General features: G+C 59.7%; 37 protein-coding genes and 1 tRNA gene. 20 read left to right on the top strand and 18 right to left on the bottom strand.

Annotated elements, in window-relative coordinates; all coding sequences use genetic code 11:
* Nucleotides 1–513: 513 nt before the first annotated feature.
* The 4 genes from LC354_RS12430 to pdxH all read right to left on the bottom strand — a co-directional run bounded on the left by LC354_RS12430 (nt 514) and on the right by pdxH (nt 2,392).
* A tRNA-Pro gene (locus tag LC354_RS12430) sits at nt 514–590 on the bottom strand.
* A gap of 43 nt (nt 591–633) precedes the next feature.
* A complete protein-coding gene (locus LC354_RS12425) occupies nt 634–1,134 on the bottom strand; it encodes a DUF192 domain-containing protein (RefSeq protein ID WP_223424242.1) in 501 nt (166 codons plus the stop codon).
* On the bottom strand, nt 1,124–1,621 hold the full coding sequence (locus tag LC354_RS12420; protein WP_223424246.1) for a cold-shock protein: 498 nt from the start codon (nt 1,619–1,621) through the stop codon (nt 1,124–1,126). The genes LC354_RS12425 and LC354_RS12420 overlap by 11 nt, the downstream gene beginning before the upstream one ends.
* A gap of 165 nt (nt 1,622–1,786) precedes the next feature.
* On the bottom strand, nt 1,787–2,392 hold the full coding sequence (pdxH, locus tag LC354_RS12415) for a pyridoxamine 5'-phosphate oxidase (protein WP_223424241.1): 606 nt from the start codon (nt 2,390–2,392) through the stop codon (nt 1,787–1,789).
* Nucleotides 2,393–2,528: 136 nt separating this feature from the next.
* On the opposite strand from pdxH, the gene fabI reads away from it, so the two are divergent.
* The 7 genes from fabI to LC354_RS12380 all read left to right on the top strand — a co-directional run bounded on the left by fabI (nt 2,529) and on the right by LC354_RS12380 (nt 10,359).
* Nucleotides 2,529–3,335 (top strand): enoyl-ACP reductase FabI, encoded by an 807-nt coding sequence (gene fabI / locus LC354_RS12410; RefSeq protein WP_223424239.1) that lies wholly within the window; start codon nt 2,529–2,531, stop codon nt 3,333–3,335.
* Nucleotides 3,336–3,338: 3 nt separating this feature from the next.
* Nucleotides 3,339–3,947 (top strand): LysE family translocator, encoded by a 609-nt coding sequence (locus tag LC354_RS12405; RefSeq protein WP_223424237.1) that lies wholly within the window; start codon nt 3,339–3,341, stop codon nt 3,945–3,947.
* A gap of 2 nt (nt 3,948–3,949) precedes the next feature.
* Nucleotides 3,950–4,468 carry a xanthine phosphoribosyltransferase gene (gene gpt / locus LC354_RS12400; protein WP_223424236.1) on the top strand — a complete coding sequence of 173 codons (519 nt, stop codon included), beginning with the start codon at nt 3,950–3,952 and terminating at the stop codon, nt 4,466–4,468.
* Nucleotides 4,469–4,591: 123 nt separating this feature from the next.
* Complete coding sequence (locus tag LC354_RS12395; RefSeq protein WP_223424234.1) at nt 4,592–5,767, top strand: aminotransferase; 1,176 nt, start codon at nt 4,592–4,594, stop codon at nt 5,765–5,767.
* A 77-nt stretch (nt 5,768–5,844) separates the two neighbouring features.
* Nucleotides 5,845–7,689: a peptidyl-prolyl cis-trans isomerase gene (locus LC354_RS12390; RefSeq protein WP_223424232.1), complete on the top strand. Its 1,845-nt coding sequence runs from the start codon at nt 5,845–5,847 to the stop codon at nt 7,687–7,689.
* Nucleotides 7,689–9,197: an anthranilate synthase component I gene (trpE, locus tag LC354_RS12385; RefSeq protein ID WP_223424230.1), complete on the top strand. Its 1,509-nt coding sequence runs from the start codon at nt 7,689–7,691 to the stop codon at nt 9,195–9,197. The genes LC354_RS12390 and trpE overlap by 1 nt, the downstream gene beginning before the upstream one ends.
* A 121-nt stretch (nt 9,198–9,318) precedes the next feature.
* Nucleotides 9,319–10,359 (top strand): succinylglutamate desuccinylase/aspartoacylase family protein, encoded by a 1,041-nt coding sequence (locus LC354_RS12380; protein WP_399203479.1) that lies wholly within the window; start codon nt 9,319–9,321, stop codon nt 10,357–10,359.
* A 61-nt stretch (nt 10,360–10,420) separates the two neighbouring features.
* Here LC354_RS12380 and LC354_RS12375 read toward each other — a convergent pair whose 3' ends face one another.
* A complete protein-coding gene (locus tag LC354_RS12375; protein WP_223424227.1) occupies nt 10,421–11,953 on the bottom strand; it encodes a divergent polysaccharide deacetylase family protein in 1,533 nt (510 codons plus the stop codon).
* A 169-nt stretch (nt 11,954–12,122) separates the two neighbouring features.
* On the opposite strand from LC354_RS12375, the gene LC354_RS12370 reads away from it, so the two are divergent.
* The 6 genes from LC354_RS12370 to lexA all read left to right on the top strand — a co-directional run bounded on the left by LC354_RS12370 (nt 12,123) and on the right by lexA (nt 17,034).
* Nucleotides 12,123–12,704, top strand: coding sequence for an anthranilate synthase component II (locus tag LC354_RS12370; RefSeq protein WP_223424225.1), 582 nt, complete (start codon nt 12,123–12,125; stop codon nt 12,702–12,704).
* Entirely contained in the window at nt 12,701–13,717 is a 1,017-nt protein-coding gene (trpD, locus tag LC354_RS12365; RefSeq protein WP_223424224.1) for an anthranilate phosphoribosyltransferase, read from the top strand. Before LC354_RS12370 ends, trpD begins: the two co-directional genes overlap by 4 nt.
* Before the next feature lie 75 nt (nt 13,718–13,792).
* A complete protein-coding gene (gene trpC / locus LC354_RS12360; protein ID WP_223424222.1) occupies nt 13,793–14,608 on the top strand; it encodes an indole-3-glycerol phosphate synthase TrpC in 816 nt (271 codons plus the stop codon).
* 1 nt (nt 14,609) lies between these two features.
* Nucleotides 14,610–15,083, top strand: coding sequence for a cyclic pyranopterin monophosphate synthase MoaC (gene moaC, locus LC354_RS12355; RefSeq protein ID WP_223424220.1), 474 nt, complete (start codon nt 14,610–14,612; stop codon nt 15,081–15,083).
* Complete coding sequence (locus tag LC354_RS12350) at nt 15,080–16,258, top strand: molybdopterin molybdotransferase MoeA (RefSeq protein WP_223424218.1); 1,179 nt, start codon at nt 15,080–15,082, stop codon at nt 16,256–16,258. Before moaC ends, LC354_RS12350 begins: the two co-directional genes overlap by 4 nt.
* Nucleotides 16,259–16,335: 77 nt before the next feature.
* Nucleotides 16,336–17,034 (top strand): transcriptional repressor LexA, encoded by a 699-nt coding sequence (gene lexA, locus LC354_RS12345; RefSeq protein WP_223424216.1) that lies wholly within the window; start codon nt 16,336–16,338, stop codon nt 17,032–17,034.
* A gap of 83 nt (nt 17,035–17,117) precedes the next feature.
* Here lexA and LC354_RS12340 read toward each other — a convergent pair whose 3' ends face one another.
* On the bottom strand, nt 17,118–19,199 hold the full coding sequence (locus tag LC354_RS12340) for a ComEC/Rec2 family competence protein (RefSeq protein WP_223424215.1): 2,082 nt from the start codon (nt 19,197–19,199) through the stop codon (nt 17,118–17,120).
* Between the two features lie 80 nt (nt 19,200–19,279).
* Here LC354_RS12340 and gltX point away from each other — a divergent pair, with 80 nt between their 5' ends.
* Together gltX and gltA are read left to right on the top strand one after the other, a co-directional pair.
* Nucleotides 19,280–20,680 (top strand): glutamate--tRNA ligase, encoded by a 1,401-nt coding sequence (gene gltX, locus LC354_RS12335; protein WP_223424213.1) that lies wholly within the window; start codon nt 19,280–19,282, stop codon nt 20,678–20,680.
* A gap of 105 nt (nt 20,681–20,785) precedes the next feature.
* Nucleotides 20,786–22,081: a citrate synthase gene (gene gltA, locus LC354_RS12330; protein ID WP_223424211.1), complete on the top strand. Its 1,296-nt coding sequence runs from the start codon at nt 20,786–20,788 to the stop codon at nt 22,079–22,081.
* 170 nt (nt 22,082–22,251) lie between these two features.
* Here the strand turns inward: gltA and LC354_RS12325 are convergent, their stop codons facing one another.
* From LC354_RS12325 to LC354_RS12280, 10 genes are all read right to left on the bottom strand, one after another.
* Nucleotides 22,252–23,028, bottom strand: a complete 777-nt coding sequence (locus LC354_RS12325) for an enoyl-CoA hydratase-related protein (RefSeq protein ID WP_223424209.1) — start codon at nt 23,026–23,028, stop codon at nt 22,252–22,254.
* Between the two features lie 72 nt (nt 23,029–23,100).
* Nucleotides 23,101–23,556, bottom strand: coding sequence for a cytochrome c-type biogenesis protein (locus LC354_RS12320; protein WP_223424207.1), 456 nt, complete (start codon nt 23,554–23,556; stop codon nt 23,101–23,103).
* On the bottom strand, nt 23,553–25,517 hold the full coding sequence (locus LC354_RS12315) for a heme lyase CcmF/NrfE family subunit (RefSeq protein ID WP_223424206.1): 1,965 nt from the start codon (nt 25,515–25,517) through the stop codon (nt 23,553–23,555). The genes LC354_RS12320 and LC354_RS12315 overlap by 4 nt, the downstream gene beginning before the upstream one ends.
* Before the next feature lie 145 nt (nt 25,518–25,662).
* The gene (locus LC354_RS12310) at nt 25,663–26,235 is read right to left on the bottom strand and encodes a holin family protein (protein ID WP_223424204.1); all 573 of its coding nucleotides are present in this window, start codon (nt 26,233–26,235) and stop codon (nt 25,663–25,665) included.
* Entirely contained in the window at nt 26,226–26,837 is a 612-nt protein-coding gene (locus LC354_RS12305; RefSeq protein WP_223424202.1) for a holin-associated N-acetylmuramidase, read from the bottom strand. The genes LC354_RS12310 and LC354_RS12305 overlap by 10 nt, the downstream gene beginning before the upstream one ends.
* A gap of 74 nt (nt 26,838–26,911) precedes the next feature.
* Nucleotides 26,912–27,355 (bottom strand): cytochrome c maturation protein CcmE, encoded by a 444-nt coding sequence (gene ccmE / locus LC354_RS12300; RefSeq protein WP_223424200.1) that lies wholly within the window; start codon nt 27,353–27,355, stop codon nt 26,912–26,914.
* Between the two features lie 65 nt (nt 27,356–27,420).
* Nucleotides 27,421–28,449: an N-acetyl-gamma-glutamyl-phosphate reductase gene (argC, locus tag LC354_RS12295; RefSeq protein WP_223424198.1), complete on the bottom strand. Its 1,029-nt coding sequence runs from the start codon at nt 28,447–28,449 to the stop codon at nt 27,421–27,423.
* 27 nt (nt 28,450–28,476) lie between these two features.
* A complete protein-coding gene (locus LC354_RS12290) occupies nt 28,477–29,286 on the bottom strand; it encodes a glutamate racemase (RefSeq protein WP_223424196.1) in 810 nt (269 codons plus the stop codon).
* 7 nt (nt 29,287–29,293) lie between these two features.
* On the bottom strand, nt 29,294–30,217 hold the full coding sequence (locus LC354_RS12285; protein ID WP_223424195.1) for a lysophospholipid acyltransferase family protein: 924 nt from the start codon (nt 30,215–30,217) through the stop codon (nt 29,294–29,296).
* Between the two features lie 105 nt (nt 30,218–30,322).
* A complete protein-coding gene (locus tag LC354_RS12280) occupies nt 30,323–33,724 on the bottom strand; it encodes an indolepyruvate ferredoxin oxidoreductase family protein (protein ID WP_223424193.1) in 3,402 nt (1,133 codons plus the stop codon).
* Between the two features lie 169 nt (nt 33,725–33,893).
* Between LC354_RS12280 and LC354_RS12275 the strand changes: the two genes are divergently transcribed.
* Nucleotides 33,894–34,799: a LysR family transcriptional regulator gene (locus LC354_RS12275; RefSeq protein ID WP_223424191.1), complete on the top strand. Its 906-nt coding sequence runs from the start codon at nt 33,894–33,896 to the stop codon at nt 34,797–34,799.
* Between the two features lie 410 nt (nt 34,800–35,209).
* The gene (gene purL / locus LC354_RS12270) at nt 35,210–37,369 is read left to right on the top strand and encodes a phosphoribosylformylglycinamidine synthase subunit PurL (RefSeq protein ID WP_223424189.1); all 2,160 of its coding nucleotides are present in this window, start codon (nt 35,210–35,212) and stop codon (nt 37,367–37,369) included.
* Nucleotides 37,370–37,442: 73 nt separating this feature from the next.
* Here purL and LC354_RS12265 read toward each other — a convergent pair whose 3' ends face one another.
* Both LC354_RS12265 and LC354_RS12260 read right to left on the bottom strand, forming a co-directional pair.
* Complete coding sequence (locus LC354_RS12265; protein WP_223424187.1) at nt 37,443–38,699, bottom strand: vWA domain-containing protein; 1,257 nt, start codon at nt 38,697–38,699, stop codon at nt 37,443–37,445.
* 61 nt (nt 38,700–38,760) lie between these two features.
* Nucleotides 38,761–39,669: an AAA family ATPase gene (locus LC354_RS12260; RefSeq protein WP_223424185.1), complete on the bottom strand. Its 909-nt coding sequence runs from the start codon at nt 39,667–39,669 to the stop codon at nt 38,761–38,763.
* Between the two features lie 195 nt (nt 39,670–39,864).
* On the opposite strand from LC354_RS12260, the gene LC354_RS12255 reads away from it, so the two are divergent.
* Genes LC354_RS12255 through LC354_RS12245 form a run of 3 tightly spaced genes read left to right on the top strand, consistent with a single transcriptional unit; the run spans nt 39,865 to nt 43,867 of the window.
* Nucleotides 39,865–40,893, top strand: coding sequence for a glycosyltransferase family 2 protein (locus tag LC354_RS12255; protein ID WP_223424244.1), 1,029 nt, complete (start codon nt 39,865–39,867; stop codon nt 40,891–40,893).
* Nucleotides 40,890–41,516: a sulfotransferase family protein gene (locus LC354_RS12250; protein WP_223424184.1), complete on the top strand. Its 627-nt coding sequence runs from the start codon at nt 40,890–40,892 to the stop codon at nt 41,514–41,516. Before LC354_RS12255 ends, LC354_RS12250 begins: the two co-directional genes overlap by 4 nt.
* Nucleotides 41,516–43,867 carry a glycosyltransferase family 2 protein gene (locus LC354_RS12245; protein WP_223424182.1) on the top strand — a complete coding sequence of 784 codons (2,352 nt, stop codon included), beginning with the start codon at nt 41,516–41,518 and terminating at the stop codon, nt 43,865–43,867. The genes LC354_RS12250 and LC354_RS12245 overlap by 1 nt, the downstream gene beginning before the upstream one ends.
* The last annotated feature ends 28 nt before the right edge of the window (nt 43,868–43,895 follow it).

Genomic DNA, 43,895 nt, shown 5'->3' with positions numbered 1-43,895 from the left:
CCTCTGCCGGGGCACGCCTCGGCAGGGGCTCTCAGCGCAATCTCCAACTAAATTTCCAGACGTCAGGTTACAGTACCCCCTGCATAACGGACTCGCATGGCGGACCGTTTTGACCGGCGTCAGGGGGTCAACGAAGCGCGACCGCCGTCGCATCACGGAATGGCGCGGTTTCGATGATGTAGCCTATGGCAATCTTGCACGGCTGTTGTGCGATCGGAGCCTTAGCATGTTTCCGCCACCCATCACCGAATCACAGTCTTTCAACCAAGCTCGCGTTGCGTGGGCCCCGCCAATCCAACGGAATCACAAGACCTCCCTCCCTTGGGACCAGCACGCGCTGTTTCGGAAGTATGTCTGCGAAAGGCACTGTCACACCGGCACATTCAGCGGTCGAAGTGCCCCGGTTTACAGAGAAATCTACGATTTTGAGCGCTTGCAGGACAGTTTCAGCCGACAAACGCGCACAAGACGCGCAGCAGCGCATTTTGTGAAACACGTGAAGTTAGGTGAAAATGGTCGGAGCGAGAGGATTCGAACCTCCGACCCCCTGTACCCAAAACAGGTGCGCTACCAGGCTGCGCCACGCTCCGACCGTGTGCTCCTCTTAGCCGTGCTTTTCACAATTGAAAAGACCTAACAGGGCCAAGATGCGACGGTTTGATCAAAGCTGGGGTGTTGAAGCTGATCTCCGACCGTGATGCCAAGCATCCGGGACATGCCGCCGTTAATTTCAAGAACGTGTGTCAGACCATCACCACCGGGAATCGACGTTTCGTCCAACGGCTGTGCCCGATGATGGATATGACGCACGACGCCCTGCGGGTCGACAAAGAGCATATCCAGTTCGATCAGCGTATTGCGCATCCAGAACGCAACAGATTGCGGACGTGGATAGACAAACAGCATTCCAGCGGAGCTTGCCATTTCGCTACGGTGCATCAAACCAATGGCGCGTTCCTGCGGATCATCGGCAATCTCGACTGCAAATCGAGCCTTTCCGAAATCGCCTCGGATCCAAACGGTGTCCTCGCGGCACTCCGCCCAGGCGACGGCCCCCAGAAACACCCAGAACACAACTCCGACCACGACGCGCACAGACAGACGCATCGCCGGAATTCGTGTACTAATCATCATCGCGTTCCAGCGCCGCTTCCCATGCAAACACCTCGGATGCCATACGACCGCGCTTACCATCAATCACGCGCAACGCCAGCGCTTCACCCGGTTGCAGGTCGGAAAGGCCTGACCGGTGCAAGACCTCGACATGCAGGAAAACATCCTCGGGGTATCCGAAAACATTGGCAAAACCGAACCCTTTGCCCTTGTCGAACCACTTGACCCGGCCCGGTTGTAACGGTGCGGGCGGCGCGTCGGAATTCTGCAGATCAGCGATATCCGTCAGCGTATGCGTCGACTCGGAAACGGGCGGGTCAATGTGAACCACTTCCACGGCTTGCACGCCGCGCTCTGTCTGTTGCACGCGTATACCAACGACGGAACCGTCGGCGATTGATGACTGCCCAAAGTTACGCAACACGTTCACGTGCAGAAGTATGTCTGTTTTAGCATTTTCAGCTACAACAAAACCGAATCCTTTTACCGGGTCGAACCATTTCACCATCCCCGTGACAAGGTCCGTCTCTGATACGTCTACATCTTCTCGCACGACTGTTCTTTCATGAGTGTTTTTTGGTGTCGCACCCATGATCTGCGTCATTTGTCACATGGATTTCAAGCTCTAAAACACCCGTAACCTTGAATAATGTCATGAGAAATAGCTTGTATCTCATGGATTCAAACGAAAAACCTGCCACGGTGCTCCGGATTTCTCCCGTTTCCAGCGAAACCGGTCATGCAGCCGAAATGGGCCATCTGCCCAAAACTCCATCTCGACCGGGACAATCCGGTAACCGCCCCAGAAGGGCGGGCGCGACGGGCTAACGCCTTTCTGTGCTGTCACTTTCGCCACCTTGGCCATCAGGCTGGCCCGGCTGTCGAGCGGCGCGCTCTGATCTGATGCCCAGGCCCCCAGACGGGACTGCAATGACCGCGAGGCGTAATAGGCATCCGCCTGCGTACCGTCCTCCCTTTCCACCAGGCCCCGGACCCGCACCTGACGCCGCAATGACTTCCAGTGCATTACAAAGGCTGCTTTTTGTGCATGATCCAATTCGGCGCCCTTGGCGCTGTTATAATTGGTATAGAATACGAAAGCATCGTCCTCGATGGTCTTGAGCAGAACCATACGGGCGTTTGGCAGGCCGTCGGCGTCGACGGTGCTCAGAGCGATCGCGTTGGGATCGTTGACCTCCGCCTCCTCGGCCTCTTTCAGCCACATACGCACAATCTCGAACGGGTCATCCCCCGCAAACTTGCCGTCACGATCTGCCATTGTCTGCCTCCATGTGAACTTGGATCGGAACTAGCGCTGCGATCAACATGCTTCAACCACTCTTCGCTCTCTTGATGCCCCCATGTCTATAGCCTAAAGCTGAGCGCCAGAAACGCGGATGGGATGGGGCGGTAACATGGCAAACGATCTAATGGCGGGCAAGCGAGGTCTGATCATGGGCCTTGCCAATGACAAATCCATTGCATGGGGGATCGCGAAAACCCTCAGCCAGGCGGGCGCGGAACTGGCATTTTCCTACCAGGGCGAAGCGCTGAAAAAACGTGTGGGTCCGCTCGCGGCACAGCTTGGCAGTGATATCGTCCTGCCCTGCGATGTGGGCGACGAGGCCTCGATCGACGCTTTGTTCGATGGGCTGAAGGACCGTTGGGACAGTCTGGACTTTGTCGTTCACGCCATTGGGTTCTCCGACAAGAACGAGTTGCGCGGCCGCTACGTGGACACGACACGGGGCAATTTCAACCTGACGATGGACATCTCGGTTTATTCTTTCACGGCTGTGATGCAACGCGCGGAAAAGATGATGAAGAATGGCGGGAGCGCGGTGACCCTCACCTATTACGGCGCCGAACAGGTGATGCCGCATTACAACGTCATGGGCGTGGCCAAGGCCGCTCTCGAAGCGTCAGTGAAGTATTTGGCCGAAGATCTGGGCAAGGACAATGTCCGCGTCAACGCGATCAGCGCCGGGCCGATCAAGACGCTGGCCGCCTCCGGTATTGGCGATTTCCGCTACATCATGAAGTGGAACGAATATAATTCGCCCTTGCGCCGGAATGTAACGATCGAAGAGGTCGGCAAGACCGCGCTGTATTTGCTCAGCGATCTGGGCTCAGGGACCACCGGGGAAAACCTGCATGTCGATGCAGGCTATCACGTCGTGGGCATGAAGGCGGTAGACGCCCCCGACATCTCGAAAGGCTAGAGCATGTCGTTGACGCTTGGCGATCTGTTGGCGTTCAACACCGTGCTTTTGGCGGCGCTTTTGTCTCCGGGCGCTGCCATGCTGTTCATGACGCGCGCAACCGTGACCGGAGGGCGCACGGCGGGCGTCGCAACGGGAATCGGTCTGGGATCGGCTGCGGCGCTCTGGACACTGGCCGCACTTCTGGGACTGGAGGCTGTTTTTACACTGTTTCCCTGGACCTATACCGCCCTCAAACTCGGTGGCGCGCTCTATCTGATCTGGATCGCGATCCAGACCTGGCGTCATGCGCACGGCCCGATGGGCGCTGCCCCCGTACCGAAGGGGCGCGCTGTCCTGTCCGGGATGCTGCTGAATTTCGGCAATCCCAAATCCATGCTCTTTGCCGCTGCGGTCATTGTCGTCGTCTTCCCCCAGGGCCTCGCGGCCGCGGACATTGCTGTGATCGTGCTGAACCACTGGCTGCTTGAACTGGTCTTTTACACGGGCCTTGCCTTCGTCCTCAGCACCCCGCAGGTGCGGCGCGGCTATATCAGCCTCAAACCCATCTTTGACCGCATTGCCGCGACGCTTCTGGGCGCTTTTGGCCTGCGCCTGATACTGGAGAAATAGAAATGGCAGACCGTCTCCCCCATGAAAAAGGGTTCCACGTCAGCTGGGACCAGATGCACCGCGACAGCCGCGCACTGGCCTGGCGTCTGGACGGGAAAGGTCCTGATGACGGCGGTTGGCGCGCTGTTGTTGCGATTACACGCGGCGGCATGGCTCCGGCGATGATCGTCGCACGCGAGCTGGATATCCGGACGGTGGACACGGTCAGCGTCAAATCCTACCACTCGGGCGGCGGCAAGGCCGACCAACGCCGGGATGCCGAAGTGCTCAAGGCCCCGAACGCGGAAATGATGGGAGACGGAACCGGCATCCTGATCGTCGATGATCTCGTGGACAGCGGCAAGACGTTGGAGCTCGTGCGCAGCCTTTATCCCAAGGCCCACTTCGCCACAGTCTACGCCAAACCCTCAGGCGAGCCCCAGGTCGATACATTCATCACCGGCGTCAGCCAGGATACATGGATCTTTTTCCCCTGGGATATGGCCTTGCAATATGTCGAGCCTTATCGCGGCAACGACTGACCCGCCAAAAAACTTTCTTGCCTTCGGCAAGGATATTTGGAGCAGGAAGAAATCGAATTGCCATCTTCTCTGTTCCAAAAAATCCCCGCCGGAGGCTCCCACACTGGCCACTGGATCCGCACCATGAAAATGACCCGCACCGCCGCAACCTTCGCGCCACCGGTTATGGAGGCGCGCCGCTGGCTAGAGGGCGTGACGTTTCCCAAGGATCGCCCGTTGATGAATGTCAGTCAGGCAGCTCCGGTTGATCCACCCCCGCAAGCCTTGCGCCAGGCGATGGCCGATGCGGCGCTGACACGCGATGATGCCCATCTGTACGGGCCGGTTCTGGGCAACGCGGATTTGAGGGCCGGCCTGAGCGCTCAGGTCAACGCGCACTACGGCGCGTCCACCGTAGCGGCGCATGTAGCCATCACATCGGGCTGCAATCAGGCCTTCGCGGCGACCATCGCCACGCTGTGCGGTGAGGCGGATGAGGTCATCCTGCCGACGCCCTGGTACTTCAATCACAAAATGTGGCTCGACATGGCAGGTGTGCGTTCTGTCGCGTTACCTGTCGGGCCAGGTATGCTGCCCAGCTTCGAAGACGCCCGCGCCCTGATCACGGAGCGCACCCGCGCCATTGCGCTGGTCTCTCCGAACAATCCCGCCGGGGTCGAATACCCGGCCGATCTGCTTCTGGCCTTCTATGACCTCGCGCGCAGCCACGGCATCGCGTTGATCGTGGACGAAACCTATCGAGATTTCGACAGCCGGACGGGCCCGCCCCACGTCCTGTTTCAGCAAGCGGACTGGGAGAAGACATTCATTCATCTCTACTCTTTTTCCAAAGCCTACCGTCTGACGGGCCATCGGGTGGGCGCGATGGTGGCCGCCCCTGCCCGTCTGGCGGAAGCGGAAAAATTCCTCGACACCGTCGCCATCTGTCCGGGCCAGATCGGACAGCACGCGGCCTTGTGGGGGCTTGAACACCTCGGCCAGTGGGTCGCCGGTGAACGGGCCGAAATCCTTGCGCGGCGGCAGGCGATCACGGACGGGTTTGGTGTCCTTGCCGACAAGGGCTGGCAACTGTTGGGGCTGGGCGCTTACTTTGCCTATGTTGAACACCCGTTTGAAATGTCATCCGCCGATCTGGCGCCTTTACTGGTGCGCAAAGCAGGCATTCTGTGCTTGCCCGGCACGATGTTCTGGCCCGAAGGCGCGCCGGAAGGGGCCGCGCAAATCCGCATCGCCTTTGCCAATCTGGACGCGCAGGGCATCGCAGAACTTTACGCAAGGCTCGCCCTCCTCGATCTGTGATCCGAACCACCCTTGCCCGCAGGCCAGCCCCCGGATAGACAGCGTGGAACGCGCAAAAATCCCCAAGCGAGGGCACGATGGCCAAAGGCAAAAACAACCTGTCGAAAACCGCAGTCTGGATCCTGATGGGCCTGCTCATTCTGGGCTTGGGCGGCTTCGGCGCCACGACTCTCACGGGCACGATCCGCACCGTGGGCCAGGTGGGCGACAAGTACATAGATATCAATGTCTACGCGCGCACGCTCAGTCAGGAAATTCAGGCCGTCAGTGCAGAAACCGGCAGCCCGCTGACCTTCGCACAGGCCCAGGCCATCGGTCTGGATCGCGCTGTTCTGTCGCGCATCGTCCGGGCCCGTGCCCTGGATCACGAAACGGAGCAGATGGGCCTGAGCGTCGGCGACGAAAACCTGCGTAACGAGATCCTGAATATCCCCGCCTTTCGGGGGGTGGACGGCAGTTTCGATCGCGATGCCTACGCCTTTGCTCTGGAACAGGCCGGCACAAGCGAGGCCGAGTTTGAAACCCAGCTGCGCGAAGAGGTCGCCCGCTCGCTGTTGCAGGGAGCCATCATGGCCGGGACGCGCATGCCCGACACCTATGCCAGAACCCTTGTGTCCTTCCTTGGCGAGACCCGCGACTTCACATGGACCCGCCTTGGCACCAGTGATCTGGCCGCGCCGTTGCCACCGCCCACGGATGACACGCTGCGCAGCTATTACGAGGCGAACCTTGGCGACTATGAGTTGCCGGAAACCAAACGGATCACATATGCCGTCCTGCTGCCCGACGATCTGATCGACACGATTGAAATCGACGAAGCAGACTTGCGCGCCGAATTCGACGCGCGCATCGACCAGTACAATCAGCCGGAGCGTCGTCTGGTGGAGCGTCTGGTATATCTGGACGCGGCAGAGGCCGAACGTGCCGCGGCGCAGCTTGAGGTTCGCGGCACCACCTTTGAAGCACTGGTGCAGGAGCGCGGTCTGGCGCTGAGCGACATCGACCTTGGCGATGTGTCCCGCCTCGAACTGGAGGCCGCCGGCGAGGCCGTGTTCAACGCAGAGGTCGGAGATGTGGTCGGCCCCCTGCCTTCATCCATCGGTCCCGCCCTGTTCCGCGTCAACGCGGTCCTGCCTGCGCAAATAACGACATTCGAAGAGGCCAGAGACCTGATCCGGACGGATTTGGCCACGGATGCCGCGCGGCGTCAGGTCGGTGTTTTGGCCGAAGAGTTCGACAATATGCTCGCCGCTGGCGCGACGCTGGAGGATCTGGATGTCGAAACGGATATGAAGCTGGGATCCATCGAATGGTACCCGGCGCTCGGCGATGGCATTGCCGCCTATGATGATTTCCGCGATGCAGCGTCCGCATTGACCGTCGATGACTTTCCCGAAATCGTCCAGCTTGGAGACGGTGGTATCGTCGCGATGCGGCTCGAAGAGGTGTTGCCCCCGCGTCCCGCGCCCTTTGAAGAGGCAAAGATGAACGTGCAGGGCAACTATGAGGCCGAACAGACGGAAATTGGTCTGACGGCACAGGCAGAGGCCCTGTTGCCAGCGCTGGAGGCGGGCGAGAGTTTTGCAAGTCAGGCGTTGGATGCGACCACTGAGGCGGACATTGACCGCAGTGCCTTTATCCCGGGGACGCCACCGGCCTTCATGACCGAGATTTTCGAAATGGAGCCTGGTGAGGTCCGTATTATCCCAAGCTTCGGATCGATCCTGATCGTGCGCCTCGACGCGATCACACCCATCGGCGACTCCGAAGAGGCGCAAGCTGAAACCGCAACTCTCAGCGACGAGATGGGCCAGATCCTGGCCACCGAACTTTTCAACGTCTTTAACGAAGATGTGGTGGTTCGTGCCGGACCCCAGATCAACCAACAGGCCCTCGACGCGGTGCATGTGAACTTTCCCTGATGGCACTGATCCCTGAATATGACGCATTTGCCGCCGCTTATGCGGCCGGGGAAAACCAGATCGTTTATACGCGTCTGGCGGCGGATCTGGATACGCCGGTCTCGCTGATGCTCAAGCTGACGGGGGCGCAGAAAGACGCGTTCGTACTGGAATCCGTCACTGGCGGTGAAGTGCGCGGACGCTACTCCATCATCGGGATGAAGCCGGACCTCGTCTGGCGCTGCCGTGGCGAAAGCTCTGCCATCAACCGGACTGCACGCTATGATGCGGAAGCGTTCGTGGACGTGCCCGGCAATCCGCTGGATGTCCTGCGCGACCTGATCGCGGAGAGCCGGATTGCGCTGCCGGATGATCTGCCACAGGCTGCGGCCGGGCTTTTTGGGTATCTCGGGTATGATACGGTACGGCTGGTCGAGCATTTGCCGGACGTGAACCCTGATCCGCTGGGCCTGCCGGACGCGGTGATGCTCCGCCCCTCTGTTATCGCGGTTCTGGACGGCGTCAAAGGGGAAGTCACTGTCGTATCCCCGGCCTGGGCCAGTGACGGGCAATCGGCCCGCGCCGCCTATGCGCAGGCCGCCGAGCGGGTGATGGATGCCGTGCGCGATCTGGAACGCGCCATGCCGTCGGAAACCCGCGATCTGGGGGACGCGGTGGCCCTGTCAGAGCCTGTGTCGAACTTGACCAAATCGGAATATCTGAAAGCGGTTGAGACAGCGCGGGACTACATCAAGGCAGGCGATATTTTTCAGGTCGTCCCCTCGCAAAGATGGACCATGGACTTTCGCCAACCACCCTTTGCGCTTTATCGATCTTTGCGGCGTACGAACCCCTCGCCTTTCATGTTCTACTTCAATTTCGGCGGCTTTCAGGTCATCGGGGCCAGTCCCGAAATTCTAGTCCGGGTCTTTGGCACCGAAGTGACGATCCGGCCCATTGCAGGCACCCGCAAGCGCGGTGCCACGCCGGAGGAGGACCGCGCCCTCGAGGCAGAACTTCTGGCGGATGAGAAGGAACTCGCGGAACACCTGATGCTGCTGGATCTGGGGCGCAATGATGTGGGCCGGGTGGCAAGGATCGGCACCGTGCGCCCGACAGAAGAGTTTATCGTCGAGCGGTATTCCCACGTGATGCATATCGTGTCGAACGTCGTGGGCGAACTGGCCGAGGGCAAGGATGCGCTGGATGCCTTCTTTGCCGGGATGCCCGCGGGCACCGTGTCGGGTGCGCCCAAGGTGCGCGCCATGCAGATCATTGACGAACTGGAGCCGGAAAAGCGCGGCGTCTATGGCGGTGGTGTCGGCTATTTCAGCGCGGGTGGCGATATGGACATGTGCATCGCGCTGCGCACGGCTGTCGTACAGGATCAGAAGCTCTACATTCAGGCCGGCGGTGGTGTGGTCTATGACAGCGATCCCGAAGCCGAGTTCATGGAAACAGTACACAAATCCGGGGCCATCCGCCGAGCGGCCGAAGATGCCGCGCGTTTTGGCGGTGGCAATCAGTGATCTGCGCTCTGGTCCCTTTTGCTGACGGCAGGAGCGAGGGGCCAGCCCCTCGCGCTCCCCGGGATTTTCTTGGAACAGAGAAGAGGCAGACCCGCACGGTGACCCTTGGGCTTGGAGCGCCCTGATGACGCAAACGCCCTTTACGATCGGTCTGGACGTTTTTGCCCCGGGGACCCGTGGCTCCGTCGCCTTGCCGGTATCGGCCCTGCCCGATCACACCCGTGTCAACCTCTCGATCGAGGTGGTGCATGGCAAGCGTGCCGGGCCGACGATGTTCGTGTCGGCAGCGGTGCACGGTGATGAGGTCATCGGTGTCGAGATTGTGAGACGCCTGCTGCGCGCGCCGCAATTGGACAAGTTGCGCGGGACGCTCGTGGTCGTGCCCATCGTCAACAGTTTCGGATTTCTCGCACGCTCCAGATACCTGCCTGACCGGCGCGATCTGAACCGGTGCTTTCCGGGCTCGACCAAGGGATCACTGGGATCGCGCCTGGCCTTTATTTTCCTTAATGACGTCGTGTTACGCTGCGATTTCGGGATCGACCTGCATTCGGCTGCGGTGCATCGAACCAATCTGCCACAAATCCGGGTCACCCCCGGCGACAGTACCACCGCCAAGATGGCGCGCGCCTTCGGGGCGCCCGTGATCCTGACCTCTCCCTTGCGCGCGGGCAGCCTGCGCGGTGAGGCTGCGGCCCGGGGCACACCGGTGCTGCTCTATGAGGCGGGTGAAGGTTTGCGTTTTGACGAATTCGCTGTGCGGGCTGGTGTTGCAGGTATTTTGCGGGTGATGCGTGATCAGGGTATGCTGGGCGCCAAGGGCATTGCGCGCGCACGCGCGCCGTCTCTGGTGTGCCGCGCCTCGCAATGGCTGCGTGCACCCTCCGGCGGCTTGCTGCGGACGTTCCGGGCCGAGGGTGATGTTGTGGGCGAAGGCGACCTGCTGGCGACGGTATCGGACCCTGCGGGCGACACTGAAACGGATCTGCTGGCGCCCGGGCCCGGTATCCTGATTGGCCGTGCTGTTTTACCGGTGGTCAACGAAGGGGATGCCGTTTTTCATCTCGCGGAATTGCACCCGAAAGCGGATGAAGACACGCTGGACGCGCTAACGGCCCAACTGGGCGATGACCCGCTGTTTGACGAAGACGAAATCATCTGAGACTCGCAATGGCTCGTACTTCCCCGTAAGGCGCACCTGTTGGTGCGCCATCCTCACAGCCTCAGGGTTCCGCAGATAGGGTGCGCAAGACGGCTGAGATCGGTGCCAGGGCAACCCGCTGCGCTCGGTCCTGCAAGCCCCAGAGCAACAGCGCCGTGATCGTGTCGGATCGCAGGCGGCCGACCATGATCACACCGCCTTCCTGCCCGGCGCGAAACGCGGCCTGATCAAGGAACCGGCGAATGACCGGCGGCGTCTGTCCGGCACTGTCGAAATCGCGGAAAATCAAGCCTGTCGGAACACCTTCGCGAAGGGCCATTTTTTGCGCCGTGTTCAGCCCCTTGGACTGCAACACCAATCCGTGGCCAGTGGCCCTGAGCGCTTCGGTGATCTGGTCGCTCGCCTCGCGACTGTTCTGCAAGCCCGCCCCTGCGCCTTCCATTATTGCAACGACTTCCGGTCTGTCCGCCAGCACCGCGGACAAGGTGGTCTCGACATCCGACGCGGTCGCCCCTTGCGGCAGGTCAACCGTCAAAATCACCTCGAAGCCCTGTGCCCGGTAGTCAGCGATCCGCCGTGCCGCGTCGGGCAGGCTGGCGTCCACCGCAAAGCTCAACGGATAAGGAAAGCTTTCGAGGGCCGCCACGCCCACGGGCCCATCGGTCAGATCCACGCCAGTGTCGATCAGAACAATGGCCATCAGTGGTTTGTCATCTGCGTTCTGAAATGGCGCGGCAAAGACCTCGATCGGAGGCAAACCCACGGTGTCTTCCGCCATCGTTCCAGTGCCGTCGGAGCTTTCGGTCGACCTGTCCACGAGCGAGGTGGCTTTGCGCCCTATGGTCGGCCCGTCTTGGGTGGACGGGACCGGATCAAGTGCTGATGGCAAGGCGGCAATGATGTTGTCTTGCGGCGCTTCAGGCGTCAGAGGTTGTATCGGTTGCAGGGCATCGGACCCAAGATCTGAAGTCTCGGCCTCTTGCGCCGCCGCCACGTCAGCTTCGGCATCCTCAGTTACCGTCAGCGCTTGTCCTTGTCCGGTATCCTCCGCCTCGGTCGGCGCCTGTGGTTGGACGGGATTGGTGCCGATCTCGGGCGCATCACTCGGAAGTGCAAACGCACTTTCGGTTTCCGGAACAACGGGAGCGGGTGGTTGCGCCGGATCGGTCGAGATCGACAGCACATCTTCGGCATTTGGCGCGGCGGGCAGACCGACGGGCGCGCTCGGCAAGACAGGAGGTTCATCCAGAACCTCCACCCCTGCGCTTGCAATACTCCGTGCAGGCCCTTCCAGTCCTTCGGCACTTCCTGTTTGCGGAACCGTTGGCGTGTCGGACCCCGCCACAACCGCGGCTGTCACATCATCGGCTTGGGGGGACGTGCCTTGGCGGGCTTCCCCGTCACGCACAAGGTCCGCGTCGGTCACCGCATCGGCCGTGCTGGGATCGCCCGTTGTCGGCGCCGTGGCGGCCTGCGGTGCCGACACGGCGACATCCGGCGCCACCGGTCCTTCGGTCATGACCGACAAGACACCGGCGCCGACCACGCTGACGACACCGCCCCAGATCACACCGCTCAGAAAACCCCGTGCCATATCGCTGTCTCCGCCTGTTGTGGTCCCCGCCGCGCTTTGCACGTGCCGGAACCAACTGCTTTATCCTTATACTCCGGCCGCCCTGCCCTTGACGCTGGCTGGCAAGCCTGAGCATGTATGCATCTGAGTATAAAGGCCTCTGCCGCCCCTTGGAACAAAGAATACGACGATGCTGCTGCTGATCGATAATTACGACAGTTTTACCTATAATCTGGTTCACTATCTGGGAGGGCTCGGCGCGGAAGTGGTGGTGCGCCGTAATGACGCGCTGGACGTGCAAGAGGCCATGGGCATGCGCCCAAGCGGCATTCTGCTGTCGCCCGGTCCTTGCGATCCCGATCAGGCGGGCATCTGCCTTGCCCTGACGCAAGCCGCGGCGGAAACCCGCACGCCGCTGATGGGCGTCTGTCTGGGGCACCAGACCATTGGACAGATGTTTGGTGGCAAGGTCGTGCGTGCCGATGACATCGTGCACGGCAAGTTGGGAACAATGCATCACAAAGGGACAGGCGTTTTCACCGGCTTGCCCACGCCCTTTGCGGCCACCCGCTACCATTCACTGATTGTCGAGCGCGCAAGCCTGCCCGACTGCCTCGAAGTCAACGCAGAGCTGGAGGATGGCACCATCATGGGCCTGCGCCATCGAGACTTGCCGATCCACGGAGTACAGTTCCATCCCGAATCCATACGCTCGGAGCACGGACACGCGATGCTGCAAAACTTTGTCGATCTGCTGCCGGTGCCCGCATGAGCGACACGCTGAAGCCATTGATCGATGCCGCCGCCAACGGCCCGCTGACCCGTGCGCAGGCCGAGCAGGCTTTTCAGATCCTGTTTGAGGGTGAAGCGACGCCAAGCCAGATCGGCGGGCTGCTGATGGCCCTGCGCACGCGCGGTGAAACCGTCGATGAATATGCGGCTGCCGCCGCCGTGATGCGCGCGAAATGCAACGCGGTGCAGGCCCCCGACGGGGCGATGGATATCGTTGGCACGGGCGGAGACGGCAAGGGAACGCTCAACATTTCGACAGCCACGGCCTTTGTCGTGGCCGGTGCCGGCGTGCCCGTGGCCAAACATGGCAATCGCAACCTCAGCTCCAAATCCGGCGCGGCGGATGCGCTGACCCAGATGGGGATCAATGTCATGGTCGGCCCCGCTGTCGTTGAAAGGGCGCTGAACGAGGTCGGGATCGGGTTCATGATGGCCCCGATGCACCATCCCGCTATCGCCCATGTCATGCCGACGCGGGCCGAACTGGGCACGCGCACGATCTTCAACATCCTCGGTCCGCTGACCAATCCCGCAGGGGTCAAACGACAGCTCACCGGCGCGTTCTCACGCGACCTGATCCGGCCCATGGCCGAAACGCTGGGTCAGCTGGGCTCGGATGTGGCGTGGCTTGTGCATGGCTCGGACGGGACCGACGAATTGACCATCACCGGCCTGTCCTGGGTGTCAGCTCTGGACGGCGACACCGTGACCGATTTCGAGGTCCACCCCGAAGACGCAGGCCTGCCGGTTCATCCCTTCGAGGACATCGTCGGCGGCACACCCGAAGAAAACGCCATTGCCTTCCGCGCGCTTCTGGATGGCGCGCCCGGTGCCTACCGCGATGCGGTTTTGCTCAATTCTGCCGCCGCCCTCAAGGTGGCAGGTGTGGCGGACGACCTCAAGGACGGTGTCGCCGCCGCCCAACAAAGCATCGACAGCGGCGCCGCAATGGCTAAGATCAAAGCTGTCGCCAAAATCAGCCAGAACGGGTAACTTCTTTCGGCCATAAATATCCCGGGGGTCCGGGGGCTGGCCCCCGGTTCACCCTCTCAAACAAGAGCCTACGATATGACCAACACGATCCTCGACCGCATCAAAGACTACAAGCTGGAAGAAATTGCCGCTGACAAGGCCGCGAAACCGCTCGATGTGTTGGAAGTTGAAGCACGCAACGCATTTAATGTGCGCCCGTTTGCCGAAGCTCTGCGTCAAGCCAGCCGGACAGGGTATGGCCTGATCGCCGAGGTCAAAAAAGCCAGCCCGTCGAAAGGACTGATCCGCGCCGACTTTGATCCCGCAGCCATTGCCCAGAGCTATGAAACGGGCGGCGCGACCTGTTTGTCGGTGTTGACGGACATACCCAGCTTTCAGGGTGCCAAGAACTATCTGGTCGAGGCCCGCGCCGCATGCGAGCTGCCGGTCTTGCGCAAGGATTTCATGTACGACCCGTATCAGGTGATCGAGGCGCGCGCGCTTGGCGCAGATTGCATCCTCATTATCATGGCGAGCGTCAGCGACACACAGGCCGTCGAACTCGAGGAAACCGCCATCGAATGGGGGATGGATGTGCTGATCGAAGTGCATGATCTGCCGGAACTTGAACGGGCCAGCCTGTTGAAAAGTTCGCTGATGGGGATCAACAACCGCGATCTCAACACATTCGAGACCAATCTCGACACCACGCGCAAGCTTTCGAAACTGGTGCCCGCCGACCGGGTGATCGTCTCGGAGAGCGGATTGAACACACCCGCTGAACTTGCCGATATGGCTATGTACGGTGCCCGCAGTTTCCTGATCGGCGAAAGCCTCATGCGGCAGGACGATATCACCGCAGCGACCCACGCCCTTCTGGCCAACCCACTGGTGGTCGGCGGAGGCATGTAGAATGGCCCTGACCCATTTCGACAGCGATGGCGCTGCCCACATGGTCGACGTCTCCGACAAGGCCGTCACAAACCGGGTTGCGGTTTCGGAGACCTGGATCAAGATGCAGCCGGAAACGTTTGAAATTATTACACAAGGCCGTGCAAAAAAAGGCGACGTGATCGGTGTGGCCCGCTTGGCCGGGATCATGGGGGCCAAGAAAACCGCCGATCTGATTCCGCTCTGTCACCCACTGCCCATCACAAAGGTTTCTGTCGATCTGGACCCCGACCCGACGTTGCCGGGATTGCGCATCACGGCAACTGTCAAGACCACGGGCCAGACCGGCGTCGAGATGGAGGCATTGACCGCCGCCGCGACCTGCGCGCTGACCGTTTATGACATGGCCAAAGCCGTCGATAAGGGCATGGAAATTGGTGGCTTGCGCGTCGTGCTCAAGGATGGTGGCAAATCCGGGCGCTACGAGACGACATGATCACTGTTGCGCAAGCGCTTGAGCATCTGTTTGAACTGGCCGACGCCCTGCCGCATGAAACGGTCCCCCTGCGCGATGCCGCCGGGCGGATGCTTGCCGTACCCGTTGCCGCGACGCGCACCCAGCCGCCCTTTGCCGCGTCATCGATGGACGGTTACGCGCTCAAGGGCGTCGAAGCCGATCTGCACGCCCAGTTCAAAGTTGTCGGCGAATCGGCAGCGGGCCATGGCTGGACGGGCACGCTGGGTGCAGGTCAGGCGGTCCGCATCTTTACCGGCGCGCCCGTGCCCGATGGTGCCGACAAGGTGGTCATTCAGGAAGATGTCGAACGGACCGGCGATCTGATCACGTTAACGGACGGTCCCGAACCCAAGGACAACATTCGCCCGGCGGGTGTGGACTTTGAACAGGGAAACGTCTTGCTCGCCCCGCCCCGCCGTCTCAGCTCTGGCGACGTTGCATTGCTGGCGGCAATGAACGTCGTGACGGTTCCCGTCATCCGAAAACCAGTGATCGCCGTGATTGCCACCGGGGATGAATTGGTGATGCCGGGCGAGGATCCGGGCGCGGATCAGATCATCGCCTCCAACAGTTTTGGCCTGGCCGCGATGTTCGAAGCCATGGGGGCCGTAGTGCGGATCTTGCCCGTCGCGCGCGATACCAAGTCTTCCCTCATCACCGTTTTTGGACTGACCCGGGGCGCCGATCTGATTGTCACCATCGGTGGGGCCTCCGTCGGAGACCACGACCTTGTGGCTGAAGTGGCTGCTGACCTCGGGATGGATCAGGCGTTTTACAAGGTGGCTATGCGTCCGGGCAAACCCCTTATGGCAGGCCGTTTGCACGGTGTGCCAATGGTCGGCCTGCCCGGCAATCCGGTGTCGGCCATGGTCTGTGGCACGGTCTTCCTGCAACCCATGCTGCGCACCATGATGGGCCTGGGCCGCACACCCGCGCCGCGCGTTCAAGTTCCCTTGGCCGCCGACATCGCCGCCAACGGCCCGCGCGAACACTATATGCGCGCGACCATTGCCAAGGGCCAGATCACGGATGCGGGGCTGCAAGACAGCTCGCTTTTGACTGTGCTGGCCCGCTCCAATGCGTTGATGGTCCGCCCCCCTCATGACCCTCCGCGCATGGCAGGGACTGTGGTCGATGCCATCCTGATCGACTAATTGTTGACACAAAAGGGGAACGTCCGTAGAACAAAACCAAACCTGTGGGAAACACACATTGGCTTGGAGGAACGGGCATGTTGACGAAAAAGCAGCTGGATCTGCTGGAATTCATTCACAAACGGGTGCAGCGCGATGGCGTCCCACCCAGCTTTGACGAAATGAAAGAGGCGTTGGACTTGCGCTCCAAGTCCGGGATTCATCGCCTGATCACCGCATTGGAAGAACGCGGATTTATCCGCCGTCTGGCGCATCGTGCCCGCGCCATCGAAGTCGTGCGCCTGCCGGAAAGCCTTGGTGGCCCAGCCAGCGGGTTCACGCCCCGCGTGATCGAGGGTGACCGCCAGGATGCACCGCCCCCCGCAGGCGCACGCGCCGTTGAGACGGCTCAAGCCATCGAACTGCCCGTCATGGGCCGTATCGCGGCCGGTGTGCCGATCTCGGCCATTTCGGAAGTGTCCCATTCGGTTGCCGTGCCCAGCCAGATGGTTTCGACGCAGGGCAATCACTATGCCCTCGAAGTCAAAGGCGATTCGATGATTGAAGCCGGTATCAACGACGGGGATGTGGTGGTGATCCGTGAAACTTCCTCTGCGGATAATGGCGACATCGTCGTAGCCCTTGTCGAAGATCACGAGGCAACGCTGAAACGCTATAAGCGGCACGGCGATTCCATTGCACTCGAAGCCGCCAATCCTGCCTATGAAACCCGCGTCTTTCCGGTCGGCCAGGTCAAGGTGCAAGGGCGGCTTGTGGGCTTGATCCGAACGTATTGAGGCTGGCGGCGAGGCGCACCAAGGGTGCGCCTTACGGGGTCCATGAACCCGTCCGTACAGCTGAGACGGCAGGTGCGCGCGCCCTATTTCACCGCAATTTTCTCCTCTGCGGACCGAAGCTTCAGGACCGGCGCGGGATGTTTGGTCCAGCCTGACCATAGCCGGTCTCCTCCAATCTGACGCGCGGTGATGAGACGGGCGTCATTGCCCGTTCCAACGATGGCGATTGCTCCGGTTTTGCGCAGGGTTCTCGCATCCAGCAAGAGGCAGTCCGCGCGCACCGCAGTCGGGATGTTTCCATTTACGACGACCACCTCGCCGGGACGGCACCCGGTAAAGCCCGCGAGGGCGCGTTTTCCACTCAGGTGCACCAGGTTCCCATCCAGCCATGTCGACGCGCCGCCTCGCCATCGCTGTGCCGCATCTGGTTGCAACGTTCCGTCTCCATCATTCTCCAGCCAGTTGCGTGCAACGAAGCCCGCGCCCTTCTCCTTGCTCAACGCCCGACCCTGTGGTGTCATGACGCCCACGATCGCGCCCGTGTCGGCGATCAAAACTGATGGGCGTTCACCCAATTGCCACATAGCGAGGGCCACAATGATGCCTGCGAGCCCGGCAAAGCGCAGCCGCCCCCGCCACAGAATCACAAAGAGCGCCCCCAACGCCATTGCGGGCAGCACCCACGGCCCCGGCCCGGGCACAAACCGGCGGGCCCCGTCCAGCCCCGCGACGGTTTCCGCCACCCAAAGGATCCAGGCCAACCCGCCCCCCATGATCCACAGGCCAATCGCTTCGCCGCCAAAGGGCGACAGCAGCAAGGCGAGCACAGCCGCCGGGATCACCAAGACGCCCATCAGCGGCACGCTGGCCAGATTGGCCAGCAAACCGTAATGCGCGACGGCGTTGAAATGCGCGGCCCCAATGGGCGCCGTCGCCAGCCCCGCCACCGCCGAAGAAACAACAACCCCGATCACCGGTTGCGCCCATCTCGGGCCTTTCGGAGCGTCCCGCATCCATCCGAACACAGCCACCAGCGCAGTGGTCGCCGCAAATGACATCTGGAACCCCGGCCCCATCAAGGCTTCCGGGCGCAAGGCCAGCACGATCATCGCCGCCATTGCGACCGCCCGCAGGCTCAGGGCGCGCCGGTCAACCATGATCGCGCAAAGCGCGACTGCAACCATCACGAAGGCCCTTTCGGTCGCCACATTCCCACCGGACAAGGCCAGATAGACCGCTGCCGCCGCCAACGCCCCGCCCGCTGCAATTTTGCGCGCGGGCCAGCGCAGCGCGACCGCAGGGATCAGTGCAAAGCACAGCCGCAGAAGGCCAAAGACAAATCCACTCAGAAGGCCCATGTGAAGGCCGGAAATGGCCAGCAAGTGTGCAGTATTGGACGCGCGCAATGCCTCCAATGCGCCTTGGCTGATGCCGCTGCGATCGCCTGTTGTCACCGCCGCAGCAAAACCGCCGATATCGCCGGGCAGCACCTCGCGGACGCGCAGCGACGCCGCCATGCGAATGCGAAAGATCATCTGTGCCAGATCAAATTCCGCAGGCGCAATCGCCAGCAGAGGCACGCGGACATAGCCGACCGCCCCAAGGCCGGCAAACCAGGCATGGCGCTGGAAATCAAAACCGCCCGGCTCGACCGGGCCGCTGGGCGGGCTGAGATGCCCGGTTGTCATCACGCGCAGGCCCGGCATGGGGGCAACACCGAGCATTGGATCACCATGCAGCGAAATGCGCACCCGCCGCGGCGTGTCTGCGGGGGCCACTCGGTCAAGCTTGACACGGTCCAGTGTCAGGCGCACCGCGTCTGACCCACTGCGATCGATACCCACGATCCGGCCTTCAATCGGGCCGTAATAACGCCAGTCGATGACCGGGCCCGCAACCGAATGCGCCCGCCATGCGGCCACGCCGAACCCAAGGGCGATCATCGCCAGAAAAACAGCAATCGGTGACAGGCTTTCATCCATCCGCCGCGCAGCGCCGACGCAGAAAACCCCTCCTGCAACCACCGCAGCGATGGCGCCTGAAGAAGGTTCGAACCGCAACCCGAAAAATATCGCGATCCCGATCGCCATGCCGACGGGAAGCCAGCCAAAAAGCCACCCGCGCTGAAACAAGAGTGCCTGTTGAAAGGTCGTGACAAGGCCCATGCTTGCCCCTCGCGCCCATGGTGGATAGTAGAATGCCAAACCCTATGACCTTCATGGTTACGAAAAGGTAAATACCGCCCATGTCCACGCCCGTCGTCACCCGTTTTGCCCCTTCTCCCACCGGTTTTCTACACATCGGCGGCGCGCGTACGGCGCTGTTCAATTGGCTCTATGCACGTGGTCGCGGCGGAAAATTCCTGCTGCGCATCGAAGACACAGACCGCGCCCGATCGACGCCTGAAGCCACACAGGCGATTCTGGACGGATTGGCATGGTTGGGCCTGGACCATGATGGCGAGGTGATCAGCCAGTTCGACCGCGCCGATCGGCATGCGGATGTGGCCCTTGCGCTTCTGGCCGAAGGCAAAGCCTACAAGTGTTTTTCGACGCAGGACGAGATTGCGACCTTCCGCGAGACAGCCCGCGCCGAAGGCCGTTCTACTCTGTTTCGCTCGCCTTGGCGCGATGCGGACCCCGCCACCTTCCCCGACATGCCATATGTGGTGCGGATCAAGGCTCCGGAGGACGGGACCACAGTCATTCGTGACGCAGTGCAAGGCGATGTGACCATCCGCAACGATCAGCTGGACGATATGGTCTTGCTGCGCGGCGATGGCACTCCGGTTTATATGATCGCCGTGGTCGTCGATGATCACGATATGGGTGTGACGCACGTGATCCGCGGCGACGATCACCTGAACAATGCGGCGCGGCAAATGATGATCTATGACGCCATGGGCTGGGACGTGCCAACCTGGGCGCATATTCCGCTGATCCACGGACCAGATGGCAAAAAGCTGTCCAAACGCCACGGCGCGCTGGGAGCGCAGGAATACCAGGCAATGGGATATCCGGCGGCGGGCATGCGCAACTATCTGGCGCGTCTGGGTTGGAGCCATGGCGACGACGAATTCTTCAGTGACGCGCAAGCCCGCGACTGGTTCGACCTTGACGGGATCGGCAAAAGCCCCGCGCGCTTTGACGTGAAGAAACTCGAAAACCTGTGTGGACAACATATGGCGCTGGCCGATGATGCCGCGTTGCAGCAAGAAATCAGGGAATATATGGGCGCCGCAGGCTTGCCCAAGCTTACGGAGTCACAATCACGCGGACTTCTTGACGCGCTTCCTTTTGTCAAAGAGCGGTCCAAAACTTTTCCGGAACTTCTTGAAAAAGCGCATTTTATTCTGACATCTCGGCCCATTGAGCCCGACGAAAAGGCGGCAAAATCGCTCGACTTGGTATCCCGTGGTATACTGAAGGAATTGACGCCGCACCTGCAAAGCGTTACTTGGGATCGAGACAGCCTTGAGGTGGTCCTGAACGACTTTGCTGCGGCTCAGGATACTAAATTCGGCAAACTCGCAGGGCCCCTTCGGGCTGCATTGGCGGGGCGTGCCGTAACACCTTCGGTTTTTGATATGATGCTGGTCCTGGGGCGCGATGAGACCCTCGCCAGACTTGAAGACGCTGCGGCCTGACAGGATTTCCCGTCACGCCAGGCACGCAGCCCATTGACAAAGCCATCCGCATCAACGGTGGCTTGTGGCGGGATGACCCGCCTCGCGACGAAAGGAACGAACCTGATGGCTGACGCACCGAAATCTGCAAGACTGACGATTGGCAACGACACCTACGACCTCCCCATTCATTCCCCGACCGTGGGACCGGACGTGTTGGACATCCGCAAGCTTTATGGTCAGGCCGGCGTATTCACCTATGATCCCGGCTTTACCTCAACCGCAAGCTGCGACAGCACCATTACCTTTATCGATGGCAACGAGGGTATACTGCTGCACCGCGGTTATCCCATCGGCCAACTTGCTGCAAAATCGCACTTTCTCGAAGTGTGTTATCTCTTGCTTTACGGTGAACTGCCTTCTGCCCCCGAGCTCGAAAAGTTCGAGCACAACATCACCATGCACACGATGCTGCATGAGCAGATGCAGAACTTTTTCCGCGGGTTCCGACGCGACGCCCACCCGATGGCCGTCATGGTCGGCGTGGTCGGAGCGATGTCTGCATTCTATCACGACAGCACCGACATTTCCGACGAACGCCAGCGGGAAATCGCGAGCCATCGTCTCATCGCCAAGATGCCGACGATCGCCGCCTGGGCGTATAAATATTCCATAGGCCAGCCCTTCGTCTATCCGCGCAATGATGAGGACTACGCCTCGAACTTCCTGCGCATGTGCTTTGCCGTGCCTGCCGAGGACTATATCGTCAATCCGATTCTCAGCCGCGCGATGGACCGCATCTTTACCCTGCACGCGGATCACGAACAGAACGCCTCGACCTCGACGGTGCGTCTGGCTTCAAGTTCCGGTGCCAATCCCTTCGCCTGTATTGCCGCCGGCATCGCCTGCCTTTGGGGCCCGGCGCATGGGGGAGCGAACCAGGCCTGCCTCGAGATGCTGAAGGAAATTGGAACGGTCGACCGCATTCCCGAATTCATCGCCCGCGCGAAGGACAAGGACGATCCGTTCCGCCTGATGGGTTTTGGTCACCGCGTTTACAAGAACTTTGACCCCCGCGCGACGGTGATGAAACAATCCGCAGACGAGGTGCTTGAGCTTTTGGGTGTCGAGAACAACCCGGTTCTGCAGGTCGCGAAGGAGCTTGAGAAAGCTGCCCTGGAAGATCCGTATTTCGCCGACAAAAAGCTGTTTCCGAATGTCGACTTCTACTCCGGCATTATCCTTGAGGCGATGGGATTCCCAACGTCGATGTTCACGCCGATCTTTGCGGTCAGCCGCACGGTAGGATGGATCTCGCAGTGGAAGGAAATGATCGCCGATCCACAGAACAAAATCGGTCGTCCACGCCAGTTGTATCTGGGTGAAACGCTGCGCGACTATACCGACATCGAAAACCGGTGATCAAGAGAATGGGCGCTTTCGCGCCCTTGTGAAGAGCCAAGCTGGCGTTGCGACGTCAGCTTGGACCCATCTTGATGGGCATGATGACCAACAAGAGGGATCCCTTGAGTGAAAAATGCGAGCGTGCCCGGTTATCACACCGGGTTCAGCTGCGCACAAATTTTAATTGTTTATCTGCCTTCGAAATCGGGCTTGCGCTTGTCCACAAAGGCCAGAACACCTTCGCGGAAATCGCGGCTTTGGCCGCAAGCCCCCTGTTCAGACGCCTCGATCCCCAGCTGCGCTTCGAGATCGTTATTCCAACTTGCACGTATTACACGCTTGACTGATGCATAGGCCTTGGTCGGTCCTTGCGCCAAATGCGCCGCGCGGGCCTTCCACTGTGTCTCGAACGCGTCATCGGCCACTGCTTCCCAGATCAGGCCCCACTTGTCCGCATCACGGGCACTGATCTTGTCCGCAAAGAGCGCCGCCCCCATCGCCTTGGCCATCCCCATCGTACGCGGCAGCACATAGGTGCCGCCCGCATCCGGGATCAGACCGATGCGCGTAAAGGCTTGCAGGAAATAGGCGCGTTCCGCCGCGATCACGACATCACAGGCCAGCGCAAGGTTCGCCCCTGCCCCCGCAGCTGCACCGTTCACGGCTGCAATGGTCGGCACTGGGCAGTCGATGATGGCCTTCAACATCGGCTCATACTCGTCGCGGAGCGTCCGCTCCAGATCGAGGTTGCCGGCATTCGCCCGATCCCCAAGATCCTGGCCTGAGCAAAACGCGCGCCCCGCGCCGGTCAGAACAACGACCCGCGCCTTCTTGCCGGCGCGCGTGACCGCATGCGTAATCTCGGCGCGCATCTGCGTGTTCAGCGCGTTCATGACGTCAGCGCGGTTCAGGGTAATCAGCGCGATGCCGTCCTCTCGCGAGTATGTGAGGGTATCGTAGTTCATATGCAGTCTCCTCGGACGCGTGTTCCGCCTTGCATATCAAACCGTTCCATTGAGAAAAGCCCAAACGGCGCGTCACTCTTTGAGAATTTCACGCAATCGCTTGGCTTCCTCCGCATTCAGCGTGCTGGTGGCAGGCTGCACAGCCCGACTGCGACCGCGGACATATCCAATCCCGACCCCTGCGGCGAGCAGGAACATCAAAGGCCCTGCCGCCCAAAGCAACCAATTCGACCCGCTGGTGCGTGGTGCCATCAAGACAAATTCGCCATAGCGTTCAACGAAGAAATCCATGATCTGGTCATTTGTCTGACCCGCAGCCACCTGTTCCCGGATCACACGTCGCGTATCCACAGCCCATTGTGCATTTGAAGAAGCCACGGATTCCGATTGGCACACGACGCACCGCATCGCGTGATCCAACTCGCGCGCCTGCGCCTCAAGCACCGGATCATCCAGCATCTCCGACGGATCGAGGGCCAGTGCAAAGCTGGCCATCGCGAGCCACAGGCAAACAGCAAGCCGGATCATTCCGCGGGCACCGGTTTCGGTTGCGCCTTGCGTGCGCCAACAGCGACCCTGAAGCGCCGATCGCTCAGGCTCAGGAAGCCACCCAGCGCCATCAACGCACAGCCGATCCAGATCCAGTTCGTCAACGGTTTGATATAAGTCCGCACCGCCCAGCCCCCATTGGCCTGCGCATCCCCGATCACAACATAAACGTCGCGCGCCAGGTTATAGTCGATGGCGGCTTCTGTCGTGGGCATCTGCGCCACGGGATAGATCCGCTTTTCCGGGCGCATCTGGGCAATCTCCTGCCCGTCCTTGGACAGAGTAATCAACGCCATGGTCGACAGGAAATTCGGGCCCTCGAACTCTTCAACCCCATCCAATGTGATGGTATAGCCTCCAACCTCATAGCCCTCGCCGATTTGGGCAACACGGATGTCTTCGGACTGCCACGAGGTCAGCCCCGCGACACCCAGCATCGTGACACCCAGCCCCGCATGCGCGACAGATTTGCCCCAGTCGGCACGTGGCAGACGGAACAGGCGTGCTGCATTGAATTTCTGGCCCGTTCTACTCGCCAGATCGATCGCCGCACCCATCACCAGCCAAGCCCCCAGGAACGCCCCCATCGGCCCGATCAGGCTGCGCCCCGATTGCATTGCCCACGCCAAACCCGCAATCGCGATTGCGAGAACAAAGGCATAACGCAACGGACGCATCGCCTTGGTCAGGCTCGCCCGTTTCCATGGCAACATCGCGCCCACTGGCATGATCAGCCCCAGCAGCACCATGAAAGGAGTGAAGGCCATATTGAAGAAGGGCGGGCCAACGCTGAGCTTGCGATCAAAAAACATCTCGGCAACCAGCGGCCACATCGTGCCGACAAAGACGACGAAACAACTCACCGCCAGTAGCAGGTTATTTGCCACCAAAGCGCTCTCTCGACTCACCATGCCAAAGACACCGCGCGCTTCCATCGCACCTGCCCGGAACGCGAAAAGGACCAGTGCACCGCCCATGAAAAAGCCCATGATCATCAGGATGAAGACACCCCGCTCCGGATCGTTGGCAAAGGCATGCACCGAGGTCAGCAAACCCGACCGCACGATGAACGTGCCGATCAACGAGAACCCAAAGGCAAGAATGGCCAACAGAATCGTCCAGCTCTTCAGGCTTTCGCGCTTTTCCACGACGATTGCGGAGTGGAGCAAGGCCGCAGCCAGCAGCCAGGGCATGAAGGACGCGTTTTCAACCGGATCCCAAAACCAGAAACCACCCCAGCCCAGCTCGTAATAGGCCCACCAGGACCCAAGCGCGATACCGATGGTCAAGAAAACCCAGGCCGCGAGCGTCCAGGGCCGCACCCAACGCCCCCAGGCCGCATCCACACGGCCCTCGATCAGAGCGGCGACTGCAAAGGAAAAGGCCATGCTCAAACCCACATAGCCCAAGTACAGAAACGGCGGATGAAATGCCAATCCGGGATCTTGCAAAAGCGGGTTCAGGTCCTGCCCGTCAAAGGGCGGCACAGCCAGACGGAGAAACGGGTTGGATGTAAAGAGAATGAACGCAAGGAAAGCCAACCCGATCGCACCCTGAACCGCCAACACACGCGCCCGCAGGCTTGGAGGAAGATTGTTGCCAAACCAGGCGGCGGTTGCGCCAAACAAGGCTACGATCAGGACCCAAAGAAGCATAGATCCTTCGTGATTTCCCCATGTGCCCGAAATTTTGTAAAGCATCGGCTTGGCCGAATGACTGTTCAGCACAACCAGCCTGAGCGAGAAATCCGACGTGATAAAGGCCCACATCAGGGCGCCGAAGGAAAACGCGATCAGAAAGAACTGCGTCGTGGCTGCAGGCTCCGCAACGGCCATCCAGGCCGGGTTGCGGCGCCATGCGCCGATCAAGGGGACCGTTGTCTGCACGATGGCTACGACAAAGGCGAGGATAAGGGCGAAATGGCCAAGCTCTGTAATCATGCGCAGACTATAGGACGAGCAAGAGACATCGCCAATGCCCCTTGCACATTTGCCGCATCACAGACGCGTCAGGTTAAACTTCGCTGTTCCGGAAAATCCCGCAGGAGCCGCGTCAGCGGCGGAGGCAAAGCCCTTTGAAGGCTTGTCAGGCCACACGCCGCCAGTCATCCAATGCCGAATTGCCTTCGGGCTCTAACGATGCATTGGTCAAGCGCGCATCCGCTCCTGTCGAGGCGACGCCGATACTGTCAGCGCTCATCGCCCGCAAAGCCGATACGTTTTCCATCACTTGCGGCACCCGATTCATAGTTTCCACAAGCTCCCGCTGAAACGCCTGCGATTTCACTTGGTGTCGCGCGCCAAAGTAAAATGACACAATGACACCCAGCAACCACCACAGCGGCTCTGGCACCAGTGCGATGCCCTGCATCCGTTCGGCAAACCACAAGGGCGCCACCATCGCAGACACGAACAGACCCAAGGTGCCAAGCGCCAAAGCCGGCCGCGGCAACCGGTTGACCCCATCCATAAAACGATCGAATCCCCCTTGGCGCGGAACAAGGAATTCTTCGCCAAACTCCGCCATTGCCTGCATCTGAACAGCCTGCGCTCGGGCGGAACCGGCTTCGGCGTTTTCGCGAAACACCTCAACCGTGTTTTTCACAACATTGCCGCTGCCACCAAACAACAGACCGAAAAAACGTTCCATCAACCCCATGATGCAATCCTTTCATGAAACTGTGACGCGGTCATGTGATAGCGTGGTGTAATGAACTCTTCCGCCCGCTTGATCCAACCGCCCTTTTGACCGGAGCGCGTGCGCGCGTATTTGCGACTGGCCGGACGACGATCCGCGATCCGAAAGTAATAGTTGCGACGGGCAATGCCATAAGCGTCCACCAGGTGATCCGGCGCAGCAGACCACGCTGCCGAAGTCGCGGCGATAGAACGTGGGCCCAAAGCGCCATCCACCACGACGGGATGTCCCATCTCGGTCAGAAGACGTTGCAGAATCTTGATCGCGTTTGCCCCGGCATTGACGTACATGTCAAAAACGGTTGCGTGCAGCGGGGCCGGTAACTGCGCAATCAGCGGGCGCTCGAAATAGTGTGTGACAAAAATGTCAATCGCTTGACCTTGCGTCAGACGCTGAACATCGCGCGCATCCACATCACCATCAGCATCCAGATCAAGCCCCAGACGCCGCATCGTGTGAATGGTAACACCGAAATTCGTGGCCCCTCCGGGATCATCCGGATCGTTCACATAGCCGCCTTCACGGGCGACAATCTCTCTTGCGATGTCTCTTACGGTTTGCATGTCTGACCCCTTTTGCGAAGCACGGGGGAAAGACTGCACACATGATGGTTAACGCGGGTTCACTCGGGCGTACGCTAGCCGTTGGGGTCTTTGTAAACGCCTTGCGCTTTCAAGGCATCCACAACCTCAGACGGCATATAAGTTTCATCATGTTTCGCAAGAATTTCAGTGGCTTCAAACACACCGTTAATGTAGCGCCCAGTGCCGACCATGCCTTCGTTCTCCCCAAAAAGGTCAGGAAGCACGCCAGTAAACACAACAGGCACATTTGCGCCGCCATCTGTGACCTCAAAACGGATTGCCTCACCCTGACCGCGGATCAACGTCCCTTCCGCGACCAGCCCACCGATACGAAACACTTCCGTAGGGCCAGGCGGTTCTGCCACGATCTGGCTCGGTGCGCGAAAGAAATTGATGCCGTCGCGCATCGCATAGCCGATCAATGCCGTTGACAAGGTCAGTATAACCGCAGCCAGTGCGACGATCTGGATCCGGCGCTGTTTCTTGAGGTTTTTCATCGGCTCTCCCCTCTGCGCGGGAAAAGATTTTTCGTACGAAAAATCTTCGCCCTATAACCACCCACCTACGGAAACAGTGGGACCATCATCAACCCCTCCGTTTCATTGATATCTAACATCAGATTGGCGTTTTGCAACGCTTGGCCAGACGATCCCTTGGTCAGATTATCCAAAGCTGCAATCACGACAACCCGTCCCGGAGTCCGGTCCGCCACCACACCGATATGGCAAAAGTTAGAACCCCGAATGTGCCTGGTGCTCGGTGCTTCGCCAAACGGCAACACCTTGATAAACGGCTCGTGCGCGTATGCTACTGATAAAGCGTCATAAACAGCGGACGCCTCGCCCTTTACATAGGCCGTGCCCAGAATTCCCCGATTGGCGGGGATCAAGTGCGGTACAAACTGAATCCGCACATCCCGCCCGGCTACCTTTGAAAACTCCTGATCAAACTCACCCAAATGCCGATGCGTTCCGCCAAGCGCATAGGCATGATACCCCTCACTCAATTCTGCGTGAAGAAGGTTTTCCTTGAGCGCACGGCCCGCGCCGGAAACGGCAGCCTTCAGGTCCAGAATGATGTCATCCAAGTCGATCACACCCGCCGCGAGCAACGGCCGCAATGCAAATTGGCCCGTCGCCGCATTGCACCCCGTTCCTGCCACAAGCCGCGCATCGGCAATCTCGTCGCGGTAAAATTCGGTCAATCCGTACACGGCCTCCCCTTGCATCTCGACGGCACTGTGCGGATTGCCATACCATTTTGCGTAGGCCTCGGGATCGCGCAGCCTGAAGTCGGCGCTCAGGTCTACGATCCTGAGGTCCCGCGGCAGCCCGGATATCACCTCTTGGCTGGTTTTGTGTGGCAAGGCGCAGAAGCACAGATCGATGCCGCTCCAATCGATTTGATCGAAGGCGACCATAGCTGGCAAATCGAGGTGACGCAGATGTGGAAACACCTGTGCCACAGTTTGTCCGGCCTTGGAGAATGCGCCCAAAGCCTTGATTTCAATGGACGAATGCCCGGCTATCAGCCGTATCAATTCAGCGCCCGTGTACCCGGATGCGCCCAAAATAGCGATGGAATATGTCATGTGAGTCTTCTTGATTTAGGATTTGGATCAGGCGGCATCAAAAATGATCTGTCGTCGCAAGAATTGCGTCGCGCGGTCGCTCACACGCGCAGGGTCGCCTGTGGTCAGATAGGCCGCCGTTCCGCCTCCGATTTTGTCGGGATGGCGTTCCAGGTAGTCGGCCAGACTGTCGCCCACCAAATGGCCCTGCGAAAACACTTTCACATCTGGCCCGAGTGCAGTTTGAAAGCTCGCTTCCATCAACGGATAGTGCGTGCATCCTAGAATGGCGGCTTGCGGGTCAGGCATCTTGCGCCTCAGGGCGTCCACATGCGACCGAACCAACGCCTCCGCCAGAATCATGTCACCATCCTCAATGGCATCGACAACACCGCCACAGGCCTGCGCCTCGACATCCACGCCGATGGCGCGAAAGGCCAATTCGCGTTGAAATGCACGGCTCGCCACTGTCGCAGGCGTAGCAAACAGCGCCACATGCTTGACCTCGACCTCTCGTGGCGGCGAATTGTCACCCCAATTCCGTTCCGTCAACGCTTCGATCAATGGCACAAACACACCCAGCACGCGCTTGTCCGCAGGCACCCAGGCCTCTTGCATGCGCCGCAAAGCAGCCGCCGACGCCGTGTTGCACGCAAGGATCACCAGATCACAGCCCGCATCGAAGAGCCGCTGTACCGCGGCGCAGGTGAGATTATAGATATCATCGGCCGTGCGCACACCGTAGGGCGCGTTCGCGCTATCGGCCAGATAGATGAACTCCACATCCGGCAACCGCCTTTGAGCTGCTTCCAAAACGGTCAACCCGCCCAGGCCTGAATCGAATATTCCAATCGCCATGTCTGCGTCAGGTCAATGACCTGTCCCTTGCGGCACCATTGCTACCCACTGGGCTGCGATGCTTTTCCTCGAACTCATAGCCCAGTTCAAAGGATTTGACGGGGCCTGGTGCCAGTTCATAGGTACTTTTTCTCAGGAATTCCATCATGGCTTTGGAATCCTTGGCAAGCGGATCAAGTTGTGCGCGCTCCAGTGGTTTTCCCACAACAATACGGACCGGCATATCCACCCGTTCGCCAAACTCTCGGATCAACAACCCCATGCGCAGATTAACATGGGCGTGGCTGGCGATCTGAAACAAACGGCTTGTATGTCCATCGAAATAAAGCGGCACGACGGTGGCATTTGATTTTGCAACCATGCGTGCCGTAAAACTGCGCCATCCCGGATCCATGGGTTTCGAAAACGGCTTGACCGCCGTGCTCACCGTTCCACCCGGAAAAATTCCAATCGCACCCCCCTGCACCAGATAGTTCAGAGCCGTCTGCCTGGTTTCGATGTTCTGTTTTACCGCCTCCTTGGTCTCGGCGAATGATATCGGCAGGATGATCTTGTTCAGGTCTTCGGCCTTGCGGAACACGCTGTTGGCCAGCAAGCGAAAATCACCCCGAATCTTCGACAGGATATGGCCCATCACCAAGCCGTCCAGAATACCATAAGGATGATTTGCGATCACCATCAGTGGACCGTCCCTGGGGATATTGCCCAGCGCGCCGCCGACGATATCCAAAGTCAAACCGTAGCGTTCAACCATCACTTGCCAAAAGTCGCGCCCCGCCGCGACTTCGTTTTCGTAGCCCCGGGCGCGCTTGATCAATCGCAAGCGACCGGTGGAATTCTCCATCAGGCGGATCAGCGCCCGCCCGCCCTTCGTCTCCGCAGAGTGGGCATAGCTAATATCGCGTGCAATCTGGCGGTCGGCGTTTGGCATGGCGTCGCGGAGGCTCTGTCAGACGGTCAGTCGGTCTCACTGTAGTATTGGCGCACTGATCTGACTAGGCGTATGACACTCGTTTATAACGCCCATATGACATATTTACTCCGCCGCTTTGGAATGGGCTGGCCCGCCTGATCGAATGACCGACAGCAATTCTTCACGGCGTTTGCCGGCTTTGGCTTCATTTGCCTGTTTGACCGGGCCAAACCCCCTGATTTGCAAGGGCAATTCTGCCAAGGCGACGATCGCATCGCGCGTCTCATCATTAAGACCCGGCAAAACCGACTCCAGATCCGCCTCATACTGCTTGATCAAAGCCCGTTCCATACGGCGTTCTTCGGTGCGCCCAAACGGGTCCAGCGGTGTACCGCGCAGCCCCTTCAGCTTGGCCAGAATTCGAAAATTGCGCATCATCGACGGCCCGTATTCCTTTTTCACAGGTCTTCCGTCAGGACCCTCCTTGGACAGAATAGGCGGCGCCAGATGGAACTTCATCGTGAAATCACCGTCGAATTGTTCGCGTGCCTTGGCCTCGGTCGCCAGATGCAGGCGCGCCACTTCGTATTCATCCTTGTAGGCCAGCAGTTTGTGATACCCTTTGGCGACCGCCTCGCGCACATCCGTATCGAAGATGGCGTCAACCACCTTACGGTAGCGTTTGGCAAGCCGTTTGGATTGATACGCCACCAGATGATCGGCGCGAAAGGCAATCTTGTCCTCCAGCGTCTTGGGCATCTGGACCACTTTCGGCTCTGCCACGCGTCCCGCCTCAACCGGATACAGCACCGCCCAGCGCCCGATGTCGAACGCACGCAGGTTCTTTTCGACCGCAGCACCGTTGAGATCGATTGCATCCCGGATCGCGCCAAGCGTCAGCGGAATCAAGCCGCGCTGCCATGCCGCCCCGAAAATCATCATGTTCGAAAAAATCGAATCTCCCATCGTCGCCTTAGCCAGATCGGACGCATCGAACAAATCCACCCGGTCTCGTAACCGCGCCTCAAGCGCCAGCGCCAGCCGATCTGTGGGGAGCGAAAACTCGGTATTGCGGGTAAAATCGCCCGTGATGATCTCATGACTGTTGACCACCGCACCCGTGCGCCCAGTGGATGTCAATCCAAGGGTCTTGGCCCCGGCACTCACCACCAGATCCCCCCCGATCAAGGCATCGGCCTCACCGGTGGCCACGCGAATGGCGCTGATGTCTTCCGGCCGCTCGGCCAAACGGCAGTGGATATGTACCGCGCCTCCCTTTTGAGCAAGGCCCGCCATCTCCATCATGCCGGCCCCTTTGCCATCCAGATGCGCAGCTTGCGCCAACACGGCACCGATGGTGACGACACCCGTGCCGCCAACACCGGTGATGACGACATTCCACGTCCCGTCGATCGTCGGCAGGTTCGGCATCGGCAAATCAGGCAGGTCCAACGTTGCAGTTGCCTGCTTTTTCACCTGCGCCCCTTCAAGGGTCACGAATGACGGGCAGAAGCCTTTGACGCAGGAAAAGTCCTTGTTGCACGACGACTGGTCAATGGCGCGTTTGCGGCCCAGTTCCGTCTCTTTGGGAATGATCGAGACACAGTTCGATTGCACCCCGCAATCGCCACAGCCCTCACACACATCCGTGTTGATGAACACACGCTTGTCGATATCCGGGAACGTGCCCCGCTTGCGACGACGGCGCTTTTCGGCGGCACAGGTCTGTATATACACGATGACCGACACGCCTTCAGTCTGGGCCAGTCTCTTTTGCACGACCTGCAACTCGGCGCGCTCATGGGTGTCCACATCTTTGGGAAAACGGGACAGGTCCACATCTTCCTTATCGTCATAGACAACCACGACATTTTCACAGCCCATCGCCCGGACTTCGTTGACGATGCGGTAGGGGTCCAGGCCGCCCTCATTGCCCTGCCCGCCCGTCATCGCGACGGCGTCGTTATACAGGATCTTGTAGGTCATCGTGGTGCCCGCCGCCAAAGCGGCCCGGATCGCCTGCACCCCGGAATGGTTGTAGGTGCCGTCCCCGAGGTTCTGGAACACATGCGGACGTTTCGAAAACGGCGCTTCGCCGATCCAGTTGGCGCCCTCGCCGCCCATATGTGTATAGCCCAGCGTCTCGCGATCCATCCACTGCGCCATGAAGTGACAGCCGATGCCTGCATAGGCGCGGCTGCCCTCCGGCACCTTGGTGGATGAATTATGCGGACAGCCCGAGCAAAAATAAGGCAAGCGCGCCGCAATCTCTTCGGCGTTGTCGGACCGGCGCGCTTCGTCCAGCATGGCCAATCCGGCCTTTATGCCATCGGTCGCGCACCCTTCATCAATCAGGACCTGTCCCAGCTTTGTGGCAATCTCGACAGGGTCCAGCGCCCATTTCGCGCTGAAGAAATCCTTGCCGTTACGCGTCCCGCCATAAACACGACGTCCCTGCCGGTTGTCAAAAATGGCTTCCTTGATCTGTACCTCGATCAGCTTGCGTTTTTCTTCGACCACGACGATCAGGTCCAGCCCATCGGCCCATTCACTGAAGCTCTTTGTGTCCAGCGGCCATGTCTGGCCCACTTTGTAAGTGGTAACGCCCAGGCGCTCCGCCTCTTCTTTATCCAGATTCAACAGGGACAGCGCATGGGTCAGATCAAGCCAGTTCTTGCCTGCCGCGACGAACCCGATCTTGGCACCCGACTTGCCCCAAACCCTTTTGTCCATCTTGTTGGCGCGGGCAAAGGCTTCGGCGGCATAGCGTTTGTAGTCGATCAACCGGGCTTCCTGCTGGATGCGTTCATCCACAAGGCGAATGTTCAGGCCCCCTTCGGGCATCGGGAATTCGGGCATGACGAAGTTGAGCCGATGCGGATCCCCATCAACGACAGAGGTGACCTCGACCGTGTCTTTCATGGTCTTGAGGCCAACCCAAACTCCGGCGAACCGACTGAGCGCAATGCCATAAAGGCCAAAGTCCAGGATCTCCTGGACACCCGCAGGCGATACGATCGGCATATAGGCATCGACCAACGCGAACTCGGACTGATGCAGCACGGTCGAGGATTCGCCAGTGTGGTCGTCGCCCATCGCCATCAGCACGCCACCGTTCTTCGAAGTACCCGCCATATTGGCATGACGCATCACGTCTCCGGAGCGGTCCACCCCCGGCCCCTTGCCGTACCACAGGCCAAACACACCGTCGAACTTGCCTTCACCGCGCAACTCGGCCTGCTGCGCGCCCCAAAGCGCGGTCGCCGCCAGGTCTTCGTTCAGTCCCGGCTCAAACGTGATATCCGCAGCGGTCAATGGCTTGAGCGCGCGTGTCATCTGCATGTCGACCGCACCCAGCGGCGAACCACGATAGCCGGTCACGTACCCGGCGGTGTTCAGACCCGCCTTAACATCCCGTGCCTTCTGCATGAGCATCAAACGCACCAGCGCTTGAGTCCCATTCAACAACACCGGGCTCTTTTCCAGATCATAGCGGTCGTTCAGCGATATCTTTTGCGTGCTCATCCGTAGCCTCCCTACCAAGATCAGTCTTGCATATTTCTTGCCCCATAATAGGTCACAAATACTGACCTGTCGAACAATTTTTCGTTTATCGCCACAATCACGCATTCTGGACCGTGCGAACCTTCGATGTTTGCTCTAATGTATCACGGAAACTAAGAAAGCAGTGCGCATGGACTGGGACAAATTACGAATCTTCCATGCCGTGGCCGACGCGGGCAGCCTCACGCATGCGGGCGACAAGCTCAATCTGAGCCAATCGGCCGTTTCCCGGCAAATCCGAGGCCTCGAAGAATCACTGAACGCCACATTGTTTCACCGGCACGCGCGCGGGCTGATCCTGACTGAACAGGGCGAGCTCCTGTTTGATGCCACAACCGCAATGAACAAGCGTCTCGACACAGCGGCCGCCCGCATCCGCGACAGCGAAGAAGAAGTGTTTGGCGATCTGCGCGTCACCACCACAATCGGCTTCGGCACGCTGTGGCTCGCGCCCCGCCTTGCCAAGCTTTACAAACAGTATCCCGATCTGAGAGTCGATCTGATGCTCGAGGAACGGGTGCTGGACCTGCCGATGCGCGAAGCCGACGTGGCGATCCGCATGAAAGAACCCAGCCAGGCCGACCTGATCCGCAAGCGGTTGATGACGGTCAAAATGCAAATGTTCGCAACACAACCCTATCTTGACGAAAATGGCTTGCCGGAAAAGCTCGAAGACCTGAAGGATCACCGGCTGATTTGCCAGAACGCCAACTCGGCACAGGTGGGTGCCGGTTCCAATCTGGTGCAGCATTTGCTCACATATGACGTAAAGTCCTTGCTGACCGTGAACAACTATTTCGGCGTTCTGCAAGGTGTCTTGCAAAATCTCGGTCTGGGTATCCTGCCCGACTATGTCAGCCAGGACGAACCGCGACTCGTCCATGTCCTCCCGGAGATTCAATCGGCAGATGTGCCAGTGTTTTTGGCGTATCCGGAAGAACTACGACAATCGAAACGCATTTCGGCATTTCGCGATTTCGTGCAAGAAGAAATCATCGCATACCGTAAGGTTTTGAAAAAACAAGAAAAACAGTAAGCCATGCACGTGACGCATGGCGGATATGAGCGCCAAAGTTCACTTTCTGCCTTGATTGCAGGCAATCCCAAGCCTAACTCGCCTATTGAAGAAACACAGCGCGTCTCGCGCTTCTTCACCTCCCTGTTGGACTTGGCCGAGCTTTATGCTCGGCCTTTTTTTTGGGCCAGGATCAGCTGGTTCAGGCGCCGCACCTTGCCGGTAGCAGGTCGCAATCGTGCCAATACTATTGGACGCGACGGCCAGAGAGGCTTGAAACCAAATTCATCTTGATGCTGCAATGGCCGCTCGCTGCTGACCGCCCGTTGCCATTCCCCCGCAACGACCACAGGATCTTGCGGGTCATACTGCCCCTTCCCCATCAGCGCCGCCTGTTCTAAACAGCGCGCACCATTGCCCGAGGGACAGACATGCAAGAACCACAGATCACCGAGGACCTGATTGCCAAGCACGGGCTGAGCGCCGATGAATATGCCCGCATCCTCGAGATCATTGGCCGCACCCCCACGTTCACGGAGCTGGGTATTTTCTCGGCCATGTGGAACGAGCACTGCTCTTACAAATCTTCAAAGAAGTGGTTGCGGACCTTGCCCACAACCGGTCCACAAGTCATCTGCGGCCCCGGCGAAAACGCAGGCGTCGTCGACATAGGCGACGGGCAAGCCGTGGTTTTCAAAATGGAAAGCCACAACCACCCTTCCTATATCGAACCCTATCAAGGCGCCGCCACTGGTGTGGGCGGCATCCTGCGCGATGTCTTTACCATGGGCGCGCGGCCCATTGCGGCCATGAACGCGCTGTCCTTTGGCGAACCCTCCCATCCCAAAACGCGCCAGCTTGTACACGGTGTGGTCGAAGGCGTCGGCGGATATGGCAACGCCTTTGGCGTGCCCACCGTAGGCGGCGAAGTCCGCTTTGATGCGGCCTATAACGGCAATTGTCTGGTAAACGCGTTTGCCGCGGGCCTCGCAGACGCCGACAAGATCTTTTACTCTGCCGCCTCCGGCATCGGCATGCCGGTCGTCTATCTCGGTGCCAAAACCGGCCGTGACGGGGTCGGTGGCGCGACCATGGCCTCGGCCGAGTTCGACGACACGATCGAAGAGAAACGGCCCACGGTGCAGGTTGGCGACCCCTTCACCGAAAAACGCTTGATGGAAGCGACACTGGAACTCATGGCGACAGGTGCCGTGATCTCGATCCAGGATATGGGGGCTGCCGGCCTGACGTGCTCCGCCGTCGAGATGGGCGACAAAGGCGGGCTCGGCGTCAAGCTGAACCTCGACGACGTGCCCGTGCGCGAAGCGCAGATGACAGCCTATGAAATGATGCTTTCGGAATCGCAGGAGCGTATGTTGATGGTGCTGCGCCCGGAGTTGGAGGCCGAGGCCAAGGCCGTCTTCGACAAATGGGACCTCGACTTTGCCATCGTCGGTGAAACCATCGCCGAAGACCGTTTCGTCATTGTCCATGGCGGCGAAGTCAAAGCCGACCTGCCGCTCTCCAAGCTCTCGTCCGAAGCCCCGGAATATGATCGACCCTGGGTGCCGACCCCTGCGGCGGCCGCTTTGGGCGACGTGCCCGGCATTGATCCGATTGACGGGCTGCGTGCCCTGATTTCCAGTCCGAACTACGCCTCCAAGCACTGGGTTTATGAGCAATACGACACCATGGTGATGGCCGACAGCGCGCGCACCCCCGGCATCGGCAGCGGCATCGTCCGGGTGCATGGCACGGATAAGGCTCTCGCCTTCACCTCGGACGTCACGCCACGATACGTCAAGGCGAACCCGGTCGAGGGCGGTAAACAGGCCGTCGCCGAGGCCTACCGCAACCTTTGTGCGGTGGGAGCGACACCTTTGGCCACGACCGACAACATGAACTTCGGCAACCCGGAAAAACGCGAGATCATGGGCCAATTCGTCGGCGCAATCCAAGGCATCGCGCAAGCCGTCACCGCTTTGGATATGCCAATCGTGTCGGGCAACGTGTCGCTCTACAATGAAACCGACGGGACAGGAATCCTTCCGACGCCGACAATCGGGGCTGTTGGCCTGATCCAGCATGCCGACGACATCATCGGCAGCGAAGTGCGCAACGGCCACGTGGCGCTTGTGATCGGTGAAACGCATGGGCACCTGGGCCAATCGGCCCTTCTCTTGGAAGTCTTTGGCCGCAGTGAGGGGGACGCGCCACCGGTGGATCTCGACGCCGAAGCCAAACATGGAAAATTCATCCGCGACAATCGGCATTTGATCACCGCCTGCACAGATCTCAGCGATGGCGGGCTCGTGCTTGCAGCGTTTGAACTGTCCGAAGCGGCAGGCGTCGGTCTTGTGTTCGACAGCGACGAAACGCCATTCCTGTTTGGCGAAGACCAGGCGCGCTATCTGGTGGCCTGCAACTTCGACAAGGCCGAAGCGTTGATGCTGGAGGCAGGCAAGCTTGGCATCCCAATCCAAACCGTTGGCAAATTCACTGGTGACACCGTCTGGTTGGGTAAAAACTCCGCACCTTTGGCCGAACTGAGCGACACGTATCGCAGTACATTTGGCAAAACCTTCGCCTGACGACGTCGACGCTCCAATGGGTCGGTGGGCGGGCGCCTTTTGCGCTTGCGCAAAACAGACCGATCCAGCGGGCCTAGCGTGACATCATGCGCAGCAATCGATCACGGTCGCCAACGTCATCGCGTCGCGAGATCACGGCGGCCAATTCTTCGAGCGACGCAATGGAATGCCCCGCTCGAAAACTGTCCACATGGGGCAGCATCGCGGCGATACCCCGGGCCTTGGGTGCAAATTCATCCCAGCGCAGCAGCGGATTGATCCAGATGAGACGCCGCGCAGACAGCCGGAGCCGCTCCATCTGCCTGGCCAATGCCTCCGGATCATCGCGGTCAAGCCCATCCGTAATCAGCAACACGACAGCCCCCTGCCCCAGAACCCGGCGCGACCAGTCGCGGTTGAACGCCTCAAGACATGCGCCGATCCGGGTCCCGCCTTCCCAATCCTGCGCCTCCGCGCCCGCGGCTTTCAACGCAGCATCCACATCCCGCTGCGCCAGATGGCGCGTGATATTGGTCAGGCGCGTCCCAAAGGTGAATGCGTGCACTTTCGCCCAGCCCGCGCCCTTGGCGTTGGAGACCGCATGCAGGAAATGCAGCACTGCCCGCGAATACTGGCTCATTGAGCCGGAAATATCACAGAGCACAACAAGGTTCGGATAGCGCATCTTGGGGGTTTTGTACTTCAGATCCCGCAACTCGCCACCATGCCGCATGGAGGCGCGCAACGTCCGCGCAGCATCAATCCGCCCCGCACCTGCCGCTTTGCTACGCCGCACTGCGATCGGATCCACCGGCAACGTCATCCGCGCCAGCATCGCCTTGGCTTGTGTCATCTCGGACGTGCTCATCTGCTCAAAATCCAACGATTTCAGCTTCTCTTCGGCGGACATGGTCAACGAAGCATCGACCTCGATCTCCGTACCGCCTTCTTCATGCTCCTGATCCGGTTGATCCGGCGCTTCAGCCCCGTCCAGCAGGGCTTCGGCCGCCCGCTTTTCTGCGGCCTGCGCACTGCGGTCTTCCTGCACGCCCCGGACAGCCGGCAGCATCGCCGCCATCATATGTTCCAGATACCGGGGATCGCGCCAATAGAGTCGGAACACCTGAGCAAAAACCGTTCGCTGCTCAGGCCGGGACACGAAGCAGGCGTGCAGGGTCCAGTAAAAGTCGCGTTTGCTGGTAAAGCCTGCAGCCTCCACCGCGCGAATTGCATCGATCAGCCGACCGGGCCCGATGGGCAGGCCCGCACGGCGGAGGGCACGCGCAAAATGGGTGATGTTCCCGGCGAGCTTTGGATCATCAGGCAGGTCAAGCGGTGCGTATTCTGGCATCTGTCAGAACCGGGGGCCAGCCCCCGGACCCCCGGAGTTCATGTGGCAAGATGAAGGTGGATCACGCGGGCTCCAGTGAAGCTTTGGCATCATCCAGAATGCGTTTGGCTTCGGATCCGTGCAATTTTTGGATGTCATCCTGGTATTTCAGGATCGCGCCCAACGTGTCGGCGATCACTTCGGGACTAAGTGTGATCACGTCCAGCGCCAGCAGGCATTTGGCCCAATCGATTGTTTCGGCCACACCCGGCTTCTTGAACAGATCTTCGGTGCGCAGGCGCTGGACAAAGGCCACCACTTCGCGGCTGAGCGTTTCTGCCGCCTCGGGCGCGCGGGCGGTCAGGATTTCCATCTCGCGGTCAAAGCTCGGATAGTCCACCCAATGGTAAAGGCAGCGCCGCTTGAGCGCGTCATGGACTTCGCGGGTTCGGTTGGAGGTCAGGATCACGATGGGCGGTTCGGGGGCTTTGATCGTGCCCAATTCGGGGATCGTCACCTGAAAGTCGCTGAGCGCTTCCAGCAAGAAGGCTTCGAACGGTTCATCTGTACGGTCCAATTCGTCGATCAACAGCACAGGCGCGCCGTTTTCATCCGGGCGCATCGCCTGTAACAAAGGCCGCTCAATGAGGTAATCGTCCGAGAAGAGCTCGGTCTGAAGGGCGCCCCGCTCGGCGCCACCCGCCGCTTCTGCCGTCCGGATCGCAACCATTTGCGCCGGAAAGTTCCATTCGTAAACCGCCGAGGACGCGTCGAGCCCTTCGTAACATTGCAACCGGATCAACCGACGCCCGAGGGACGCCGCCAGCGCCTTGGCGATCTCCGTCTTTCCGACGCCCGCCTCGCCTTCCAGAAACAATGGCCGACCAAGCCGCAGGCTCAGAAACACAACGGTCCCCAAGGCACGGTCGCAAACATATCCCTGCGCCGCGAGCATTTCTTGTACGGCGTCGATCGTCGACAGATCTTGCATTGTCACATCCTTCGTTGCCTGACCAAACTGCATCGCCACAGGCTGAGGTCAAGAGGCCATTCCCCATGGTCGTTGACGTGATTCCTGTCGGCTGGCATGATGTTAACGTTAGAAAAAGAGGTTTTGGGGCACAAACGCACTCATACCCTTATGAGGCACATGGCGGATGGACCCCAGGCACAAGGCGGGCGTGTGATGCGCATTACGGCTGTCACTTGCGTTAAGAACGAAGGCCCGTTCCTGTTGGAATGGATTGCATTCAATCGCCTGATCGGTGTGACGGAGCATTTGATTTATTTAAATGATTGCACGGATGGTACGGATCGGTTGCTTGATGCGCTGGCCGCACGCGGCCTGTGCCAGCATCTGCCGAACCCCGCCACCGGGCGCAATTACCAGATGGAGGCGCTGAAAGATGCGCGGAGACATGACATTGTCACCACGGCCAACTGGGTCTGGATCGCGGATGTCGACGAATTTTTGAACATCCATGTGGGCGACAACACCATTCCGGACCTCATTGAAGCGTGCAGCGATCCCCAAGCGATTTCGGTGAACTTCCAATTCTTTGCCAATGATGGCGTCGAGCGGTTCCAAGATCGGCCCGTGATCGAACAATTCACCCGGTCTCACAATCCCGATCTGTGGTGCGGTGAAGCGGCGATCGAGGTCAAATCGCTGATGCGGCGCAATTTTCCACTCAAATATTTCGGCGCACATCGCCCCTTTGCGAAAGGCAAGGCGCGCCCCGACTGGACGGACGGATCGGGGCGCAAGGTTCCGCACCGCTTTCTCGTCGCAGCCAATCCAAGGCGTCTGCGTCGGTTTCCGGCCCAAGGCGCCCGTGATTTTGCAACACTGAACCATTATGCCTTGCGCTCGCTCGACAGCTATCTTGTCAAGAACGATCGGGGCGACGTGAACCGTGAAAACCGAGCTTTCGATGACACGTATTGGCGTGAGCGCAACGATCCTGCATGGAAAGACACGTCCATCCGGCGCTATTTGCCCGCGCTCAGGAAAGCCTTGGCCGAGTTGAAGCAGGACAAGGAAATCAAGGCATTGCATGACGAAGCGGTCCGGCAGCATATTGCGAAGCGTGACGCCTTGCTGGCCAAACCCGAATATGTCGCGATGCAGGCGCATTTGCGAACGGCTCCGATCTTGCCGCCACAAGAGGAAGCGATGCTGATTCAACTCGGGCTGCCGGTGCCCGCCGCATGAGCTTGCGCGTGGTAAACCTTGGTCTGCCCAAGACAGGCACGACAACACTTTCGCGGGCATTGCGCCGCGCGGGCTTGCATGTTGCAGACCACCGTATTCGGGCCAAGCAAACCGAGAATACGGCGTTGCATGGCGCTTATGTCGCCGATCTGCTCTATCGTGGGTTTTATGAGACAGGCGATCCCGGTGCCTACCTCACTGATTTTGACGCAATATCCGAAATGAACCTGCTGCGCGACGGGCGCTCGCTTTGGCCGCAGATGGATTTCGCCCTGATCGACGCGCTCAGACATCATCATCCGGAGGTGAAATTTCTGGCTTCGTCCCGTAATCCGTTTGAAGTTTCGCAAAGCATGTTGGCGTGGTCCGATCTGGGCACCGCCCGCTTGCCCGGTTCGAACATCCCCGGCCTGCCCGAAGGGTACGGCGAGACGAGCGCGGAACGCATCCGGTGGATCGAAGGGCACTATGCTCACTTGCGCGCCCTGTTTCGAAACGACGACAATTTCCTTGAATTCGACGTGGCCGACCCGGCCGTGCGTGATCTGATCGGCGCATTCATTAACGTTCCTCTGCCTTGGTGGGGCAAAACCAACGTCAACAAACTCACGCAGGTCGGATAATGCGCATCCATCTTCACATCGGCCTGGAACAGGTGGGCGCAGACCGCCTTCAGCATGTGCTGGCGCTCAAACGGGATCAACTGATTTCGAAGGGCGTGCTTTTTGCGCGCAGCCCCGGAAATACGAACCACACGCGCCTCTACATGGCGGTGACGGACCCCGATCACATTGACCCGCTGCGCTTCAATCGCGGATATATCACGGGTGATAAACAGAAAGTCTTACATGACGCGCTCGCCGACGATCTGGCCAGGGAGGTTGCACAAAATGCGCCGGATCACCTCATCTTGTCAGCGTCGCAATTGGGCGTCAGCCTTGCCTCCGGCACCGAATTGGAGCGGTTGCATACGCTTTTGGCGCCGCTGTCCGCGGATATTCGCGTCATCGCCCATATCGACGAACCGGCGCGTCTTCTCACGCGGCACTATGCGGAACAGATCCTGGAGGGGCGTGGCGTATCCCTGGAACAGGAACTCAACCTTGCGGGCACCGAGACATGGTGGTCCGACGTGTTGGCCGCAAGGCCCAAAATCAACCCGCAAGCGGGCGTCTTTCCGGAGAACCAGGGCGCGCCGTTCTGGTTGGACTACGCCGCGTTAGAACGCCACTGGAACGCCGTTTTCGGTGCCGGAGCGCTTCACTTCCGCGCCTATGACCCAGACCGATTTGCCGCCGAGACGGTAACCGAAGAAATCCGCGCCGCGTTCCAGATCGAGACTGCGATCGGCAAGGCGACGTCCATCGATGTTCCAGCGCCCGCATCCGCCGCGTGGCTGGCGCGCGGTCGTCAGTTGGACGACCTCATCCTGCAAGTGCTGGCATCGAAAAAACGGATACTGCCCCGGCAGTTGTGGCGGTCCTTCGTCAATGAAATCAGGGTGGACGGCGATCCCATCGATCCTGCGTCTCTCTCGGCCATTTCAAAGACCTTTGCGGCAGCAAACCGGTCGCTCATGGCAACTCATGACTTGCCAAAGGATCTTTTCAAAACGCCCCGTGCCAAGAAACCATGGACAGAGGCAGATCCGACAAAAGGCTTTCGTGCGTCGCAATATCTGCTTGGGTTCATGTGGCGCATCGACAAGGCCTCGCGCGCGGAACGCAAAGGCAAGGCCGCCGATCTCGCCCGGCTGAACGGGTCACATCCCCCCGCCCCGGCGCTGACCCATGTCGATGGGTTGAGCGAGACGGCACGCCAACTGATGCCGCCCTTGGCGGTGCAAAATTTTGAAAAATTGCGCACGTCTTCCTTTGCACCGCACAACAGGCTCGGCGCCGTCAACGAGGAGGAACTTGCCGCCGCCTATACCGCCCTGCCTCAAAGGGTGCTGCCAGAAGGATCTTCGGGCAATGTCATCGTCGGCTGCATGAAAAACGAGGCGCCCTATATCGTCGAATGGGTCGCGTATCACCGGGCCATGGGCGTCGATCACTTTCTGATCTACACCAATGGCTGCGAAGACGGGACCAGCGAAATTCTCGACCGTCTGCAAGACATGGGCGTGCTCCAGCACCGCAACAATGACGGCTGGAAAGGCAATTCGCCCCAGCAATACGCGCTGAACCAGTCGCTCAGGGAACCGGTAATCAAAAATGCAGATTGGATTATCCACATCGATGTGGATGAATTCATGAATGTGCGCACCGGCAACGGCACGTTGCAGGATTTTTTTGACGCCGTTCCCGACGCCACCAATGTTGCAATGACGTGGCGGCTTTTTGGCCACAATGGCGTGACCGACCTCGCCGATGATTTCGTGATCGATCAATTCGACCGCTGCGCCCCAAACTTCTGCCCCAAACCGCATACGGTCTGGGGGTTCAAAACGATGTTCAAGAACATAGGAGCCTACGGAAAGATCAGTTGCCATCGCCCGAACAAGTTGGACCCGGTGCTCTCCGACAAAGTGCGCTGGGTAAATGGCTCCGGCAGGGATATGACCAGGGAATTTGTAAAAAGCGGCTGGAGAAGTTCCAAAAAATCAATCGGATACGACTTGCTCCAACTCAACCACTACGCCTTGCGCAGCGCGGAGTCCTTTTTGATCAAACGGCAGCGTGGCCGCGCGCTTCATGTGGACCGCTCGATCGGGATCAATTACTGGATTCGCATGGACTGGTCCGATTTCCGCGATGTCACCATCAAACGCAACCTGCCCCGTCTGCAAGCGGAGTATGACCGACTGATGCAGGACGATACCCTGCGCAAATGGCACGAAAAGGGCTTGAAATGGCACCGCGCCAAAGCGGATCAACTGCACACCAATGCCGAATTCAGGGACTTGTACGATCAGGCGCTCAAAGTGAAGGACCACCGGCTGACGCCGGAGGCATCATTTGTCGGAATGTAATTCCAGGTACTGCTTGATGACATCGTCT

This window comes from Tateyamaria pelophila (assembly GCF_019966495.1).
GTDB lineage: Bacteria > Pseudomonadota > Alphaproteobacteria > Rhodobacterales > Rhodobacteraceae > Tateyamaria > Tateyamaria pelophila.
Note: the sequence above shows the minus strand (reverse complement) of the source record. Positions and strands in the feature narration are given on the sequence as shown.

What these genes read in the sequence shown, in the direction of transcription:
- trpD (WP_223424224.1), top strand. Translation starts at nt 12,701, where the DNA reads ATGAGCGACACGCTGAAGCCATTGATCGATGCCGCCGCCAACGGCCCG.
- gltX (WP_223424213.1), top strand. Translation starts at nt 19,280, where the DNA reads ATGTCCACGCCCGTCGTCACCCGTTTTGCCCCTTCTCCCACCGGTTTT.
- LC354_RS12255 (WP_223424244.1), top strand. Translation starts at nt 39,865, where the DNA reads ATGCGCATTACGGCTGTCACTTGCGTTAAGAACGAAGGCCCGTTCCTG.
- LC354_RS12285 (WP_223424195.1), bottom strand. Translation starts at nt 30,217, where the DNA reads ATGCCAAACGCCGACCGCCAGATTGCACGCGATATTAGCTATGCCCAC.
- LC354_RS12395 (WP_223424234.1), top strand. Translation starts at nt 4,592, where the DNA reads ATGAAAATGACCCGCACCGCCGCAACCTTCGCGCCACCGGTTATGGAG.
- LC354_RS12265 (WP_223424187.1), bottom strand. Translation starts at nt 38,699, where the DNA reads ATGCCAGAATACGCACCGCTTGACCTGCCTGATGATCCAAAGCTCGCC.
- fabI (WP_223424239.1), top strand. Translation starts at nt 2,529, where the DNA reads ATGGCAAACGATCTAATGGCGGGCAAGCGAGGTCTGATCATGGGCCTT.
- LC354_RS12350 (WP_223424218.1), top strand. Translation starts at nt 15,080, where the DNA reads ATGATCACTGTTGCGCAAGCGCTTGAGCATCTGTTTGAACTGGCCGAC.
- gltA (WP_223424211.1), top strand. Translation starts at nt 20,786, where the DNA reads ATGGCTGACGCACCGAAATCTGCAAGACTGACGATTGGCAACGACACC.
- LC354_RS12250 (WP_223424184.1), top strand. Translation starts at nt 40,890, where the DNA reads ATGAGCTTGCGCGTGGTAAACCTTGGTCTGCCCAAGACAGGCACGACA.
- LC354_RS12260 (WP_223424185.1), bottom strand. Translation starts at nt 39,669, where the DNA reads ATGCAAGATCTGTCGACGATCGACGCCGTACAAGAAATGCTCGCGGCG.
- LC354_RS12370 (WP_223424225.1), top strand. Translation starts at nt 12,123, where the DNA reads ATGCTGCTGCTGATCGATAATTACGACAGTTTTACCTATAATCTGGTT.
- LC354_RS12310 (WP_223424204.1), bottom strand. Translation starts at nt 26,235, where the DNA reads ATGGGGTTGATGGAACGTTTTTTCGGTCTGTTGTTTGGTGGCAGCGGC.
- LC354_RS12325 (WP_223424209.1), bottom strand. Translation starts at nt 23,028, where the DNA reads ATGAACTACGATACCCTCACATACTCGCGAGAGGACGGCATCGCGCTG.
- LC354_RS12320 (WP_223424207.1), bottom strand. Translation starts at nt 23,556, where the DNA reads ATGATCCGGCTTGCTGTTTGCCTGTGGCTCGCGATGGCCAGCTTTGCA.
- LC354_RS12425 (WP_223424242.1), bottom strand. Translation starts at nt 1,134, where the DNA reads ATGATGATTAGTACACGAATTCCGGCGATGCGTCTGTCTGTGCGCGTC.
- argC (WP_223424198.1), bottom strand. Translation starts at nt 28,449, where the DNA reads ATGACATATTCCATCGCTATTTTGGGCGCATCCGGGTACACGGGCGCT.
- LC354_RS12290 (WP_223424196.1), bottom strand. Translation starts at nt 29,286, where the DNA reads ATGGCGATTGGAATATTCGATTCAGGCCTGGGCGGGTTGACCGTTTTG.
- moaC (WP_223424220.1), top strand. Translation starts at nt 14,610, where the DNA reads ATGGCCCTGACCCATTTCGACAGCGATGGCGCTGCCCACATGGTCGAC.
- lexA (WP_223424216.1), top strand. Translation starts at nt 16,336, where the DNA reads ATGTTGACGAAAAAGCAGCTGGATCTGCTGGAATTCATTCACAAACGG.
- ccmE (WP_223424200.1), bottom strand. Translation starts at nt 27,355, where the DNA reads ATGAAAAACCTCAAGAAACAGCGCCGGATCCAGATCGTCGCACTGGCT.
- LC354_RS12390 (WP_223424232.1), top strand. Translation starts at nt 5,845, where the DNA reads ATGGCCAAAGGCAAAAACAACCTGTCGAAAACCGCAGTCTGGATCCTG.
- gpt (WP_223424236.1), top strand. Translation starts at nt 3,950, where the DNA reads ATGGCAGACCGTCTCCCCCATGAAAAAGGGTTCCACGTCAGCTGGGAC.
- purL (WP_223424189.1), top strand. Translation starts at nt 35,210, where the DNA reads ATGCAAGAACCACAGATCACCGAGGACCTGATTGCCAAGCACGGGCTG.
- LC354_RS12405 (WP_223424237.1), top strand. Translation starts at nt 3,339, where the DNA reads ATGTCGTTGACGCTTGGCGATCTGTTGGCGTTCAACACCGTGCTTTTG.
- trpC (WP_223424222.1), top strand. Translation starts at nt 13,793, where the DNA reads ATGACCAACACGATCCTCGACCGCATCAAAGACTACAAGCTGGAAGAA.
- LC354_RS12420 (WP_223424246.1), bottom strand. Translation starts at nt 1,621, where the DNA reads ATGGTGAAATGGTTCGACCCGGTAAAAGGATTCGGTTTTGTTGTAGCT.
- LC354_RS12245 (WP_223424182.1), top strand. Translation starts at nt 41,516, where the DNA reads ATGCGCATCCATCTTCACATCGGCCTGGAACAGGTGGGCGCAGACCGC.
- LC354_RS12280 (WP_223424193.1), bottom strand. Translation starts at nt 33,724, where the DNA reads ATGAGCACGCAAAAGATATCGCTGAACGACCGCTATGATCTGGAAAAG.
- LC354_RS12275 (WP_223424191.1), top strand. Translation starts at nt 33,894, where the DNA reads ATGGACTGGGACAAATTACGAATCTTCCATGCCGTGGCCGACGCGGGC.
- trpE (WP_223424230.1), top strand. Translation starts at nt 7,689, where the DNA reads ATGGCACTGATCCCTGAATATGACGCATTTGCCGCCGCTTATGCGGCC.
- LC354_RS12315 (WP_223424206.1), bottom strand. Translation starts at nt 25,517, where the DNA reads ATGATTACAGAGCTTGGCCATTTCGCCCTTATCCTCGCCTTTGTCGTA.
- LC354_RS12340 (WP_223424215.1), bottom strand. Translation starts at nt 19,199, where the DNA reads ATGGGCCTTGTCACGACCTTTCAACAGGCACTCTTGTTTCAGCGCGGG.
- LC354_RS12375 (WP_223424227.1), bottom strand. Translation starts at nt 11,953, where the DNA reads ATGGCACGGGGTTTTCTGAGCGGTGTGATCTGGGGCGGTGTCGTCAGC.
- LC354_RS12305 (WP_223424202.1), bottom strand. Translation starts at nt 26,837, where the DNA reads ATGCAAACCGTAAGAGACATCGCAAGAGAGATTGTCGCCCGTGAAGGC.
- pdxH (WP_223424241.1), bottom strand. Translation starts at nt 2,392, where the DNA reads ATGGCAGATCGTGACGGCAAGTTTGCGGGGGATGACCCGTTCGAGATT.